Genomic DNA, 42,672 nt, shown 5'->3' on the forward strand with positions numbered 1-42,672 from the left:
AAAGCCTGGAAAGTTCTCAACATCAGTCGTTGTTGTAAGCTGGCCTCCAGGTTGGGGGCCTTCAATGATAAGCGGGTTCATATTGGCTCTCGCCAGATAGATAGCTGCTGTAAGCCCGGCAGGGCCGGTTCCGACAATAATAGATTTATACATGGTATCAACCTCCAGAATTCGATCATCGTTACTATACAGGATACAGGTTGCTTTTTTTGTATTCATACAAAATAATAGGGTCATGCTTAAAATGATGAGGCATCACAATAAAAGCATTTACCGGGAATAGCATCATCCGTCCGGACAGAAGCATACATTAGAAAATCTGAATATCCGCAGCTTGAGCTTGACCCCAAGAAAAACTACTGCTAAACGCGGTCTGTCTTCTTTGATTGTACGTCGATAGACGTTTTTCTTATAATCATTCTAAATTAATATTTATTATGCTGGACTGCCTGAAAAGAGTCAAATGAAGTTTTCATGAATGACAAGAGATGCAAAAGTGGAGGAATTTGCGGCAATGTACGACGTATTGATCGGCAGCTTTATATCTGCCTTGTCTACAGGAATCGGCGCTATACCGATTCTATTCATGAGAAGAACGATAACCCACCGCCTGCGCGACATCATGCTCGCCTACGCGGCAGGCATTATGACCTCAGCCTCCATGTATAACCTGATTCCCGAGGCGCTCGGCCATTCCAACTTGTTTGTTTTGACCGCAGGGCTGCTGCTGGGGGCGCTCGTGCTGCTTGTACTGGAGATGAATATCCCCCATGTTGATTTGGAAAATCCTGATCAGGGGCCTCTTGTGCCCATTGAGGCCAAGGCTTTTCTGATTATCGCGGCCATCACACTGCACAATCTTCCTGAGGGGCTATCGGTCGGGGTCAGCTACGCCAGTGAGGATCAGAACCTGGGCAACCTGATCGCCTTCTCCATCGGTTTGCAAAATGCCCCGGAAGGCTTTATTGTTGCCCTGTTTCTCGTAAACCAGAATATAGGCCGGCTAAAGGCACTTGGTATTGCAACACTGACGGGGGCAGTCGAGATCGTGACCAGCATGATCGGATATTATCTGAGCTCCTTTGTTTCCGGCCTGGTGCCCTATGGACTGGCATTTGCCGCCGGTGCGATGATGTTCATCGTCTACAAGGAATTGATCCCCGAAAGTCACGGGGACGGCAATCAGCGTACGGCAACCTTATCCTTTTTGCTCGGACTGCTCACCATGATCGGCCTGACGGAATGGCTTTAACTTCAGGAGCGAAGCAGACGAAGCCCGTTCAGGATCACAAGCAGTGTGCTTCCTTCATGTCCTACTACCCCCAGTGGAAGCGCAATGTTCTCCAGAAAGTTGCCCGCAATCAGCAGCAGAATAACCGTAATCGCAAAAATCATATTCTGCTTGATAATCCGCTGGGCGCGGCGGGCCAATGCAATGGTTGGAGCAATCTCTTCAATGCCGTCATTCATCAGAACGACATCGGCCACCTCAAGTGCCGCACCGCTTCCGTTCATGCCCATGCCCAGTCCTACTGTTGCCGCCCCGAGAGCCGGTGCATCATTTACACCGTCTCCAACCATCACGACATGGCCGTAACGCTCCCGCAAGCCTCTGACATGATTAACCTTGTCTTCAGGGGTGAGTCCCGCATACACCTGGTCCACTCCGGCTTGGGCTGCAATGACGGATGCCGTCTCATGGCGGTCACCCGTCAGCATGACCACCTTCACGCCCATGCTACGCAGACGCTGTACCGCTTCGGACGCCTGCGGGCGCAGCTCATCCCGCATGGCAAACAGTGCGGCAACCTGCCCTTCATGCAGGATGACAGATACCGTCTTGCCTTCCCCTTCGAATTGGCTGCGCAATTCTTTCCACAACGTGGCATTCTCCACTTGATCAAGGATATCGGTCCGTCCGATTTTCCAGTGTGTGCCATGAGCCTCGCCTTCCATTCCCCAACCTGTCAGCGATTGAACATTTGCCACTTCCGGCAGGGGGAGCTGCCGTTCAGCCGCTTTCTTCACCACAGCTCTTGCCAGCGGATGCATGGAAAATGCTTCAATGGACGCTGCCGTTGAAAGCACCTCATCCTCCGCATATCCCTCGGCTGTCGCCCAGTCCGTTATTATTGGCGCCCCGACAGTCAGCGTGCCCGTCTTGTCAAAGGCCACGACAGCGGTCAAAGCCATATTTTCAACATGCGCCCCGCCCTTAAAGAGGATTCCTTTGCGTGCTCTGTTCGATATCGTGGACAATACCGCCGGCATAATGGAAGACACCAAGGCACAGGGAGACGCCACTACCAGGAATACCATCGCCTTATAGAAGGCCTGCTGCCAGCTCCAGCCCAGCAGAAGCGGAGCACCGGCAATGATCAAAAGGGTAACGCCTACCACGATCCGCGCATAAACGGATTCGAAACGCTTGATAAAACGCTGCGAGTCGGGGACCTCCGTCTGCGCCTCCTCCACCAGCCTGATGATTTTGGCGAACAGCGTTTCCTCGGTATTTTTCGTGACCTCCACGTACAATACGCCTTCCCCGTTCAAAGTGCCTGCGTACACTTCATCTCCCGCTGTTTTGTCCACAGGCACCGACTCCCCTGTAATGGACGCCTGATTGACAACAGAAAATCCCTTGGTAACGCGCCCGTCAGCAGGAATCAGTTCGCCCGGCTTGACGAGCAGCAGATCGCCTGGAACGAGTTCATCTATGTTTACCGTTTCCATCTCCTTGCCGGTAAGGCGAAGCGCCGTCTCAGGCTTTAACGCCATCAGCTCCGAAATATCCTTGCTGCTGCGCTCGTTCGTATAGCTCTCCAGCGCACCGCTAAGCGCAAATATGAAGATAAGCATCGCCCCTTCATTCCAGTAGCCGATAGCGGCAGCACCGAGCGAAGCCGCGATCATCAGCAGATTTACATCCAGATCACGCTCTTTCACCAGTGTTTCTATACCGTCCCGCGCCTTGGCCCATCCGCCGAGCGTATAGGACAAAATATACAGCACAATAGACAGCCAATACGACCAATGAGACACTCCCCATGCGGACAGCATCAGAACACCACTCGCCGCTGCGGTTTGTATTTCTTTGTTTTTAAGCATGCTGCTAAGCTGAAACCGGCGTTTGCGGCCGGGTCCCTGGTTGCCCGTTTTAGCCGCTCCAACTCTGACAGAAGGGGGAAAAACGTTGTTGATAGCCTGCATTTTCATCACAGTCCTTTTCTAATTGAGAATGAGAGCCATTGTTACTGCCCTTAAAATGACACATGCTGCTTCGCCATATAGGCAAAGCAGCATGTTTAAATGAGAATGATAATCAATTTTGCAATTAATCAAATATTTTGCGCTGATGAAACTTTCTTCTATTATACGCCCTGCACCCGGGAAATGTAAACATGCCGAACTAAAAATAGGCCAACCGGACAAGAAGCCTTCATCCAAAAATTTGCCGCATTTCTTCCCCGCCTTGATTCTGACGCAGTGCCGACTGCGCGGCTTTAAGTTTAAAGAACGCCGCCTCGGACGGAGGGCAGACGAGTCCCGAAACGCCCGATTGAAAAGCAGACTCGGTATACTCATCCATATGGCTGAAAATGGCCCATATCTCCATGGTGGGCCTGATCCTGCGTACGGATTTTATAATTTTATCAAGTTCAGCATGATTCGGAAGCATTTGCGTGTAATCAATAAAGAGCAAGTCGGTATAATATGCAAGCTCCGCTGCGGCTGCCGGTAAGGCCTGGTTAGCAGACAGCAGCGCACCGATGCGGTAAGGCACACTGCGGTAGTAAGTCCATAACGTCTGCTCGGCTACAGCATCCACCCATTCGCGCAGCTTTCTGAATGCATCTGCTTCTCCAGGATTGGCGATTACAATCTCGGGCACCGGCTCCCAGCCGTTCCTCATAGCCTTGAGTGCTGCACGCATGAACGCCTCCAACTGCTGATCCAGAAAATAATCCTTATACGGAGAGACACCTGACTCCTGGACAAGAGGTACGGTTACCGGCTGGCCTTTCATATGCTCAAACCAGCGCTCATACTCGTGCTCGAGCCAGCTGATCATCCGGCCAGACAGCAAGCTGCGCTTCTCCGGGTTATTGGCGGACATATAGGACTCAAGAAAATTGGCTATTTTCCCCTCCTGCCGCAGCCCGCCGCTGAAGAGACAAAGCCCATCAGCTTTTCTTCCGTGCGACACCATCCTGCTCTCCCAACCGGCGTTCAACCGCAGCTGCAAAAACCGGAAATCGTCGCACCATTCCAGCAAGGTGTCCTCTGCTGAATTCCACGGTGCATGAAACAGGGCCGCGTCAGAATGCCTGCGGATTGCATCCTCCAGAAAATGCTGCAGCAGCGCATCCGGTTTGCTCATGACGCCTCTTTGAACAAGCTCCACCAGCAAAGGAACAGATTTACTGCTTATCGCAGTCTCCTCCTTATCCAAATCGTAATCCATGGATACACCTTCCTTTCGATCCGGCTCATTCATGAAGCAAGTTGTCGGTAAGCGCTTACCAAGGTGTTGGAACTGCATTACTCCTCTAGCGTATTAAGCCAACACCGGATTTATACTCCTATGCCTGCTGCGGATGGTTCTTTCTGCATCATCGTGTGTGATGGTTCACCTGACAGGACAATTCTAAAGCTCATACCTCATACTCCTGCCATTAAACAAATAGATCCGCAATCCCGGTTTGGGGATGAGGATCTATTTGTTTTCATTCGATTAGTTTTATGGAGAAGTCGGGCCGCTGGCCTCTCTTCCAAGTAAACGATCCCGAGGGTGCTCCGGAAGGACAGAAGCGTACAACTCACACACCGCGGGATGTGTGGATGCCGCCAGTTGGTTTTTGTCACTACACAGCTCTACAATCCGCCCTTCTTTCATTACAGCCAGCGAATCTGAAATTACATGTGCCGCCTTTACATCATGCGTTATAAAAAGATACGAAAGACCAAGCGTCGCTTTCAATTCGCTAAGGAGAGTCAAAATCCGGGTTTGATTCACCATATCCAAACTGCTGACAGGTTCGTCCAGTACGATCAGCTTCGGCTTCAAAGCGATTGCTCGTGCGATATTAATGCGCTGGAGCTGCCCGCCGCTGAATGTATGGGGATACCTCTGCATATCTGCTGCCTTTAACCCGACTGCTTCAAGCAGTTCTCCAACCCGCCGTTTCCGGTCAACCCGGGTGAGATTCTCGTAATTATCCAGCGGCTCCGCGATGATCTGTTCAGCAGTCATGCGCGGATTGACCGAAGAATAGCAATCTTGAAACACCACCTGTAAATCCCTCCGAAGCAGTCTGGCTGTTTGTGGATCCACATTGTAAAGGTCATGTCCCTGGAAGATAACCCGTCCTTGACGTGGCCGCTCCATGCCAAGAATGACCTTGCCCAGTGTACTCTTGCCTGCTCCGCTTGTACCGAGCAGACCCAGGCATTGACCAGGTTCAATCGCAAACGACACCTTCGAAAGCACTGCCGTCAGACTTCCAGACCGCCACAGCCGTTTGGATGAACGGTATGCATGAGAGATATCCTTAACCTGTAAAAGACTCATCTAACCCTCCATACTCTTCTGCTTCAACTCCTGGCTTATGCGTGTAAAGGCCCCAAGAGCGTTGGACTTCAAGGCTGGGCGCGCTTGCAGAAGCTGCTTCGTATATGCATGCTGTGGATGATCGAATAGTTCATATACATCCGCCCGTTCGACGATTTGACCGTGCTGCATAACAATCACATCATCAGCCAGTTCCGCAATAACCCCCAAATCATGAGAGATCAGCAGAACCGAGGTGCCATAGTTCCGGCGCAGCTGGTCCAGCTGCCGCAAAACCTGCAGCTGATTAACCGCATCCAGCGCTGTCGTCGGCTCATCTGCGATAATGACCACCGGCTTCAAGCACATGGAGATGGCGATCATCACCCGCTGCAGCATCCCGCCGCTTAGTTGAAACGGATATCGATGCATGACATCGGCCGCATTCGGCAAGCAGACATCCTCCATCGAAGTGATGGCTAACTCTGCTGCTTCCCTCCGTGTAAGCCTTGCATGTGTTCGAATCGTCTCAATGAATTGGGAGCCGATCGTCGTGACAGGAGAAAATACATTCATTGGATTTTGCATGATAATCCCGATATCTCTCCCTCGAATGGCTTGCATAACACGTGGTCTCATGCCGTTTAGTTCAACACCCTGGAGCCGTATGCTGCCTTCAATGAGAGTCTGCTTGCGGTCAAGCAGCTGCAGCAGCGCCAAACTGGTCACCGTCTTTCCGCAACCGCTCTCGCCAACAATGCCGAGCACTCTTCCTGGCTGTAGCTCAAAGCTGATCCCATGGACGAGAGAGACAATGCCATCCGGCGTATACGCTTTGACCTTTAGTCCGTTTACTTCCAGTACAGGCTCCGGTTGAATCATTAAAGCTCCACGTCCTTTCCAACACGTTTGACGCCCAGCCGCTCCGACAAAGCTTCGCCTAGCAAATTAAACATGGCAACGATAAGCAGAATGAGAAGCCCCGGGTACAGCATCAGTTCCGGATTGCTCCGGATATATGCTTTCCCTTCATGAATCATAGCACCCCACTCTGGCGAAGGAGGCTGAATGCCAAGCCCCAGAAAGGAAAGTGCCGCGATATCCATAATGGCCCAGCCGATCTCCAGCGTTCCCATCACCATAACCGGCGGAAGAACGTTCGGAATGATATGCCGCCTAATGATGTTCCATCGCGAGGAGCCGCTGATCCGTGCTGCAGCAATGAAATTTCTCTCCTTCAAGCTCAGCACCATTCCCCTGAACATGCGGGCATAATAGACCCACTGTACAAGCACCATGGCCAGAACGACCTGAGCCAGGCCCGGACCAAATACGCCGACAAGACCAAGCACCAGCACCAGTGTGGGAAAAGCCATGACTCCTTCACAAAAACGCATGAGGACATAATCCGCCCAGCCCCCAATGTACCCGGACAACGTTCCGATGAACAGTCCAATGCCAAGCGATGAAATGAATATGAGCGAGGCAAAGCCAAGTGAAACGCGTGCTCCATATAACAGGCGGGACAGTATACAACGCCCCAACTGGTCTGTCCCCAATGGGTAGTCCCATGAAGGCGGCTTAAGCTTCATTGCGAGGTTCACCTGTACTGGATCATGCGGTGCAATCCAGGGGGCGAGAATCGTAAGCAGAAACAGCAGCAGTAAAACAATCGAACTGGCTATTGCGATTTGGGGATTCCTGAGGCGGACTCGTAATGCGGAAATCATCGCTGAACCCTCCCTCCCCGTGAAATGCGAGGATCAAGCACCATCTGCAGCAGGTCTACAAGCAAATTGCACACAATGAACAAACAGGCTGAAACAAGCACATAACATTGAATCACCGGTATGTCCCGATTAAAGATCGCTTCAATAAAATACCGCCCGAATCCGGGCCAGGAGAACACTTCCTCCACAATGACCGTGCCTCCGAGCAATTTTCCCATGTTCATCCCTAGTCCGGTCAGCATCGGTGAGAATGCAATACGCAATACATGCCTGCCCAGAATGACCCGCTCTTTTATGCCCCTTGTTCTCGCATACAATACATAAGACTCCTGCAATTGTTCCAGAACAGTGGTACGCAGCAGACGGGAATAGATAGCGATCAATCCCATTGCCAAGGTTAACGAAGGCAGCAAAAGATGCAGCCATGTGCCGGTTCCCTGGACAGGCAGGAGATCCAGCTTGACGGAAAAAATGAATATGAGCAAATATCCAAGCCAAAACTGAGGAATCGATGCTCCAAAAAAAGCAATGATCCTGCCGAGATGATCAACAATTCCATTCTTATGAATGGCAGACAAAAATCCGATTGGAACACTGATGAGTATAGCTAATGCAATACTGCTGAACGCCAGCTCAAGTGTGGCAGGGATGCGCTTGGCTACCTCTTCCCAAACCGGTTCATTCGAAAGATAAGATGTGCCGAAATCCAGTCGGCACATCTTCATCAGGAAATGAGCGTATTGTACGGGAAACGGCTGGTCCAAGCCGAATTCATGCCTTTTCTGGGCGAGAATCTCGTCGGTCTGATGAATATGCGCTGCTGTCAGGTAAGCTTCAGCCGGATCAACCGGTGAGAGATGGACTAAGATAAAGGCCAGCAGTGTGGCAAAAAATATGAGTGGTATAACGGCAAGCAGCCGTTTCCCAATAAAACCGCCCATGTATGGCCTCCCTGTCGCTTACTCGTTAATCTGCAAACTTGAGAACGCATTGCCATCCCGATTCGCCGGAAATTCAACGCCGCCCAGTTTCTTGTTAGCAACGATCATTTTCTTCACATAAGAGATTGGAATAATCGCAGCCTGCTCTTGCATCGTCGTCAGAATGGAACCATACAGCTCTTCACGCTTCTTCTCATCCGTTGAGACGAGCGCATCATGAATTTGCTGATCAAGCTGTGCCTTCATCGGCAGGTTGGCCAATGCTTCCGATATCCCAAAGCCCTTCTCAGCCGTAATCTGAATAAAGGAGTGCGGGTCATACGGCGAGCCGTAGTTGCTGAAGAAGTTCAGGTCAAAGTCATTTGCACGGAACCTTTTGATTTGCTCGGTCAGATCGAGACCTGTAATGTTCAGTTTAACACCAATTGCGGCCCACTCCGCCTGCAGCGTCTCGGCCATCGGTTTCTGAACTTGCTCGGATTTCTCATAAATCAGCTCAAGCTCAAGCGGTTTGCCGTCCTTTTCACGAACTGTTTTGCCCTCCGGCAGCTGCCATCCCGCTTCATCCAGATAGGATTTGGCTTTCTCTACATCATAAGAAACAGGTGCAATTGAAATATTCGTATACGGCAAGTTTGTAGGCAGCAAGTTATCGGCCTTCTCTTCGAACCCGGACGTAACACCATCAACCATCGCCTGTTTGTTAAAACCCGCCTGCAGCGCAAGCCGCACGTTCAAGTCTGCCAACGCTTCATTAGCCGTATTCAAGACGAGTTGTCTCGTTGCAACAGGTGCAGAGAGTTTGGTCTCATACTCACCGGATGCCTTAAGCTGCTTGTATGCATCCAGGCTGATCATACCTTCGCCATAAATCAGATCAAGTTCGCCCTTCTCAAAAGCCAGCACGCGTGTATCGCCGTCAGGAATAATTCTGATGACGATTTTGTCCACCTTCGGCTGCTCGCCCCAATAGTTCGGGTTGCGGGTGAAAGTTGCATATTCATCCGTTTTATAATCGGTCAGCATCCATGGTCCTGTACCTATCGGGGCTTTAACGGCTTTCGATGTATCTCCATCATCCGGAAAACCGGCCTCACCAAGGAAGCGAACAGGACGAACGACAGACAGCTCCTGGATGGTCGGATAATAAGGTTCTTTTAATGTCAGCTTAAACGTGGACTCATCCACTGCTTCGGTCTTATCCAGAAGCGCGATAAAGCCAAGCCAGCTGTGATTATCGACATTCTTCATAATGGCATCAAAATTCTTTTTCACAATCGATGCGTTAAAAGGCGTACCATCAGAGAAGTTTACGCCCTGACGGATTTTAAATATGTATTCCTTGCCATCTTCGGAGATTGTCCAGGACTCGGCCAATGCAGGCTCCAGTTTGCCCCCTTCACCGTAATTGACCAAAGGCTCGAAGATCATCGACTGCGCGATAAGCTGCGACGGATTGTACACATGCGGATTCATCGGTCCGATATCACGTGGCCAAGATAAGGTAACGACCTTTTCTTCAGCCGTTTGGCTTGCCGCAGCATTCCCTTGTACAGGTGTGTTTTCCGCTTTGGAACAACCTGCGAGCACGCTGGACAAGAGAAGCATTGCCGCCACTAGTAGAACCATCGATTTCCTCGTTCTTGTATGCATTTCTTAGTTGACCCCTCTCAGTCTCTCTCTTTCTGCGAATACCATTGATAATTATTATCAATTATCGCTAATGATAACCTTTATCAATTAGAAGTGTCAACAAGATTATTTATCGTGCCCAGAGCTGAATTTGGCTGTAAAAAAAGGACCTAAGACCCATTCAATCATGGGTCTGAGGTCCTTTGGTTTAGATCATTAATGAGCAACCATATTGTAAGTCATGATCCAGATCGATCCGCCCACAATCGTCAGCAGGATGACAACCCCGAGGATCAGGGTCATAACATTCCATTTTGGTCCATCTCCCTCACGGATATGCATGAAGAAGAAGAGCTGTACGATAAATTGCAGGACGGCGGTCACCAGAATAACAACCATGGTCGCGGTCTTGCCCATCATGTGATTTAAAACAACAACCAGCGGAATGATGGTCAGAACGATGGACAGAATAAAACCGATAACGTAGGATTTCATGGAGCCGTGGCTTTCATGCCCGTGCGAATCCGCGCCAGTGTGGTGCTGTGCCATCTACATCACCCCCATCAGATAGACAACTGAAAGTACGAAAATCCAGACCGCATCCAAAAAGTGCCAATACAAGCTGATCGCAGAGATTTTGCCTCTGGTTACATCGGTAATCCCCCGCCGCTTCAGCTGAATCATAAGGCCGATCATCCAGCAGATACCTACGGAAACGTGCAATCCGTGTGTACCTACCAAGGTAAAGAACGCAGACAGATAAGCGCTGGTCATGAAGGTCGCCCCTTCATGAGTCATTTCTACAAACTCGTAAATTTCAAGCCCCAGGAAGCCGAGGCCGAGCAATACAGTGACCACGAGCCAGGCGAGAAGCTGCTTCAGGTTGCCTTTATTCATGGCCAGCACAGCGATACCGCTTGTAAAACTGCTCGTAAGCAGAAGGAAGGTTTCGAGAACGACACCTGTCATATTAAAAATTTCAGGTCCTGGTCCTCCAGCCGTATTGTTCCGTAAAACAGAGAACGTAGCGAACAATGTACTAAACAAAATAACGTCGGTAACCAGGAAAATCCAGAAGCCGAGCATTTTCAGTTCCTGAGGATCGTGATGCCCATGGTCATGGCCGTGGCCATGATGTGATGTTGCTTGTGCCATTATACCGACCCTCCTCTTATAGCCGCTTCGGTGCGTTTAACTTCATCCACAGGGATATAGTAGTCCGCGTCGTACGAGTAGAAGGAACGGGCGATCATACAAGCCGCAACACCGAGCAAGCCTGGAATGATAAAGATCAACCAGCCGAATACGAAGCCGAAGCCTGCAACAAACCAGCACACCGACATAATGAACGGAATGGCCGAGTTTTTCGGCATATGGATCGGTTCGATTGGCTGTTCTTCCTTGTAAATCCCCTGTTTGCGGCGTTCTTTCTCCTCCCACCACTCATCACGGTCTGTAACCTGCGGAATGGTAGCGAAGTTGTATTCAGGCGCAGGAGATGGAATGGACCATTCCAGCGTCCGTGCATCCCAAGGATCGCCAGATGCTTTCAGCTTGCGGTAATTCTTGATGCCTACGCCGATTTGTGCAACCTGGAAGAGGAATGCAATCCCCATCAGGAACGCACCGATCGTGGACACGAAGTTGAGCGGAGCCCAGCCTGTATCCCAGCCGTAGGTGCTGATCCGACGGGTCATACCCATCAGACCAAGCGAGTATTGCGGCAGGAAGCAGACATAGAAGCCGATGTTCCAGAACCAGAACGCCCATTTGCCCAGATTCTCAGGCAGGGAGAAGCCGAACATTTTGGGCCACCAGTAATACAGGCCTGCAAAATAACCGAACACAACACCACCGATCAGAGCGGAGTGGAAGTGAGCGATCAGGAAGTAGCTGTTATGGAACTGGAAGTCTGCCGGTGCCACTGCGAGCATGACACCCGTCAGACCTGCGATCAGGAAGTTCGGGATGAACGCGATCGCCCACATCATCGGTGTCGGGAAGCTCAGCTTGCCACGGTACATCGTAAACAGCCAGTTAAATACTTTAACCCCTGTCGGAATGGCTATCGCCATCGTGCTTATCGCAAAGAAGGCATTGACATCCGCGCCCGAGCCCATTGTAAAGAAGTGGTGAGCCCAAGTGAAGAAGGACAGAACACTGATAATCAGCATCGCGAACACCATGGATTTATAGCCGAACAGTCTCTTTTTCGCAAATGTGCTGATAACGTCCGAATAAATACCGAAAGCAGGAAGCACCACGATATAAACCTCAGGGTGACCCCACATCCAGATCAGGTTGATATACATCATCGGATTGCCGCCCATATCAAGCGTGAAGAAATGCCCGCCGCCAAAGCGGTCCAGGAACAGCAGTGCAAGGGTGACCGTCAGAATCGGGAATGCAAAAATGATGATGATACAAGATGCGAATACCGACCATGTGAACATCGGCATCTTCATCCAGGTCATGCCTGGAGCACGCATTTTAATAATCGTTACGATAAAGTTGATACCTGTTGCAAGTGAACCGATACCTGAGATCTGTATACCCCAGATATAGAAGTTTTGTCCTACGCCCGGACTATACTGCAGCTCTGACAAAGGCGGATAGCTGAGCCAGCCTGCATCCGGCGAACCGCCGATAATGAAGGACAGGTTGAACAGCATCGCACCCATAAAGAACAGCCAGAAGCTGAGGGCGTTCAGGAAAGGAAAAGCAACGTCGCGCGCCCCGATTTGCAGGGGAACCGCAATGTTGAAAAGACCGAACATCAGCGGCATCGCCATGAAGAGGATCATGATCGTACCGTGTGTCGTAAATACCTGGTTGTAGTGTTCAGGGTGCAGGAAGTTAATATCAGGAAGCGCGATTTGGGCACGCATCATGAGGGCATCCACACCACCGCGGAACAGCATCAGGATTGATGCCAGGATGTACATAATACCGACTTTCTTATGGTCAACCGTCGTCAACCAGTTTTTCCAGAGCCAGCCCCATTTTTTAAAGTAAGTCAGCACGAATAAAATCGCAATTGTTGCAAGTGCGATCGATACCATTGCCCCATAAATGAGGGGATCGCCGGTAACGAAAAAGAATTGTGCAAACTCAATCAATCTGTCTAGCATTGGGGGCCTCCTTTCCCGAGATCATTAATGTCCTGCACTAGAATGACTTGCTTGCCCCTCTTCATTGCCGGCAGTCGACGCCGTCTTGGCTGCTGCTTCCGCAGAAGCAGTCTCCGTTACAGCCGGCGCGTGAGCTCCGTGACCGCCATGAGGATTTTCGGAACCTTCTACAACGTATTTCGTAACAATCCGTTGAAACAAGCCTTCAGGGAATGCGGAATAGGTTGTCTTCTGTCCCACGCCCGGCTGCGCGAGAGCGGTATAACCGTCCTCTGTGAGCGGGTTATTCTCCTGCTTAGCTTGTTGCACCCATTGGTTGTATTGGTCGCTGGTTACGGCGTTCACGTCAAATCTCATTTGCGCAAAATGCTCACCGCTAAAGTTGGCACCCGAGCCGTAATAAGTTCCCGGGTGATCCGCCTGCAAATGCAGGGTCATGGCCATGCCTGACATCGTATAGATCTGACCGCCGAGCTGAGGAATCCAGAAGGAGTTCATCGGAGCATCGGACGTCAGTTCGAAACGGACCGGCACATCCTCGGGAATTGTCAGGGTGTTCACCGTTGCAATCCCTTCATCCGGGTACATAAACAGCCACTTCCAGTCCAGGGAGCTAACCTGAATGGTAATGGGTTTCTGTGCAGAAGCTATTGGCTTGGAGGGCTCAAGGTCATACGTATATTTTGCAGTAATTATTCCGATAGCGATGATAATAATGATCGGAATCCCCCACCAGATCGTCTCCAGCTTCGCGCTGTCATCCCAATGCGGCTTGTATTTGGCCTTGCTGTCCGGTCTGTCCCGGTAGCGCCAGATGATCACGAATGTCATGACCATGACCGGGAGAATTACTACCGAGGCCAGAACGGTAGTAATAATAATCAGCTCTTTTTGCGCTTGGCCAATTGGTCCCTGGGAATCGAAAACCCAATAGCTTCCGCCCGAGAAAAAACACGTCCAAATGATCAAGGCTACCGTGAGCACGGTCAAAACCAATGCAATAACAGCTTTTGGTTTTTTGTTCATGATGTTCCCCTCTCCTTAAAATGTGCTCTAACTACACACCCATTTCAATCTGTCCTTATATAAGATAGCAGAAAATTACTCGTTTTTTTGTGTTGTTAACAAATTTGTCGATATTTCTTTTGATTTTGTGAATTTAATCTCAAAAAAAATTTTTTCTCTTGCAAATCTTCACCGGATCAGGTTCGGTATTCTGGCCCAAGAAAACGCTGTCTATTCAGCTCTGCCCAGGCTTTCATAGCCTATAATCTATAATCTTAAAAAAAGATCCCCGACGCAGCCGTTTCCGCTCACCGAAGATCTTCTCATAGCAATTCACTAAGTACATTCATGGGTGCAGATATCTTCTAGCGAAGGTCATTGCCATCCTCCTGGTCTTCTCTTTTGCGTATAGCACCCATATATTTCCCTATAAAGTAAATAAATATACTTCCCACCACAAAACCGATCCCGATCATCAGCCCCAAATTACGATCACTGAAGAAGCTCAAATTGACCACGATGGTGACCAATCCTATAATTAACGCCACCCAGAAAAAGAAAGTCATGGCCGCTACGGAGCGCTTCATCCGCTTGTCCTTTGTTTCTACTTTATCAATGGGCTGGGTTCTGTAAGACATAACAACACCCTCCTTCCAAAGCTCATTTCCAATTCCCGATACCTGTTAAGTATCCCGCAAAAACATGGAAACCATGTAATGCTTAATTAAACAGAATGCGAGTCCTGGTAAACAAAAACCTATGGCTTACCGTTTCCTTGTTCTGAGACGCTCCGTGCATATCCCTACTTAACAGTAAAAGGAACTGGCAACCAAAAGGAATTTGTTACACCCATAAAATCAAAAAAAGGCTGAGAACAGGAAGCAGTTTACCCTGTTCTCAGCCTTTAGTACCCCAAAAAAATGAAAAAGTAGAAAGAACCCTTCTCAGAAGGATTCTTGGGGAATCCCTCGGTTAAGACTGTCCGCTCCATAATTGTACGCGGTCCTTGATCAGTTGTGTATACTCCTGTTCCATTTTAACCGCACCGGCTGCGTCCAGTTCCTGCAGCATGCCGTCATATGCTGCATCAAAGCTTTCGGGCGGGCTCAGAATGGCTTCCGGGATGCGTTTGCGGATGATGTCCTGTGTCTTCTCGAAGGTAACATGGTAATTGGAGCCGGTCTCGACGGTCAGATTGTAGGCTGCTCCCCACGGCTTGACCGGGAATTCCTCCTTATCCGGGAACAGCTCCTTCCAGGTCTCGACTCCATAAGCTTTTAACGTTTCTTTCTCAGGCTCGGAGTAGGATGCGACAATCTGCTCCGGGAATTTGGTTGTATAATAATTGCCTGTGGAGTCTTTAACTCCATCGCCGTAATGCCCGCTCATCAGCGTATACAGATCGATCCCGGTATTTTTTTGGAAGCTGGTGGCATTGTTGGTTTTCTCGTTCAGCACATCCTCTGGAATGACCCGCTTACCGTCCTTCACCTCGTAATGCTTGCCCTCGATCCCCCAATTGAGCAGCACCTGCCCTTCTTCGGAAGCAAGGAAGTCAAGGAATTTAATGGCCCGCACCGGGTCTTTACAAGAGGTCGTAATGCCGACACCATAGCCTGAGGTAAAACCTGCATTCTGGAAGGTGCGGTCTTTGTATTCTTCTGACAATGTGACCGGGAAGTGAGCATAGGTGGCATCCGCCTTGCCTGCGGTTTTCAAAGCATTTTCTGCGTCCTGATATCCCCACTCCTGATCAATCAGTCCAAGCACGCGCCCGCTTGCAATCTTGGACTTGTACTGGTCGCTTTTCTGCACAAAGCTTTCCTTGTCAAGCAGCCCTTCGTTGTACATCTTGTTCAGCCAGCGGAAATATTCCTTTTCCTCCGGCCGCTTGTAATGCAGCTTGGCTTCATGGGTTTGAGGATCGATGTAATATTCCCCGTCATCCGGGGCCCCGGTCGCCTGAAATGCCGGATTGGTCACCGTAATCATGATTCTCCAGTCATCCGCATCCAGCGTAAGCGGGATGGTGGGCTGCCCGTCAATCGTCGGGTGCTTCTCCTTATAGGCTCTCAGCACGTTTTCAAAATCTTCGAGCGTCCTCACCTCCGGATATCCGAGCTCTTTCAGCACCCTGTGCTGAATTTCAAATCCACCTGTAGCATCAAAGTAGGTCTGATCCACCCCGGCATAGGAAGGAATCACGTAAATCGAGGGATCCTCAAGACTGTATTTCAAACGGTCCATGTAGGGTCCGTACAGCTTCTTCAGATTCGGCGCATGTTCATTGATCAGATCCGTCAAATCCAGCATGGCGCCGGCATCCACCAGCTTTGCCACTTCCGCTTTGGCAGACACCAGGTCCGGATAATCACCGCTGGCGGCCATGAGGGAAATACGATCTTTACCGCCGTCGCTGATCGCAAACTCCGCATCAAGGGTAACACCTGTCCGCTTAATGATTTCCTGTCCGATCTCATCTTTCATATGGTTCCATTGCGGACTCGAGTCCGCGCCAAAAAAAGTGAACGTAATCGGATCGGTTCCGCTGCTTGAGGCAAGCTGCTCTTCGCCACTCCCGCAGCCTGCGAGCAGGGAAAGGGACAGCAGAGGAATGAGGGTGAATTGGGCAATCTTTCTTGAAAACATTTGAGTTCCTCCCAGAGAAAAGTAAGGTTCAGGACTTAACTGCTCCCAGCGTCATACCTCCGACAAAATATTTTTGCAGGAACGGGTATACCAGCAGAATCGGCAATGTAACCACAATCGTGATGGCCATTTTGATGGATTCCGGCGAAATCTGCGTCATTTGCTGAGCCATGTCATTGACATTTCGGACCGATCCGCTGCCACCCTGCTGGGTGCTCTGAAGCACTTTCATAAGCTCATATTGAAGCGTGGTAAGATGCTCTTTCGAGCCGTTGTACAAATATGTGTCAAACCATGCATTCCACTGGCCTACCGCCAGAAACAGGGCAATGGTAGCCAATACAGGCTTGCAGAGAGGAAGAATAATCCTCCAGTAGATCGTAAAATCGTTGGCTCCGTCCAGTTTGGCCGATTCCTGCAAGGCATAGGGCAGACCGTCGATAAACGAACGTACGACAAATACATTAAACGCACTGACAATTCCGGGTAAGATATACACCCAGAAGGTGCCGATCAAATGGAGATCCCGCATCAGAATATAGACCGGAATCAAACCGCCGGAGAAGTACATGGTCAGGGCCAGAAATACGGAAACGAATCTTCTTCCCTGAAAATCCACTCTGCTCAGGGTGAAAGCCAGCATCGAAGCGCTGAGCAGGCCCAGCAGCGTTCCTGCCAGCGTGCGCAAGATCGAAATTTGCAGGCCCTGCACAAGCCCCTCATACTGAAAGATCGTTTTGTAGTTTTCCAGCGTAAATTGACGAGGCCAAATATAAATGCCTCCACGAACGGTATCGGTTGAGTTATTAAGCGAAATGGCGAGCACATTAAGGAAAGGATAAAGCGTTATGACAAGCACCATCGTCATGAACAGAATATTGAAAACATCAAACAGCTTCTCCGATCTCGTCGCATTAAAGGCTTTATTGGTCAATGGAGCTCCTCCTTTACATAATGCTTTCTTTGGTGAACTTCTTGAACAGGCCGTTAGCCGTGAAGAGCAGGATAATGCTGACTACCGAGTTAAAAATGCCAATGGCTGTTCCGTAGGAGAACCTGCCCATGTTCAGACCGTAATTCAAGGCGTACAGATCCAGTACCTCCGAGTAATCCATGACCAGGCTGTTGCCGAGCAAAAATTGTTTTTCAAAACCGATGCTGATCAGATGGCCGATGGACATAATGAACAGCACCGCAATGGTGGACCGGATGCCGGGCAGCGTAATATGCCAGATCTGCCGCAGCCGGCTGGCTCCATCCACCCGGGCGGCTTCATATTGCTCCTGATCGATGCCTGTAATGGCCGCCAAATAAATGATCGTATTCCACCCCATTTCCTTCCACACATCGGAAGCGGTTACAATATACCAGAACCAGCTCCCCTTCGCCATGAACTGGATCGGCTCGTCGATCAGGTGAAGTCCCATGAGCACGTCATTGACAATACCGCCGTCAATGGACAGCATTTTGGTAACCAGGCCTGCCACTACGACCCAGGACACAAAGTGGGGAAGATAGGAAACCGTCTGCACAAACCTTTTGAACACCATGCCCCTGAGTTCATTCAACAGAACCGCGAACAGAATAGGCACGGCAAAACCGAAAACAATGCTGAGCCCGCTCATGGCCAGCGTATTGCGCAGCACCAGGTAAAAGCGTTCGTCCTGAAAAAGCTCCGCGAAATGCTTGAATCCTACCCACTTCTGCTCACTAAAGGAACGAGCCGGCTTATAATCCTGGAATGCCATCGTCCATCCCCATAAAGGAAGGTAATTAAAAACAAACACCCATATGACAAAAGGCACCGACATCAGGTATAGATACTTCTGCCGCACTGCGGTTTTCCAAAAAGCGGCCTTGTGCCGTTTCGAATCGGCTTTGCCCTTGGATGTGTTGCGGGAAGCCCTATTGTTACGCGGCGCGGGTTTGGTTAACGTGTCCATAACAATCCCCCTTTTACATGCTACCAAGATGATACCGCTTACATTAGCAATTTGATACCTGCTGAATTAGAGGAAAAATCCGGTCATTTTTAGAGATTTCCTCTTTAACTGCCCTTTGCCAAAAAGAACCCGGACACATGTCCGGGCCTCACCTCTTTTGAAATTCACTCCGGCTGCCTCTTCTCCCGGTTATAGCTCCGGTATGCGGAGGGAGAGCAGCCTACATATTTTTTGAATTTTGCATGAAAGTAGTCCGTATTGGCATAACCTACATGCTTCGCCACTCCGTGCACCTTCATTCCCTCGGCAAGCAGCCGCTTGGCATTCCTGATTCGCACTTTATCCAGATAAAGGTTAAACGGCTCTCCGGTATGCTGCTTGAACAGCTTCCCCAGATAAGAACTGTTATAATTGAAGGTTTCCGCCAGCAGCTCAAGCTTCAGATTTTCCCCATAATGTGCATGAATGAAGTTCACAATCTGCTTCATGACCGCCTCTTTGCTGCCTTCGCCCAAGCTTGCCATCAATTGCTTCAGCCGCAGTTGCACCCGCTCCACCAGCTCGGGAAGTGAGCGCTGTCCATAGACTTCCGCAATCAGGCTGGCCGGTTCCAGGGAAGAACGGCCCCGTTCCCGCCCTGCCATATATTTATCAAGAGCAAGCGTCAGAACTCGTGCAAAGCCCTCTTTGACAGACTGCTCGCTGCCCCCATGGGATAAGCACATCTTCTCCATGTCCTGCAAGATCTGGGCAACTGTGTCCTTATTGGCCATCTCCAGCGCATAATAAAGCCGGTCCGCCAAATCCCTGTATGGCATCCCTGATTCAGTCTCAAGGAACGTGTCCCCGGAGTTCTCAAGCTCATTCTGTCCCAGGGCCACCCAGTCGGAATAAAGCAGAACCTTGTCTCCCCGAAACAAAAAACGCCGTTCCAAAAGGAAGCCCGCAGCATCGCAGGAGGCTTTAAGCTGCCCCAGAGAGGTTACTTCCCGGCTGGCCGCCGCATATACGGCTGTGGCACAGGAAGACAGCGTCTCCCGAATTTCCCTCATCAGCTCTGACGCCTGTTCCGGCCTCTCCAAGGGCCGCCGCAGCAAAATGCCTGTATGGCCGCCTGCTGTAAAAACGAAGCCGTAACTCCGCTCACGGCACATGTTCGATAGCTGTTCCCTGGCCGCCGCCATTCTGCCCATCCGGTCCGTATCGGGAAGACAGATATCCAGCATGATCACCTGGTAAGAAGGCCATTGAAGCTCCGGAGGGACGGGCCCGGGCTCTTCTTCCCCGCCTTTATAGGCATTCAGCAGCAAAGCTTCCAGATAATCGCTGTACCTGTCATGCCTTCCATCGGCAGCCTCCCTGCTCTCAAGCATACGGTATATGCGCTGCAGTTCCTCCGCCATTTCCTCCTCGTCGACCGGCTTGAGCAAATAACCATCCGCTCCGATACTGATCGCCTGGCGCGCATATTCGAAATCGGCATACCCGCTTAATATAAGAAAATGGAACGGTATTCCCGCCGCTTCCTGCTGTATTTTCCGGATGACGTCTAGTCCGTTCATACCCGGAAGCCTGATGTCCATAATGATCAGATCGATCTGTACGCGCGCAAGCTTCGCCAAGGCTTCCCTGCCGCTGCCCGCCGTATCCGCCACTCTGAAGCCGAGAGAGCCCCAATCCATAATCGTGGTCAGCCCTTCCCGAATTGCCGGTTCATCGTCAACGATCAGTACATTATACATTTGCCTCCTCCTCCACAGGTAAAGTAAAGCAGACCCGCGTTCCTTCTCCCGCCTTGCTGTTCATCCGAATCCCGTACTGTTGCCCATACATCAAGGTCAGGCGCTGATGCACATTCCGCATGCCGATACGACCGGCTTCCGGCTCTTCTTCTCCTTTGAAGGAAGCCTCAACCTGCTCCAGCTTGAACGCCTCCATGCCGTTGCCGTTATCCGTCACCTCGGTATGCAGGCAACCGCCGTTCATTCGCACGCTCACCATCACGGTAACCGGCTCCTCCTTATTTTCAAGACCATGCACAACCGCGTTTTCCACCAGGGGCTGGATGATCAGCGGGGGAATATGCGCTTGCAATACCGCCTCATCTACAACCACTTCATAGTTCAGGCGTTCCCCATAACGGAATTTTTGAATTTCGAGATAGGAACGCACCATTTCCAGCTCCTCCCGCAGTGTCGTATATCCACCTTTGATTTCAATATTTTTACGCATCAGCTTGCCCAGCAGCCTCACAACCCTTGCGATGTCCTTTTCTCCCCTCATATGGGCCTTCATCCGTATCGATTCCAGCGCATTAAACAGGAAATGGGGATTGATCTGGCTTGCCATCATTTTCAGCTTGATATCCCTCTGCGCCAGTTCAAGCCGGCTGTTCTTTTCGCTTGTATCAGCTACCTGCTGCATCAACTGATGGATGCTCTCCACCATCCGGTTGAACTGGCGCGATAAATCGCCGATCTCATCTCCGCCGTCCACTCTGGTGACTACATTCAAATCTCCGCGAGCCACCGCATTCAAATCTTCACGCAGCCGCTGCAAGCGTCTTGTAATCAGGACAGATATCATTGACACCAATACAAGCGCCGCAACCAGCACCATCAAAATGCAAATAAAGCCGATCAGACTAATACGATTGGCCCCGCTTACAATGCTGGCCGTGGAGAATACGGATATGATCCTCAGGCCGCTTTTGCTCGACTGTGGCAGCAGTTCGTCCACAATAATGTTAGCGGATTCCCCATTAACTTCAGCTTTATAGGTTCCTTTGCCTTTGCTATGAAAATCAAAGCCCAGCTTCAGCTCTTTCAGCGTCCTTCCCACCATATCCGGGTCCTTGGCGGCAACCACAACCCCCTGCTCGTCGGCAATCATCGTATGAAAGGGCTCTTTGCTGAGCATGCCGTTCAATTCGTTCTGATTAATGCCGATGACAAGCACACCACTCGTCCGGTGCTCCGGGAACGGAATTTGCCTGACCAAACTCAGCTTATTCAGCAGATCGTCTTTTGCATCACGAATGTAGTACCAGCGAATTTCCGTCCCCGTGAGTGCTTCCTTGAACCAGTATGCATTTTGCGTATCGATATCCACGGGAATGAACTCCAGGTTGTTGACCAGTGTTGAATTAAACGAGTAAAAGCGAAGGCTGTCGATTTCCCGGTACTGTTCCCTGTATTCCTTGAAGTCGTCGAATTCATGATAGGCTCTGGTCAAGTCCAGCATGCCCTCATAACGTGTGTTCACGATAGCGTTTAAATTGCTGTCAAACATGAGCTGGTTGGATATGTCTGTTGGCACGCGGAGCAAATTGCCTGTCTGGGTTTTAATCTTCTCCACATTGTTGACAGTTTGTGCAATGGCGCTTTGCAGCGCCTGCTCCCTCAGATAGACAATCATGGCCCCTCCGACGAGCAGCACGGGGATCATCACGATCACCACATAAGAAAACAGCAGCTTGTTTCGCATCCGGACATTGTTGATGATTCGCGGTACTCTTCCCACACATGCCGCCTCCTGTTTTAAAAGCGCTTTCATATCCCTGAAGCCAAGAAGCCTCCATAAGCAACTAAATAAACAGAGGAATGTTGGTCTCATCTCAATTCCTTTTGTATATCGTCATCCTGGAGGTTGTAGTGCTGGCTCTATAAATACATTCTGGGGAAGAGCATACGGATTATCCTTGGCGATGCGGTCATAGAACATCATTCCGTCCAGATGGTCCAGTTCATGCTGAACGACGATGGCCGTATATCCTTTGAACGTATAAATTTGCTCTATTCCCTGTGCATCCGCTGCTTTGACCTTGATCCTGGCATAACGGGGGACATAACCCGGCACGTAACGGTCCACCGAAAGACAGCCTTCCCCGGCCTCCAGATAGATCATGGCGGCTGAATGACTAATGATTTTCGGATTATACAGCTCACAGACAACGGTTTCTTCCCCTGATTGGATATAGACGGCGCACATCCGCTTGTTCAGGCCGATCTGATTGGCCGATAAGCCTACCCCGGCCCGCAGACCGTATTCGGCGGCTCTCTCTTCATTCTGGCTGTTCTTGAGATAGTCCAGCATCAGTTCCATCCAGCGGCGGTCCTCACTGCTTGGCGGCAGGGATACAGGCTCTGTACGCTTGCGCAGGATGGGGTCTCCTTCCCTCACAATATCACTCATGAAAAGAATTTCGGGAACCGGCAGATTATTCATTCCTTTTGCCTCAACTTCCTTGCTAGAATTGTGCAACATTCAATATGACGACATGTTATTCATATGTAATTACTGTTGTACATTGATGTTACTGTGAAAAGTTTCCTATGGCGTCTTTTGTAAAATTATATCGACGACCCGGCAAGATTGTCAAAATATCTGTTATGCAGGCTGCCATACCCTTAGTGAAACGTTTGTGCTCAACAAAAAACGGACAGTTCCGATGGAACTGCCGCATGTAAGCATTTTATAATATCGACGCGGTCAGGACGGCTGCTCCAGCTTGCTTCCGGAAGCTCCGTGCAGGCTCGCTTTGGAGATTCCTGCAGTCCAGGTTTCGTAATATTGGGAGTTTTTCCCGTAGGAATTATCGATCACCACATTTGGCATGTCCAGCAGGCAGGATAAGATGTGGCCGTGCAGTCTGGAGGTACGGACCTCCTTGTAGGAACTGAACAGGCCGATCGCCTTGTTCATCAAATAATCGGTATATTTATACCAGAAGGTTCGGGTCGGAAGCGGGCCGCCAAGCTTCTTGTCCAGACGGTAAAACTTCTGGAAATAGACGATGCCCCGGACTTCCAGCGGGGTAAACATCGTATCCCAATCCAGCCGGTTGCTGTCGTCCGCTTCCCTGTCAAACTGCTGCTGTCCGGCAACGGTCTCAATATCTGTACGCAGAAAATAGAGCACATCGTTCACTGGCATGGCTGTCGGCTGCAGCGGCCATAGCTGGTGCGCCATATCCGGGCACATGCGCACCCCGCATTTATGGAACTTCGCCGTTGCAAAATCATAGGAGCGCGTGTCCCGTACGAAGATATGTAGATCGGGATGGTTATTGAAAAGCGCGGCGGCCATGTCCGCCTTGCGTTCACTTTCAAAATGAATGGTCTGCGGCATGACGACAATCCGGTGGGACGGGAAATCACGCACGACCTTCTCCCGCAGATTCTGATGGTTGGCGTACAGGTCGCCAAAATTTCCTCCACCATGGCAAACGATGATCCAGTTGTCCGGTATGTTCAGCTTGGCGGGAAAATCCATCGCACTGTAGCGGGCACGGACTTTGATATTATAATCACGGAAAAACTTCTCCGTTCCCTTCATGATCAGCACGTCCCCGCCGTTGTTATACACCGGATAATCCACATACATAATTTCCGATCCCTGAGGCACCACCTCAAGGATTGCTTTCAGCTTCTCTTTCAGCTCATCCATTGGATGCAAGTTCGCCATCTTTCAATTCTCCCTTCTTACGCTTCTTTTGTATGACCTGTCTCAGGAACGCAAAATCCTCCCTGTCAAACACGATCCGCCGCAGCGGAACCTTGAAGAACACCGGAAAAGAGAATACGGAAAAGGCAAGACGGACGCAGGCTCCGGCTAACAGCGCCAGCGCAATTCCTTCCAATCCGAGCAAAGGTGTAAATATGAAGAACATGGCGACCGTGATCGCATAGGCCGCGATCTGGCGCATAAGCACCAGACCAGGACGGCCAAGGGCATTAAACGCGGATGCCAGAATCCATGAGCCCCCGCCGATGATGCATTCCAGCGAGAGCAGATAAAAGGTCACATCCGCTTCCAGAAAAGCGGAGCCATACAGCAGCCCCAGCATATACCGGCCGATGAACAGGCTCGGAATGATGACGATGAGCATGATGGCCATGGATATGCGGAAGGCTCTGCCGACAGTCTCGATAATCTTCGCTTGGGACAATCCCGTCACCCGTGGGAAGGTTACGTTTGTCACCGCATTTTGCACCACATTGAATACCCTGGATAAAGCATAAACAACGGAGTACAGCCCGAAATCACGCGGCGACAGTAAAGCTATAATCACTATTTTGTCCGTTTGCGTGGACAGCGTCCCCATCAGCTCCATGCCGTACACCCGGACTCCATAGCTGTAGTAGGGGCGCATTACTGTTTTATCAATGGACAAACGGAAGCGACGAACATGCACCGAATGGCGCAGCTTGAAAAATGTCCACAGCAGCGCGGCCAGACTGGCCGCAAAGTTGATGGCCCCCGCAATATACACATTGAGGAACCCGAGTAACCAGACAACCATCAGACCCGCGAAATTAATAAACGGGTACAGGAAAAGCAAACCGTTATAAACGTCGAATTTTTCAAGGCTCTGGGACAGCGCCGTCGTTAATGCCGTCAGCACCGCCAAGGGTATGGCGGCTATACAGTATAATCTTGACAATTGAATGATATCCGGGGAATATCCGTTCAGCCACATCGGCATAAACAGCCAGGAGATCCCGCCTGCCAGCAGGCAAGCAGGCAGCTGTATCCATAGGGATAATCCGAGCAGCTCCTCGGTGCTGCCCGTCTTCTTTTTTATGTTGTAAATGAGGGAGGTGGGGAGGCCAAAGCTTAACACGCTGCCGATCAGTGCAGGCCAGAATAGCACTGCCGCCAGTTCTCCCTTCCCCTCTACCCCGAGCATCCGTGCAGTCAATATCGAAGTAAGCGTCGTGACGATCAGCACGAAAAAATTGTTAAAGCTGGTACGCATAATGGTTTTGGCGAGGCTGTCGCCTGTAAACACTTTTTTGGCTGCCGTCCAGGCGCTCATCTTACTCACATCCCTGCTCTGCTTCTATACTTGCTTCCTGCGACACGACCGCTGTTAACCGGCAGCCTCATTGGAAAACATCGCTTTTAACGCCTTTTTGTATCCTTTGATTGCGGAATTATTCTTCTTTGGTCTCTCCCTAAGCATCAAATACAGCGTAGTCCAGCACAGTGCCGCATATTTGATCAGACCGGACTGCTCATCCCTCAGCAGATGAATATGATTCATCACGCGCATGTAGGCTACATGCTCCATATTATCGCGGGAAGACGGGGATTCATGATGCAGCAGCTTTAACTGGGGGTTAATATATAAAGGCCCGCTCTTCAACGCAATGCGGGACAAGAGCAGGTCTTCACCGACACTGTAGCTTTGCAGCCAGGGAACCGGCTTTAACCCACGGACCGCTTCCTTGCGGAAGGACATGTTGCAGCCGTGAAAAAATTCGGTTATAAACGTCTTGCGGGCCTTATGCCAGTTGTACATGGAGCCTGATTGGCCGCTGAGGGACAGCTTCCCTTTAAAAGGGGACTGCTGAAAGGACAGCAGGCAGCGGATGGTTCCAAAAAGGCTGTTACGCATGCCCAGCGCGACCCCGCCCACTCCTGCGGCCCGGGGATATTCCTCATAGGTGCGTATTAAATTCTGAATATAATCGGCGGGAAGCTCTACGTCGTCATCCAGAAACAGGATAACGTCTCCTCTGGCGATCTCGACCGTTTTTACTCTTGACAGCCATAGTCCCGGCTGCTCCTTACGATGGTAGCGCAGCCCCATTCCTGTCGGTTCCAGGATCTGCTTCTGCTGCTTCAGAAACTCCTCCGTCAGCGCTCCGTCATCAACAATCAGCACTTCAGCCCGCAGTCCGGATGCCGGCGGGCTGGACTGTGCGATGGAGGAAATGCAGCGTTTCAGATCCTCCTCCCGGTTGCGTGTGCATATGGCAATGGACAAGGAAATCATCTGGCTCCCTCCTTCGGTTAAGTGAGGCCTTTCCTGCCGATGGGCAGGGAAGCCGTATATTCATCATATTTCTGCTTGCGCGGATTCAGGACAAACAGAACACCCTGCGCATATCCGGCTACCGCGTTGAAGTTTCTTTTGATGGCTTGCTTGACCATTAAATAGGAAAGCGTCCAGAGCAGTGCGATGTAACTCCAGAGCCCCGCTTTTTTCAGACGCAGAAAATAATAATGGTTGACAGCCGTGGCTTTGGCTACCTTGCCGGCCTTATCCCGCGAGCTAGGAGACTCATGATGTATGATTCTGAGATTCGGATCAATGACCAGCTTGCCGTACCGGCTTGCAAGATGGCACATGTACAGATCGTCCGCAACCGCATAACTTGTCATCCATGGATAGGGCTTCATATCGCACAGTGCAGACCGGCGGAAGGACATATTGCAGCCGTGGAAAAATTCAGTGGGGAATACCGACTGGGCCTCTCCCCACTGCAGCAGCGAGCCCGCCAGACCGCTTGGGGACAGCTTGCCCGGCGAGGAGGACATTTGACATGTCAAAACGCCCAGCAGCTTACCTGCCCGGCTTGTACTCAGTCCCTTGGCGACCCCGCCGACACCTGCAATACGCTCATCCTGTCCGTACATATCCAGCAGATGTCTGATGTACAACCTGTCATCCAATTCCGCATCATCATCAAAATAAAGCACGATATCGTGTTTCACCATGGACAGCGCTTGATACCGGGAAAGCCACACGCCCGGTTGCTCTTTCTTATGATACTTCAATTCCCCGCGCGGCAGCCTGGAGAGCATTTCCCGGTACTCCTCCAGCTTGTGTGCCGGGATATCGCCATCGTCGACAATCAGCAGCTCAATTGCCGTATCGTTGATATCCTGCTGTGCGGCAATGGACTGAATGCAGCGTGTCAAATCTGCAATCCGGTTCCTTGTGCAAATGATGATCGAGACATCAGACATGCTACGGTCTCCTCCTATCCTGTCCGTTTCTCTTTTCCAAGAATTATTTTCCAATTGTTGGATTGTATAATTCTATTTTAGCGTCGACAACATTTGAGTGTACATACCACTTTTGTATACTTTTTCGGGCATATGAAAACTTATAGGTAGGGAACAACAAAAAAAGAGAAATGGCCGTAAAGCCATTCCTCTTCATTGCGGATCAAAAGTCCAGAAACAGCGTCGCATTGACATATCTGCGGGCCATGGACAAAAAATAGGAGTTTTGTATCGATACAGCGGCCACCAGCAGCGCGTTCCTGAGCGCTTCACGCTGGTTCGGACTGAGGTGGACAAGATCATCCGTATACCTGCCTGCCGCGCGCAGCAGCATATCCTCTGTAAGGCCATCCTTTAAGGTGGAGGCAGGTCCCGTACCGGTAATGTCAAACATCCCGTCACCGTTAGCGTCGAGTTCCTCGAACAGGGATGAGTATGCAGCGTAAAGATGCATGGGCTGCATCAGGTCGTCGCTGTCGTCTCCCGGCTGTCCGAAGAGAATATGAAACAGCTTGCGGATGGATTCAAAATCAAGGCTGGATTTGAGATCCTCTATAATGAGCAGGACGGCTGCCTGGTTGATGGAGTATTTTTTTCCTACCTGTGGTGATCCAAGAAATTCCTTAAAATCCCGCTTCACCCAGTTCTGCATGGAGGTCAGGGAAACATGGCTATACTCGATTAGTTGGCCGAGCGAGGCGATCTCCTGCAGGGAAAAAGCTGCGATCTGCCTTCCTTTAATGATTTTCTCCAGCACAGGAGTCACCTCGGTGCTCAAAAAGGCAGGCAACGTGCTGCCGGCACGAAGCCGGTCCTGATGATTCTTTCTCCAAGCCTCCTGAAGTACGGCCAAAGGCTGCATGCTCTGACAGTTATCAAGCGCAAGCAGCAAATGGGCCATGTCGCTGCGGGTCATTGTAAAGGACTCCATTTGCCTTCCTCCTTATGCTTACGTGTTGCATTTCAAGTTCATGCGAACCCATCATACGCCTAAGCATGCAGGTTGTAAAGAGCGAGGAAGAAAAAGGCGAGAAAGCAGACGATCAAGGTCTATTCTTTCACTATTTCGAACAAATTTGGGGCTCAGAAGGTTGACAGCTTTCTTTTTAACAGTTGTACTTTTTCTTTTAAGTTCTTAAAATAAGTTCATATGAACTTAAATTTATCAGAAAAGGGATGAGTGAAAATTATATGGACATAGGTGTCAGTCTATTATTGTTCGCGTTGTTAATTGTACTGAGTGGTTTCTTCGTGGCTACTGAATTTGCCATCATCAAAATTCGTTCCAGCCGTGTGGATCAGTTGGTGGTGGAAAACCGCAAAAATGCTAAGGCCTTGCGGAAGGTAGTCAGCAATCTGGACGGATACTTATCCGCCTGCCAGCTTGGTATTACAATAACGGCGCTTGGACTTGGCTGGCTCGGTGAACCGACTGTGGTCAAAATTTTGGAGCCTGTATTTATTAAACTAGGCATCAGTGGTGATTTTGGCCATATTCTGGCTTTCATAATCTCTTTTATTATTGTGACTTACCTGCACGTCGTTATTGGTGAATTGGCCCCTAAAACATTGGCGATTCGCAAAGCGGAAACAGTCAGTCTGTTAACATCTCCTCCGATTATCTGGTTTAACCGCATCATGTACCCCTTCATCTGGCTTCTGAACGGCTCTGCCAACAGGCTGGTCCGTTTATTCGGATTAAAGCCCGCGTCGGAGCATGAGGAGGCGCATTCCCAGGAAGAGATTCAAATTATCCTGTCGGAAAGCATGGAGAGCGGGAAAATTAACAATACAGAGTACGGATACGTGAACCGGATCTTTGCCTTTGACGAAACCGTGGCCAAAGAAATTATGGTGCCGCGTACCGATATGGTTTGTCTGTATACCAACCGCAGCTTGAAAGAGAACATGCAGACTATTTACGATGAGCAGTATACCCGCTTCCCGGTAGCAACCGAAAGTAAAGACCAGATTATCGGGATGATCAATACGAAGCAGTTGTTTCTGGAGCATGACCGGAACCCGGATCTGGATTTCAAATCCCTGATTCACCCGATTCTTACGGTACCTGAGGTAATCCCGGTCAATGACTTGCTGAAACGGATGCAGAAGGAACAGGTTCATATTGCGCTGCTGGTGGATGAATACGGCGGCACATCCGGTATTATTACGATCGAAGATATTCTGGAAGAGATCGTCGGCGAAATCCGCGACGAATTCGATAAAGATGAGCGCAAGGAAGTCGAGAAGCTGTCCGAGAACAGCTATCTGATGGATGGCAAAGTCATCCTGTCCGAATTCAGTGACTTGACCGGTCTGAATCTGGAAGATGAGGATGTCGATACGGTCGGCGGCTGGGTGTACAGCCGTATTCCCGAACCGAAGACGGGCAAAGAATACACTGAGGGTCATGTAAAAGTCATTATCCGCGAAATGGGCAAAAACCGTGTAAGACGTGTGGAGGTTATTATCGAGGAGCCGTCGCTTCTCAGCGGAGAAGAAGAAACAAACTAAGTTTGAAATTCACCGAAAAACGTTGTACACTTTACTTCGTTCTGCACAGGTGTGAAAGAAAAACGTCTATCGATGTAATTCACAGAAGCCAGACCGCGTTTAGCAGTAGTTTTTCTTGCGATTCCAGGAAGATTACACCAAGAAGTTTATACAGTCTGGAATCTTAAAATAAATGACAGGGCATACGGCTTGGCCGCGTGCCCTGCATGCGTGTGTGGGGAGGAGAGTAAAGTACATGGACTTTTTGTCAGCGATTATTATGGGCATTATCGAGGGATTAACTGAATTTCTACCCGTCTCATCGACCGGGCACATGATTTTGACGGCCCACCTGCTGGATCTCAACACAGACAGTGAATCCGTAAAGACGTTTGAAGTTGTCGTACAGCTGGGCGCCGTGCTTGCGGTTGTCGTATTGTATTTCAGGAAGTTTCTGGGAATGTTCGATTTCCGGAGACAGACGCTTCAATCCTTAAAACCGCGTCTAAATCTGCTGCATATCATCATCGCCATGATCCCGGCTTCTTTGCTGGGCGTACTGCTGCGTGACTTCATCAAGCAGTATTTATTCGGTCCGCAAACGGTGGTATACAGTCTGGTTGCCGGAGGCCTGCTGATGATTGCGGCTGAAAAATTCCATCCAAGAGCAACCGCAGAAACGGTAGATGAAATTACATACAGACAGGCTTTTATCATTGGATTATTTCAAATTCTTGCCTTGTGGCCTGGCTTCTCCCGTTCAGGCTCGACGATTTCCGGCGGTTTGTTTGCAAAAGTAAGCAGCACGGCAGCGGCCGAATTTACCTTCCTGGTGTCTGTTCCGATTATGCTGGGGGCTACGGTTGTCGATATGTACAGCAGCATGGAACAGCTGTCCACAGGTGATTTCCCTGTATTTGCCGTAGGTTTTGTTACCGCCTTTATCGTAGCGATGCTGGCCATCAAGAGCTTCCTTGGATTGCTGAAACGGTTCAGTCTGACGTCGTTTGCAATTTATCGCTTTGTGCTGGCGGCCGTTTTTTTCTTTATTATTCTGTAACTAAAAAGGATGTATCCCGGCGTTTGAATAACCGGGAACATCCTTTTCCTTTTGAAAAAAATTGTATCATTTGCTTGACCATTTGCGCTCCATCGAGTCCGGGTGACAAACAAATCTTTATACCTTCGATTCCAGCGTCTCCAGGTAAGCAGAGATTTGTGCCGGGGTTTTGGCAAATTTGCTGTGAAGATGGGCAATCTTCTCCCCGTCGCGGAATACCAGCAGACTTGGAATGCCGCGAACCTGATTTTCTTCCGCTATCGGCAGAAATTGCTCGGCATCCATGGCATAAAATTCTTTATCAGGATGTTCCTCAATGATTCCGCCAATAAATTTGTCCAATGTCTTGCAATCCGGACACCAGGTTGCATCGAATTTAATAACCGTTAGTCCATCTCCCTGAATCAGCTCCTGATACTGCTGCTGTGATTCAATGCGCTCCATCGTCCATCCCTCCTGCTGAATACTTATTCTTTTATTGTAATCATTATCGCTCAAATTGCAACTATGACAGTTACCTGTGCTGTGTGTAGCGGTTCGCTTTGCTAAAGCTTCTCAGCTCACGAATTTCCTGCTCCGTCAACGGCGTGACAGCGGCGGCGCCAACGTTGTGCTGAAGCTGTTCCGGAGAGCTCGCTCCAGGAATGGCAGTCGCCACGGCCGGATGCGCCAGGCTGTAGCGGATGGCTAACTGCTCCATGCTCCGCTCTTCGCTTGCGAACGCTGCAAGGCGTTCACGCACGTTCAACAGCTCTGACTCCTTATAATCCAGATAACCCTTCACCGCCTTGGATGCTCCTCTCTCAGCCAGCACTCCGCTGGCTACAGGGCCGCGAGCAATCAGGCTGACCCCTTCATTTCCCAGCAAAGGGAGAACCTCTTCCTCCGCCCGCCGGTCCAGCAGACTGTATTGGTTCATGACACTTACGATTCCTGAACGTTTCACATATTCACGGATCACATTCGGCCGGATGGAAGAAATACCGTACCAGCGGATGACTCCCTCACGCTTCAGCTGTTCAAAAGCCTCAATTGTGTCGTCAATCGGATCGTCGAGTGTACCGCCATGCAGCTGGTACAGATCAATATAATCTGTGCCAAGACGTTTCAGACTTTCTTTAACAGCTTCCAGGATATAAGCCTTTGACGGATCCCACACCAGGCCTTCCTGGCCCGGAATACGCCGGTTGCCTACCTTGGTCGCAATGATAACGTCCTGGCGCCTTCCCCGCACAGCCTTGCCAACGATCTCTTCGTTCCGGCCGCTGTCATACAAATCGGCAGTATCCAGAAAATTGATGCCTTTTTCAAGCGCTTCGTGAATAAGATAAACTCCTTTTTGTTCCTCTGTGCCAATCGTCATGCAGCCAAAGCCGATTTCGCTTACCATGAGATCGGAAGATCCAAGCCGGTTCTTTTTCATGTTTTCTCTCCTCCCAATAAATTACATGTTGTCCCAGACCTTATATACAAGCTCATCGTACCGTATCATTTCCGCCTGTTCAAGCCGACCCGCATGGCGCAAAGCAGCACTCTACAAACGAGTAACCTCCTTTTTTCATTTCATGTGTTGACATTTATCACAAAACAATATATCTTTAAATAAAGATAAATAATGAATCCAGTACCTTTACCCAATAATAAAGAACTACCAAGGAGGACTTATCATGAAATTGCTTGGATTGCACCATGTATCGGCTTTCACAGCCTCTGCCGCCAAAAACTTTGAGTTCTATACAGAAGTGCTCGGCATGCGCCTTGTCAAAAAAACCGTCAATCAGGATAATATTCGCGTGTACCACTTATTCTACGCTGATGAGATTGGAACCGCAGGCACAGAGCTGACTTTCTTTGAAATTCCGAATGCCGGACAGAACCGCAGGGGGAATAACAGCATCTCCTCCCTGTCGCTGCGCGTTCCGAACGATAAAGCCTTGACCTACTGGAAGAACCGGTTTGAGGAGTTGAACGTGAAGCATGAAGACATTACGGAGCAGGCCGGGCATCAGATTTTGCCATTTGAAGATTTCGAAGGACAGCGCTTCTATTTGATTTCCGATGAGCATGATCAGGGAGTTCGGGGCGGCAAGCCCTGGGATAAAAGCCCTGTTCCGGCCGAATACGGCATCATCGGTCTCGGACCGATCAAGCTGACTGTACCCGTAGCGGAGCATACCGGGCTGATTCTGGAGAAGGTGATGGGCTTCCGCAAAGTTGGCTCCTATCCTGCTACTGTCACTGGGCAGCCGGATATCGTCATTTACGAAACAGCTGAGGGCGGGAACGGAGCCCAGGTGCACCTTGAAGAACGCAACGACCTCGACCCTGAGCGGCTTGGACGTGGCGGTGTTCACCACGTCGCATTCCGCGTAACCGATGAAGAGGAGCTGCGTCAATGGGTGGAGCGCATCCGCAGTCTGCAAATCGGCAATTCAGGCTTCGTGGACCGCTTCTACTTCCGCTCTCTGTATTTCCGGGAGCCGAATGGCATTTTGTTCGAGCTGGCTACTGACGGTCCCGGCTTTGCGACGGATGAGGACCCAGAGCATCTTGGCGAAGCTCTTGCCCTACCGCCGTTTCTGGAAAACCGCCGAGAAGATATTGAGGCCCATTTGAAACCGCTGAATACAACAAAATAAAAGCACATTAAAACCGGGACATCCCTTTGAACAGGAGGTCCCGGTTTTTTAGTCTTTTGCCTGCTGCGTTCAGCGGGCCACTGTTGCTGTAAACCGTTCATCTTCTGCAAAAATTCGTCCGGCTCCGCGGCCGATCTTAAAGCTTCCGGTCGTCCACACCATCCAGCCAGGCCTCAATGTCGCCGATAACAGAAGTGACGCAACCAGCTTCAAATGGGGATTTAAGCCCCGCCAGCTCGACCAGGCCTGTAAAGGACTGACTTCCTCCTGCCCGGCACAAACGCAGGTAGTCATTCCAGGCCGACTGCCAATCCGCGTTCATCCGCTTCCAGAACTGGAATGCGCAAATCTGGGCAAGCGTGTAGTCAATATAATAAAACGGTGACTGGAAAATATGCGCCTGCTTGTGCCAGAAGCCTCCGCCCTCCAGGTAATCATTACCCTCGTAGTTTTTATGCGGCAGATATTTGCGCTCGATGGAACGCCATGCCTGCTTCCGCTCCGCCGGAGTCCAGTCCGGATTTTCGTAGACTGCATGTTGAAATTCATCGACTGCGACTCCATAAGGAATAAACAGCAGTGCTGACGAGAGATGATCAAAACGGTATTTTTCCGTATCCTCCGCAAAGAAAAGCTTCATCCACGGCCATGTGAAAAACTCCATACTCATGGAATGAATCTCCGCAGCTTCGTAGGTGGACCAGAAATATTCAGGGATGTCAAAATGTCTGCTCTCATACACCTGAAAAGCGTGACCGGCTTCATGTGTCAGTACATCGATATCCCCGGAGGTGCCGTTGAAATTCGAAAATATGAATGGTGCGCCATAATCATTAAGAAAGGTGCAGTAGCCCCCGCTCTGCTTGCCTTTTTTGCTGACCAGATCCATCAGGCCGTTGTCTTTCATAAACGTAAAAAACTCATCCACCTCGGGAGACAGCTCTTTGTACATGTGTGCTCCGTTTTCAATGATCCAGTCCGGTCCGCCTTTGGGGACAGGGTTGCCTGTCGCAAATGCGAAGCTTTCGTCATAATAACGAAGTGTCTCCACACCGATCCGCTGCCGCTGCCGTTCTTTAAGACGGGAAGCAGCTGGAACAATGTGCTCTGCCACCTGATCACGAAAATTGGCAACCATCGCCGCATTATAATCCGTCCGGTTCATACGCGCATAACCGAGCTCTACAAAGTTGGCATAACCCAGCTTGCGGGCCATCCGGGTACGGACCTTCACCAGCTCGTCGTAAATGCGATCGAACTGATCCTCGTGTGCAGCCAGAAATCCGTTTTGCGCTTCAGCGGCTCTGCGCCGGATATCGCGATCTGTCGACTGCAGGAATGGGGTTAATTGCGGGAGCGTACGCTCTTCCCCTTCAAAAAGGATTTTGGCGGAGGCAATCAGCGCCATATATTCGGTGCCAAGCTTGTTCTCCTGCTGCATGTCTTCGATCATGGCAGGATCAAATGCTTTGAGGGAAACCTCGGCCAGCCGGAACAGTTGACTGCCCCATTCTTGCTCCAGTTCCCCCCGCAATGGTGAATCCACGAGCGCCCGGTAATAGTCGGTTATGTATTCCTGGAAAACGGGTTTGATTTCATCTACGTATTCTTTCTCATTTTTATAAAACTCATCTGTTGTATCGATAGAATGTCTGATTTCGACCAGCTGGCAGTTCGTATCCACATGGCTGCGCAGCTTGTTGAGCTCCTGAATAACCGCCTTGCCCTGCGCTGGTTGGTCTGCATTTCGGAACTGCTCCAGCAATTTTTTAAACCGCTGTTCAAATTCGGACAAATCCGGTCTTTCGTATTTCATCTCACTGAACTTCATAGGCACGGCCTCCCTTTTCCCAATATGTTGTTTATTATACATCCCGATTGCTATAATATACCAGCCTTTTAAGCATGTAATGTGGTCCTAAGACGCTCCGAGAACGAACCATTCCTACAATCGCTGTTGTCCCCAAATTTCCAATGATTATAATTTTTAGCGGTAGAAATTCGGTGACAAAGGCGAATGCTCCGCTTTTCCGGAATTGCTTCGGCCTCTCCGCTGCTGCGTGCGTACCCCAACTTAAAAAAGGTAGAAAATCACAGTCAACGAATATATCCCGTAATTGCTGATTAAACAAAAGGTCAAGGACAGGAGTAAAATTCCCTGTTCTTGACCTTTTGTACCCGTTATAGACCGGAAGCATGGGCGCGGTTCATGATTTCGTCCATCATCGGCACTGTATCAAGCCCGTCGCGGTTACCCAGCAGGATAACGGTCAAGCCTGTGCCGGTATCCCGCATCATGCCTGTCTTGTAGCCGGTTCCGCTGCCATTATGATAAATAGTCATACCCTGGCCGGATTCGTCCTGCCGGACCAGCACGCCGTATCCATAGTTCTTCTCGGAATATGGGGTCAGCATCTGTGTCAGCAACTCGCTGCTGAGCAGCTTGTCCAATCCGTTCTCGCTGTTCCAGGTCAGCATATCATCAAGCGTGGAATACAGCGTGCCTGTTCCCTCCACTGATACATAATAAGGAGCTTCGGCCATTACGCTATTTTTGTAGGTGTGGCCTTTAATCGTCGAAGTTTCAGGGGCGGCCTGGCCTGTATGCTTCAAACCCAGCGGACCCAGCACGTTCTTCTCCAGATAATCCCCATAGGTCATTCCGCTTGCCTGTTCAATAATATAAGCGAGGACCACGTAGCCACAGTTGCTGTATTGAAAACGGGTGCCGGGCTCCCATTGAATGGTCAGCTGTTTGATTTGATTCACGGTATCCTGCAGCGTCATCCCCTCTGTACGGGTGAAGTTTGCCCTGAGCCCGCCGGTATGTGACAGCAGCATATGCAGTGTAATTTCGTCCCCACGCGGAAAATCGGGAATATATTTGGATACCGGGTCCTGCAGACTCAGCAGCCCCGCCTCTGACAGCTTCAGTACGGAAGCCGCCGTGAACGATTTGGACAACGATGCGATCCGCGTGTTCATGTCGGGACGGTTAAACTTGCCGCCGCCGGCCGGGCCATATCCTTTACGGAGCAATACCTGCCCGTTTTTCGCCACCAGGGCCAGACCGGAGAACGATTCATTGCGCAGGTAAGTATCCACTGACTTCATGCTGCTGCTCAGCATGGTTTCACTGTCGCTTTGAATTTCAAGCAGCGTGCCTGCGGTTGTTTTGGAAGGTTTGACTGTAGCACGCAGCGGCTCAATCGCACCCCGCAGCGGCACTGTTAAAACACCTTTTACATAGCGCAGCGGCGAGGATTGCTGCCAGGCATAACCGTTCACATCAACCGCTGTGGAACCAAGCTTGTACGTAATGACATCCCCGTTCAGCTGGACAACAGCACTGTTGGCGCTTGCGTTCCAGCGCACAGTAGCTCCCAGCGCACCAGCCGCTTCCCGGAGCGGAACGTATGTCGTGCCGTAAGCAATATAAGGCTTCGTATTCCAATTCGCCTCGACCCCATCCACTGTCACGGTAATGGCTCCGGACTGTGCCAGTGCATTGTGGCTGCTCCCGGCAAATAAGGCCGTACACAGAAGCAGCAGCACAAAGCAGCGCATAAAGGGAAGTGCTCTCTCATTCAACCCATTCATGTAAAGCTGTCCTCCATTCTTTCGTCAAAGCTGGTTAAAAAAAACGCCAATATCCGTCAAATTGTAAAAGAGAATAAAGCGGATTATGTCTTGACTCTCATAGCCGTTCTCCCTTCTTAGAAAAAGCAAGAAAGCCATCCCATATTTGAGGCGGCTTCTCCTGCAACTTGCTATAATTGCTTCATTGTCTTACTTCTCCGGCATGAAATCCGCTAGTCCCCTGCGCTTCGGACCGTCACCGCGGGCTAGCTCCAACGCTTTGGCCCAGGTCTTTTCCGTTTCGTGCTGCAAAAACTCTGTCAGCGGATGATCAATTCATATCATTGCTTCTGATTCTGCTGCTCGAACAGCGTCCGTGGATTCCCTGTAAACTGATGCACCTTGCCATTCTCAAAAATATCCCGCGTGTCATGATACGTAATTTCCGCATTTTCTATCCGTCCCGAGTGATAAGCAAACAGGATGCGAAAGCTGTCCAGACAGCGGTCCAGATCAGCGGCAGACTGAATGCCGTATCCACGCCATAAAGCTATCGCCTGCTCATATGCTCCCAAGCCTCTCACCTCCTTTTATGAGGTAGAATTAAGGCCAATGCCCGGTTAATTTAGCTGCACGCGCATATCTTTTATGATAAGTCGTTCTGCTGCAGACGGTGGGCAGCATGAAGCGTTGGCCCGACAAATTCATTCAGACGGAACCCGCCGGCAATTGCCTGGGTAATAAATTGCTTGGCCTGCTCCACAGCTTCACGCACCGAAAGGCCTTGTGCCAGCCCTGCGGTAACGGCTGCGGATGAGGTGCAGCCCGCGCCATGGGTGAAGCTCGTATTCACACTGTCCGTTTCAAACCATTCAAAGGTGTGCCCGTCATAGAGCAGATCCATCGCTTTGCCTTCCTTAATTTTGCCGCGGTCTTTAATCAACACGTGCCTGGCGCCGCGTTCATGAATAATGGCAGCCGCTTCCTGCATCTGCTCGACCGTGCGGATCGAACCTGTCTTGGCAAGCTGTGACGCCTCAAACAGGTTCGGTGTAACGAGATCTGCGCCCGGAATAAGCAGTTCCAGCATCGCTTCCGTATTTTCAGGCTGCAGCACTTCATCCGTACCTTTGCATACCATAACCGGATCAATGACGATCCGTTTGAGATCATGCTTCTTTAAATACCCGGCAACCAGTTCGATAATCTCCACGGAGCCAAGCATGCCTGTCTTCATGGCATCAAAGCCGATGCCTTCCAGTACGGTTTTCAACTGCGCTTCCACCACATCCAGGGCTACCGGATATACAAGATGGTCCCAAGTGCGGGGTGCCATCGCAACAATCGTGGTCAGTACGGTCATACCATATACGCCGAACTCCTGAAAAGTCTTCAGATCGGCCTGAATGCCTGCTCCTCCGCTCGTATCAGAGCCGGCAATCGTCAATGTTTTAGGGACGGTCATGTTCATGCTCTCCTTCACTTCCATGCTGCATTTATCCTAATCCTGTCGGTCTTTCTTGTCAAACCCCTTCAGGCAGGATTTCCGCCTTTATCATCGCTCCAGTAATCCGCATCTCCTGTCCGAATTTTTTACAGTATACCAGCGAGATGATGGTTGTCCTGATTATACCGTCCCCCGTTGCAATTGAACAGTCTTCATTAAGAACGCCTATTTAATCTTTGTCGGCGCAAAATGGACTCCTGCTGATTTCCGTCATTAATCTGTATGAATATACTGTTTTAGAAAATAAGCATTAGCCGTCAATGAGGGAACGACCTAATTAACCCATGGGAAGGAGGAAGACAATTGAGCGCAGTTCAAAGAGGATATGGTGGATTATGGACTTCCACAGGTGTCATCCTGGTTCTGTTCATCCTGCTGGTTATCATCAGCCGCACTTTCTGGGTGTAATTTGTGAAAACTGAATCATAAAAAAGACACAAGGGCGCCTGCAGCCATTTTGGCCAAGGTGCCCTTGTTGGATTTTCCGGACATAAGCAGCATTATCCCCTTATTCTGATCCTGACTTGCGGAGCGGCCGAGGGGAAGTACGCCCGTGCACCTGCTTTGACGCTTCCGAACCCGTGTTTCCAAAACGCTTGCGTTCCGTCCGTTCCATCTGGACAATCTGTCCTTCATGGACAACGATATGAAGTGAGCCGAATTCCATATCATCCAGCAGCTCAGCAATACGGTTCATCCAAATCTGGTCCACCTTCAGCGGTTTTGCCATACGGCCGCCTCCTTTATTCATATATAAAACATTGTTATCCAACCTATATACTTGGTTTATAATTTATCATGCTTCCAAAACCGGCGTCAATCGTTTCCAAGCCTTAGGGATGAACTTTTTTGCGCTGAAGCCAGCTTTTCAGCACAAGGGTGGCAAGGGCAAGCAGCAGCAGCAGTGAAGCCACCGCAAAGGAAGCGGAAAATTGATATTCATTATACAAAATCTCCACATGCAGCGGCAGTGTATTCGTTTCACCACGGATATGGCCGGATACGACCGATACCGCCCCGAATTCCCCCATGGCCCTCGCATTGCACAGGATGATCCCATAGAGCAGCCCCCATTTGATATTGGGCAGCGTAACACGCCAAAATACCTGCCATCCTCCGGCGCCAAGCGTTACAGCCGCCTCCTCTTCATGGGTTCCCTGCTCCTCCATGAGAGGAATCAGTTCACGGGCTACAAAAGGGAACGTAATAAACAAGGTGGCGAGCACGATGCCGGGAACCGCAAAAATAATTTTGATATCATGCTCCTCCAGCCACGGACCGAACCAGCCTTGAGCCCCAAAGACAAGCACATAGATCAGTCCCCCGACAACCGGTGAAATAGCAAAAGGCAGGTCAATCAGCGTAACGAGAATGCCTTTGCCGCGAAATTTGAATTTGGTGATCAGCCAGGCGGCCGCTGTGCCGAAGATGGTGTTCAACGGCACCGTAATCGCCGCCACGAGCAGGGTCAGCCGCAGGGCGGACAGCGCATCCGGGTCACGCAGCGCCGCCGCATACACCTCCAAACCCTGCTTGAGCGCTTCCGTCATCACGACCGCGAGCGGGAGCACAAGCAGCCACAAGAGCACCAGCAAGGCAGCCCCGATAAGCACCCATTTGACCCAAGGGGCCTCCGTGGTTGCACTTCTGCCAGACAGCCTTGGCGGTACATGCGATCCAGTCCATACTTGCGCGGAATCCGTCATATTTGAGCCTCCTCTTTCTCAGGCCATTCGTTTTCTTGAGAGGCGCTGCACCATATTGATGCAGAGCAGAAGGATGAAAGATATCGCCAGCAGCATCAGCGCAACCGCTGTTGCACCGGCGTAGTCATACTGCTCCAGCTTGGACATGATCAGCAGTGGAGCGATCTCCGTCTTCATCGGCATGTTGCCGGAAATAAATACCACCGAGCCGTATTCCCCAATGCCTCTGGCAAAAGCCAGCGCAAATCCCGTCAGCAGTGGAGGAACGAGCTCAGGCAGGATCACGCTGCGGAAGGTGCGCCATCTTCCGGCCCCAAGTGTAGCGGCCGCCTCCTCCGTGTCCGCTTCCAGCTCCTCCAGCACCGGCTGCACAGTGCGCACCACAAAGGGGATACCAATGAACATTAACGCCAGCGTAATGCCGATTTGTGAAAAGGCTAATCTGATGCCAAAGGGCTCAAAAATGGAGCCGATCCACCCGTTCTGTGAGTAGAGTGCAGTCAGCGCCACCCCCGCCACAGCGGTAGGCAGCGCAAACGGCAAATCTATGATCGCATCAAATACCCGTTTGCCAGGAAACTCATAACGCACAAGCACCCATGCCAGCAACAGGCCGAGAAACAGATTGATCAAAGCGGCGGCTGCCGAGCATAGAAAGCTTACTTTATAGGAGGCAATCACTCTCGGATCCAGAGCGGCCTCCCAGAATCCGGTCCATGTCAGCCCTGTTGAGTTCAACAGCAGCGCCGACAAGGGCAACAATACGACCAGACTGAGATACAGCACTGTGTATCCCAGCGTGAGACCGAAGCCTGGCAGCACCTTTTTATTGGAAGCTTGAGACCCACCCATCCCCAATCCACTCCTTTGCGGTACAAAATCCCCTCATTGGGGCACATAAATCTGGTCGAATATACCCCCATCGTTAAAATGCTTTTCCTGGGTTTCCTGCCATGTTCCGAATACATCCTGCAGTGTGAACAATTCAATTTGAGGGAAATGATCCTTGAATTGTTCAGCCACGCTTTCAAGTGTTGGGCGGTAATAGTTTTCGGCCGCTATCTTCTGCCCTTCCTCGCTATACAGATACTTCAGATAAGCTTCCGCCACTTTGCGTGTGCCTTTTTTATCAACGACTTTATCAACAACAGCTACCGGCGGCTCTGCCAGAATGCTAACAGACGGATAGACAATATCAAACTTGTCTTCCCCAAGCTCCTGCACCGATAACAGCGCCTCATTCTCCCAGGCAATCAGCACATCCCCGATCCCCCGTTCCACGAAGGTTGTCGTTGCGCCGCGCGCGCCGCTGTCCAGAACAGGCACATGCGTAAACAGCTCCTTCACAAACTCCTGCGCCTTGGCTTCATCGTTATTGTTGTGCTTCAGGGCATAGCCCCAGGCTGCAAGATAGTTCCAGCGGGCTCCGCCAGACGTTTTGGGATTCGGCGTGATCACCTCGACCCCGTCCTTGATCAAATCATCCCAGTCCTTGATGCCCTTCGGATTTCCCTCACGAACCAGCAGCACAATCGTCGATGTGTAAGGCGAGCTGTTATGCTCAAACTTGCTCTGCCAGCCCTCCTGGATCAGGCCTTTCTGCTGCAGTGCATCGATGTCATAGCCTAACGCCAGTGTGACCACATCCGCCTGCAGCCCGTCGAGCACCGAGCGGCTCTGTTTGCCTGATCCGCCATGCGACTGTTTAATGGTAACCTTCTGTCCTTCCTCCTGCTCCCAATGGGCCGCGAAAGCTTTATTGTAAGCCTCATAAAGCTCGCGCGTAGGATCGTAAGATACATTCAGCAGCTCTACTTCTTCAGGCGCTGCTCCGCCTGTGCCTCCCTGGGACGCCACCGTGTCATTCCCGGCCGAGCTGCCGCCGCAGGCTGCCAGCGTGGCGGTGAATACGAGCGACAAACCGATTAACAGTCCTTTTTTGTACCCCTTTTTCATACAACATCTCTCCCCCGGTTGCTCTGATTTGGTTAAAGAATTCATTGTGCTGTGTACAGGCAGAAAAAAAGACGGAAGAATTCCTCTGGACAGCACGACGATTCCGGCGATCTCTGCGATCATACCAGTCCCGTGTATCCTAAGGAGTTCCTCCGTCTGTACGGTGAGAACTACAATTATAAATAATTCCTACCCGATTAGTGTGTTATATGCCTATTGTATGAAAAACCCAAGATGGTGTAAAGAACTTTTTCCGTGTGAATGTTCCCACCGCCTCCGCTCTTCGCAGATACCGTGGGTTGTCCACCTTCGTCTCATCGGACAGCGCCGCAAACGTGCGTAGCCCGACGT

39 protein-coding genes (1 of these 39 cut by a window edge) are annotated in these 42,672 nt (G+C 50.4%); 5 read left to right on the top strand and 34 right to left on the bottom strand.

Annotated features, from left to right (window positions below; genetic code table 11):
- On the bottom strand, window positions 1–153 hold the start of the coding sequence (trxB, locus tag ACE41H_RS17095; RefSeq protein WP_375356692.1) for a thioredoxin-disulfide reductase. The gene continues 789 nt to the left of window position 1, outside the view; only the first 153 of its 942 coding nucleotides appear in the window; it begins with the start codon at window positions 151–153; the stop codon falls past the left edge of the window.
- A 361-nt stretch (window positions 154–514) separates the two neighbouring features.
- Between trxB and ACE41H_RS17100 the strand changes: the two genes are divergently transcribed.
- Window positions 515–1,252 carry a ZIP family metal transporter gene (locus ACE41H_RS17100; RefSeq protein ID WP_375356733.1) on the top strand — a complete coding sequence of 246 codons (738 nt, stop codon included), beginning with the start codon at window positions 515–517 and terminating at the stop codon, window positions 1,250–1,252.
- Between the two features lie 2 nt (window positions 1,253–1,254).
- Here ACE41H_RS17100 and ACE41H_RS17105 read toward each other — a convergent pair whose 3' ends face one another.
- The 23 genes from ACE41H_RS17105 to ACE41H_RS17215 all read right to left on the bottom strand — a co-directional run bounded on the left by ACE41H_RS17105 (window position 1,255) and on the right by ACE41H_RS17215 (window position 28,312).
- The gene (locus ACE41H_RS17105) at window positions 1,255–3,210 is read right to left on the bottom strand and encodes a heavy metal translocating P-type ATPase (protein WP_375356734.1); all 1,956 of its coding nucleotides are present in this window, start codon (window positions 3,208–3,210) and stop codon (window positions 1,255–1,257) included.
- 229 nt (window positions 3,211–3,439) lie between these two features.
- Window positions 3,440–4,465: a hypothetical protein gene (locus ACE41H_RS17110; RefSeq protein WP_375356693.1), complete on the bottom strand. Its 1,026-nt coding sequence runs from the start codon at window positions 4,463–4,465 to the stop codon at window positions 3,440–3,442.
- 276 nt (window positions 4,466–4,741) lie between these two features.
- Window positions 4,742–5,572 (bottom strand): nickel import ATP-binding protein NikE, encoded by an 831-nt coding sequence (gene nikE, locus ACE41H_RS17115; RefSeq protein ID WP_375356694.1) that lies wholly within the window; start codon window positions 5,570–5,572, stop codon window positions 4,742–4,744.
- A complete protein-coding gene (locus ACE41H_RS17120) occupies window positions 5,573–6,433 on the bottom strand; it encodes an ABC transporter ATP-binding protein (protein ID WP_375356695.1) in 861 nt (286 codons plus the stop codon).
- The gene (gene nikC / locus ACE41H_RS17125; RefSeq protein WP_375356696.1) at window positions 6,433–7,281 is read right to left on the bottom strand and encodes a nickel ABC transporter permease subunit NikC; all 849 of its coding nucleotides are present in this window, start codon (window positions 7,279–7,281) and stop codon (window positions 6,433–6,435) included. Before nikC ends, ACE41H_RS17120 begins: the two co-directional genes overlap by 1 nt.
- Window positions 7,278–8,222 carry a nickel ABC transporter permease subunit NikB gene (gene nikB, locus ACE41H_RS17130; protein WP_375356697.1) on the bottom strand — a complete coding sequence of 315 codons (945 nt, stop codon included), beginning with the start codon at window positions 8,220–8,222 and terminating at the stop codon, window positions 7,278–7,280. The genes nikC and nikB overlap by 4 nt, the downstream gene beginning before the upstream one ends.
- Window positions 8,223–8,240: 18 nt before the next feature.
- Window positions 8,241–9,875 carry a nickel ABC transporter substrate-binding protein gene (gene nikA, locus ACE41H_RS17135; protein ID WP_375356698.1) on the bottom strand — a complete coding sequence of 545 codons (1,635 nt, stop codon included), beginning with the start codon at window positions 9,873–9,875 and terminating at the stop codon, window positions 8,241–8,243.
- A gap of 195 nt (window positions 9,876–10,070) precedes the next feature.
- Window positions 10,071–10,403, bottom strand: coding sequence for a cytochrome o ubiquinol oxidase subunit IV (gene cyoD, locus ACE41H_RS17140; protein ID WP_375356700.1), 333 nt, complete (start codon window positions 10,401–10,403; stop codon window positions 10,071–10,073).
- Complete coding sequence (gene cyoC / locus ACE41H_RS17145; RefSeq protein ID WP_375356701.1) at window positions 10,404–11,009, bottom strand: cytochrome o ubiquinol oxidase subunit III; 606 nt, start codon at window positions 11,007–11,009, stop codon at window positions 10,404–10,406.
- Window positions 11,009–12,985, bottom strand: coding sequence for a cbb3-type cytochrome c oxidase subunit I (locus ACE41H_RS17150; protein ID WP_375356702.1), 1,977 nt, complete (start codon window positions 12,983–12,985; stop codon window positions 11,009–11,011). Before ACE41H_RS17150 ends, cyoC begins: the two co-directional genes overlap by 1 nt.
- A gap of 24 nt (window positions 12,986–13,009) precedes the next feature.
- Window positions 13,010–14,011, bottom strand: a complete 1,002-nt coding sequence (cyoA, locus tag ACE41H_RS17155; protein ID WP_375356704.1) for a ubiquinol oxidase subunit II — start codon at window positions 14,009–14,011, stop codon at window positions 13,010–13,012.
- Window positions 14,012–14,355: 344 nt separating this feature from the next.
- Entirely contained in the window at window positions 14,356–14,628 is a 273-nt protein-coding gene (locus tag ACE41H_RS17160; RefSeq protein WP_375356705.1) for a hypothetical protein, read from the bottom strand.
- Window positions 14,629–14,962: 334 nt separating this feature from the next.
- Window positions 14,963–16,639 carry an ABC transporter substrate-binding protein gene (locus tag ACE41H_RS17165; protein ID WP_375356706.1) on the bottom strand — a complete coding sequence of 559 codons (1,677 nt, stop codon included), beginning with the start codon at window positions 16,637–16,639 and terminating at the stop codon, window positions 14,963–14,965.
- A gap of 28 nt (window positions 16,640–16,667) precedes the next feature.
- Window positions 16,668–17,573 carry a carbohydrate ABC transporter permease gene (locus ACE41H_RS17170; RefSeq protein WP_375356707.1) on the bottom strand — a complete coding sequence of 302 codons (906 nt, stop codon included), beginning with the start codon at window positions 17,571–17,573 and terminating at the stop codon, window positions 16,668–16,670.
- 13 nt (window positions 17,574–17,586) lie between these two features.
- Window positions 17,587–18,582: an ABC transporter permease gene (locus tag ACE41H_RS17175; protein ID WP_375356708.1), complete on the bottom strand. Its 996-nt coding sequence runs from the start codon at window positions 18,580–18,582 to the stop codon at window positions 17,587–17,589.
- Window positions 18,583–18,746: 164 nt separating this feature from the next.
- On the bottom strand, window positions 18,747–20,324 hold the full coding sequence (locus ACE41H_RS17180; RefSeq protein ID WP_375356709.1) for a response regulator transcription factor: 1,578 nt from the start codon (window positions 20,322–20,324) through the stop codon (window positions 18,747–18,749).
- Complete coding sequence (locus tag ACE41H_RS17185) at window positions 20,317–22,137, bottom strand: cache domain-containing sensor histidine kinase (protein ID WP_445974748.1); 1,821 nt, start codon at window positions 22,135–22,137, stop codon at window positions 20,317–20,319. The genes ACE41H_RS17180 and ACE41H_RS17185 overlap by 8 nt, the downstream gene beginning before the upstream one ends.
- An 81-nt stretch (window positions 22,138–22,218) precedes the next feature.
- Window positions 22,219–22,809, bottom strand: a complete 591-nt coding sequence (gene def, locus ACE41H_RS17190; protein WP_375356710.1) for a peptide deformylase — start codon at window positions 22,807–22,809, stop codon at window positions 22,219–22,221.
- 264 nt (window positions 22,810–23,073) lie between these two features.
- Window positions 23,074–24,048 (bottom strand): polysaccharide pyruvyl transferase family protein, encoded by a 975-nt coding sequence (locus ACE41H_RS17195; protein ID WP_375356711.1) that lies wholly within the window; start codon window positions 24,046–24,048, stop codon window positions 23,074–23,076.
- A complete protein-coding gene (locus ACE41H_RS17200; protein WP_375356737.1) occupies window positions 24,023–25,402 on the bottom strand; it encodes a lipopolysaccharide biosynthesis protein in 1,380 nt (459 codons plus the stop codon). Before ACE41H_RS17200 ends, ACE41H_RS17195 begins: the two co-directional genes overlap by 26 nt.
- Before the next feature lie 54 nt (window positions 25,403–25,456).
- The gene (locus tag ACE41H_RS17205) at window positions 25,457–26,365 is read right to left on the bottom strand and encodes a glycosyltransferase family 2 protein (protein WP_375356712.1); all 909 of its coding nucleotides are present in this window, start codon (window positions 26,363–26,365) and stop codon (window positions 25,457–25,459) included.
- Window positions 26,366–26,382: 17 nt separating this feature from the next.
- Window positions 26,383–27,342 carry a glycosyltransferase family 2 protein gene (locus ACE41H_RS17210; RefSeq protein ID WP_375356713.1) on the bottom strand — a complete coding sequence of 320 codons (960 nt, stop codon included), beginning with the start codon at window positions 27,340–27,342 and terminating at the stop codon, window positions 26,383–26,385.
- Window positions 27,343–27,544: 202 nt separating this feature from the next.
- Window positions 27,545–28,312: a DUF1836 domain-containing protein gene (locus ACE41H_RS17215; RefSeq protein WP_375356714.1), complete on the bottom strand. Its 768-nt coding sequence runs from the start codon at window positions 28,310–28,312 to the stop codon at window positions 27,545–27,547.
- 260 nt (window positions 28,313–28,572) lie between these two features.
- On the opposite strand from ACE41H_RS17215, the gene ACE41H_RS17220 reads away from it, so the two are divergent.
- A complete protein-coding gene (locus ACE41H_RS17220) occupies window positions 28,573–29,895 on the top strand; it encodes a hemolysin family protein (protein ID WP_375356715.1) in 1,323 nt (440 codons plus the stop codon).
- 235 nt (window positions 29,896–30,130) lie between these two features.
- Complete coding sequence (bacA, locus tag ACE41H_RS17225) at window positions 30,131–30,934, top strand: undecaprenyl-diphosphate phosphatase (RefSeq protein WP_375356716.1); 804 nt, start codon at window positions 30,131–30,133, stop codon at window positions 30,932–30,934.
- A gap of 117 nt (window positions 30,935–31,051) precedes the next feature.
- Here bacA and ACE41H_RS17230 read toward each other — a convergent pair whose 3' ends face one another.
- A complete protein-coding gene (locus ACE41H_RS17230; RefSeq protein ID WP_375356717.1) occupies window positions 31,052–31,378 on the bottom strand; it encodes a thioredoxin family protein in 327 nt (108 codons plus the stop codon).
- Between the two features lie 70 nt (window positions 31,379–31,448).
- Window positions 31,449–32,357 (bottom strand): aldo/keto reductase, encoded by a 909-nt coding sequence (locus ACE41H_RS17235; RefSeq protein WP_375356718.1) that lies wholly within the window; start codon window positions 32,355–32,357, stop codon window positions 31,449–31,451.
- 244 nt (window positions 32,358–32,601) lie between these two features.
- Between ACE41H_RS17235 and ACE41H_RS17240 the strand changes: the two genes are divergently transcribed.
- Window positions 32,602–33,573 (top strand): ring-cleaving dioxygenase, encoded by a 972-nt coding sequence (locus ACE41H_RS17240; RefSeq protein WP_375356719.1) that lies wholly within the window; start codon window positions 32,602–32,604, stop codon window positions 33,571–33,573.
- 136 nt (window positions 33,574–33,709) lie between these two features.
- Here the strand turns inward: ACE41H_RS17240 and ACE41H_RS17245 are convergent, their stop codons facing one another.
- From ACE41H_RS17245 to thiD, 4 genes are all read right to left on the bottom strand, one after another.
- Complete coding sequence (locus ACE41H_RS17245; protein ID WP_375356720.1) at window positions 33,710–35,404, bottom strand: M3 family oligoendopeptidase; 1,695 nt, start codon at window positions 35,402–35,404, stop codon at window positions 33,710–33,712.
- A 350-nt stretch (window positions 35,405–35,754) separates the two neighbouring features.
- Window positions 35,755–37,173, bottom strand: a complete 1,419-nt coding sequence (locus ACE41H_RS17250) for a serine hydrolase (protein ID WP_375356721.1) — start codon at window positions 37,171–37,173, stop codon at window positions 35,755–35,757.
- Between the two features lie 320 nt (window positions 37,174–37,493).
- Entirely contained in the window at window positions 37,494–37,727 is a 234-nt protein-coding gene (locus tag ACE41H_RS17255) for a hypothetical protein (RefSeq protein ID WP_375356722.1), read from the bottom strand.
- Window positions 37,728–37,798: 71 nt separating this feature from the next.
- A complete protein-coding gene (gene thiD, locus ACE41H_RS17260) occupies window positions 37,799–38,617 on the bottom strand; it encodes a bifunctional hydroxymethylpyrimidine kinase/phosphomethylpyrimidine kinase (protein ID WP_375356738.1) in 819 nt (272 codons plus the stop codon).
- 345 nt (window positions 38,618–38,962) lie between these two features.
- On the opposite strand from thiD, the gene ACE41H_RS17265 reads away from it, so the two are divergent.
- On the top strand, window positions 38,963–39,067 hold the full coding sequence (locus ACE41H_RS17265) for a sporulation protein YjcZ (protein ID WP_375356723.1): 105 nt from the start codon (window positions 38,963–38,965) through the stop codon (window positions 39,065–39,067).
- A gap of 100 nt (window positions 39,068–39,167) precedes the next feature.
- Here the strand turns inward: ACE41H_RS17265 and ACE41H_RS17270 are convergent, their stop codons facing one another.
- From ACE41H_RS17270 to ACE41H_RS17285, 4 genes are all read right to left on the bottom strand, one after another.
- Entirely contained in the window at window positions 39,168–39,389 is a 222-nt protein-coding gene (locus ACE41H_RS17270) for a YezD family protein (RefSeq protein WP_375356724.1), read from the bottom strand.
- A 103-nt stretch (window positions 39,390–39,492) separates the two neighbouring features.
- On the bottom strand, window positions 39,493–40,365 hold the full coding sequence (cysW, locus tag ACE41H_RS17275) for a sulfate ABC transporter permease subunit CysW (protein ID WP_375356725.1): 873 nt from the start codon (window positions 40,363–40,365) through the stop codon (window positions 39,493–39,495).
- Between the two features lie 18 nt (window positions 40,366–40,383).
- Window positions 40,384–41,217 carry a sulfate ABC transporter permease subunit CysT gene (cysT, locus tag ACE41H_RS17280; protein ID WP_375356726.1) on the bottom strand — a complete coding sequence of 278 codons (834 nt, stop codon included), beginning with the start codon at window positions 41,215–41,217 and terminating at the stop codon, window positions 40,384–40,386.
- A 33-nt stretch (window positions 41,218–41,250) separates the two neighbouring features.
- Window positions 41,251–42,321 (bottom strand): sulfate ABC transporter substrate-binding protein, encoded by a 1,071-nt coding sequence (locus ACE41H_RS17285; protein ID WP_375356727.1) that lies wholly within the window; start codon window positions 42,319–42,321, stop codon window positions 41,251–41,253.
- Window positions 42,322–42,672 lie beyond the last annotated feature (351 nt).

Origin of the sequence: Paenibacillus enshidis (assembly GCF_042136365.1) — a bacterium.
In the GTDB taxonomy this organism is placed as follows: domain Bacteria; phylum Bacillota; class Bacilli; order Paenibacillales; family Paenibacillaceae; genus Paenibacillus; species Paenibacillus enshidis.

Excerpts from the sequence above, each read along its gene's own strand:
- ACE41H_RS17200 (WP_375356737.1), bottom strand. The coding sequence starts at position 25,402 with ATGAGCGCCTGGACGGCAGCCAAAAAAGTGTTTACAGGCGACAGCCTC.
- cyoD (WP_375356700.1), bottom strand. The coding sequence starts at position 10,403 with ATGGCACAGCACCACACTGGCGCGGATTCGCACGGGCATGAAAGCCAC.
- ACE41H_RS17175 (WP_375356708.1), bottom strand. The coding sequence starts at position 18,582 with ATGGACACGTTAACCAAACCCGCGCCGCGTAACAATAGGGCTTCCCGC.
- ACE41H_RS17235 (WP_375356718.1), bottom strand. The coding sequence starts at position 32,357 with ATGAAAAAGAACCGGCTTGGATCTTCCGATCTCATGGTAAGCGAAATC.
- thiD (WP_375356738.1), bottom strand. The coding sequence starts at position 38,617 with ATGACCGTCCCTAAAACATTGACGATTGCCGGCTCTGATACGAGCGGA.
- ACE41H_RS17245 (WP_375356720.1), bottom strand. The coding sequence starts at position 35,404 with ATGAAGTTCAGTGAGATGAAATACGAAAGACCGGATTTGTCCGAATTT.
- ACE41H_RS17110 (WP_375356693.1), bottom strand. The coding sequence starts at position 4,465 with ATGGATTACGATTTGGATAAGGAGGAGACTGCGATAAGCAGTAAATCT.
- ACE41H_RS17205 (WP_375356712.1), bottom strand. The coding sequence starts at position 26,365 with ATGATTTCCTTGTCCATTGCCATATGCACACGCAACCGGGAGGAGGAT.
- ACE41H_RS17120 (WP_375356695.1), bottom strand. The coding sequence starts at position 6,433 with ATGATTCAACCGGAGCCTGTACTGGAAGTAAACGGACTAAAGGTCAAA.
- cysT (WP_375356726.1), bottom strand. The coding sequence starts at position 41,217 with ATGGGTGGGTCTCAAGCTTCCAATAAAAAGGTGCTGCCAGGCTTCGGT.
- ACE41H_RS17210 (WP_375356713.1), bottom strand. The coding sequence starts at position 27,342 with ATGTCTGATGTCTCGATCATCATTTGCACAAGGAACCGGATTGCAGAT.
- ACE41H_RS17180 (WP_375356709.1), bottom strand. The coding sequence starts at position 20,324 with ATGTATAATGTACTGATCGTTGACGATGAACCGGCAATTCGGGAAGGG.
- nikB (WP_375356697.1), bottom strand. The coding sequence starts at position 8,222 with ATGGGCGGTTTTATTGGGAAACGGCTGCTTGCCGTTATACCACTCATA.
- ACE41H_RS17150 (WP_375356702.1), bottom strand. The coding sequence starts at position 12,985 with ATGCTAGACAGATTGATTGAGTTTGCACAATTCTTTTTCGTTACCGGC.
- cysW (WP_375356725.1), bottom strand. The coding sequence starts at position 40,365 with ATGACGGATTCCGCGCAAGTATGGACTGGATCGCATGTACCGCCAAGG.
- ACE41H_RS17100 (WP_375356733.1), top strand. The coding sequence starts at position 515 with ATGTACGACGTATTGATCGGCAGCTTTATATCTGCCTTGTCTACAGGA.
- ACE41H_RS17220 (WP_375356715.1), top strand. The coding sequence starts at position 28,573 with ATGGACATAGGTGTCAGTCTATTATTGTTCGCGTTGTTAATTGTACTG.
- cyoA (WP_375356704.1), bottom strand. The coding sequence starts at position 14,011 with ATGAACAAAAAACCAAAAGCTGTTATTGCATTGGTTTTGACCGTGCTC.
- nikE (WP_375356694.1), bottom strand. The coding sequence starts at position 5,572 with ATGAGTCTTTTACAGGTTAAGGATATCTCTCATGCATACCGTTCATCC.
- ACE41H_RS17215 (WP_375356714.1), bottom strand. The coding sequence starts at position 28,312 with ATGGAGTCCTTTACAATGACCCGCAGCGACATGGCCCATTTGCTGCTT.
- bacA (WP_375356716.1), top strand. The coding sequence starts at position 30,131 with ATGGACTTTTTGTCAGCGATTATTATGGGCATTATCGAGGGATTAACT.
- nikC (WP_375356696.1), bottom strand. The coding sequence starts at position 7,281 with ATGATTTCCGCATTACGAGTCCGCCTCAGGAATCCCCAAATCGCAATA.
- cyoC (WP_375356701.1), bottom strand. The coding sequence starts at position 11,009 with ATGGCACAAGCAACATCACATCATGGCCACGGCCATGACCATGGGCAT.
- ACE41H_RS17230 (WP_375356717.1), bottom strand. The coding sequence starts at position 31,378 with ATGGAGCGCATTGAATCACAGCAGCAGTATCAGGAGCTGATTCAGGGA.
- ACE41H_RS17160 (WP_375356705.1), bottom strand. The coding sequence starts at position 14,628 with ATGTCTTACAGAACCCAGCCCATTGATAAAGTAGAAACAAAGGACAAG.
- def (WP_375356710.1), bottom strand. The coding sequence starts at position 22,809 with ATGAATAATCTGCCGGTTCCCGAAATTCTTTTCATGAGTGATATTGTG.
- ACE41H_RS17240 (WP_375356719.1), top strand. The coding sequence starts at position 32,602 with ATGAAATTGCTTGGATTGCACCATGTATCGGCTTTCACAGCCTCTGCC.
- ACE41H_RS17105 (WP_375356734.1), bottom strand. The coding sequence starts at position 3,210 with ATGCAGGCTATCAACAACGTTTTTCCCCCTTCTGTCAGAGTTGGAGCG.
- ACE41H_RS17185 (WP_445974748.1), bottom strand. The coding sequence starts at position 22,137 with ATGAAAGCGCTTTTAAAACAGGAGGCGGCATGTGTGGGAAGAGTACCG.
- ACE41H_RS17285 (WP_375356727.1), bottom strand. The coding sequence starts at position 42,321 with ATGAAAAAGGGGTACAAAAAAGGACTGTTAATCGGTTTGTCGCTCGTA.
- ACE41H_RS17250 (WP_375356721.1), bottom strand. The coding sequence starts at position 37,173 with ATGAATGGGTTGAATGAGAGAGCACTTCCCTTTATGCGCTGCTTTGTG.
- ACE41H_RS17195 (WP_375356711.1), bottom strand. The coding sequence starts at position 24,048 with ATGGCGAACTTGCATCCAATGGATGAGCTGAAAGAGAAGCTGAAAGCA.
- nikA (WP_375356698.1), bottom strand. The coding sequence starts at position 9,875 with ATGCATACAAGAACGAGGAAATCGATGGTTCTACTAGTGGCGGCAATG.
- ACE41H_RS17165 (WP_375356706.1), bottom strand. The coding sequence starts at position 16,639 with ATGTTTTCAAGAAAGATTGCCCAATTCACCCTCATTCCTCTGCTGTCC.
- ACE41H_RS17270 (WP_375356724.1), bottom strand. The coding sequence starts at position 39,389 with ATGGCAAAACCGCTGAAGGTGGACCAGATTTGGATGAACCGTATTGCT.